The organism is Pseudoalteromonas aliena (assembly GCF_038155085.1).
GTDB lineage: Bacteria > Pseudomonadota > Gammaproteobacteria > Enterobacterales > Alteromonadaceae > Pseudoalteromonas > Pseudoalteromonas aliena_A.
This window is the reverse complement of sequence record NZ_JBAKAU010000023.1, coordinates 1-50,427: the sequence shown is the minus strand read 5'-3', so window position 1 is coordinate 50,427 and position 50,427 is coordinate 1. Positions and strand designations below refer to the sequence as shown.

Sequence of the window (50,427 nt, the reverse complement as noted above, 5' to 3'; positions counted from 1 at the left end):
TTACAGCTATGTGACGGGTTTTTTGCTGTTTGGGATTTAATAAATAGTCAAGAGCCCATGCCGAATTCAGTAATGAAACCAAGCAGCTCGAAGGCGAGCCCCGGCCAACGATAGTGTAGCATTTGGTATGTGAAAGTAGGACATTACCAGGCTTCAAATTGTAGAGAGCCCGATTCGAAAGAATCGGGCTTTTTTACGTCTGCAGAAAAGTGAAATGTGAGCGAATAACGAATATTCTATGCGGTAATATCATCGAGTAATTGCATTAGATACCTTCAAGATCAAACTAAACCTGAAAGGTTCTCGTTTTTCAAAAGTGTAGTTAAAGTTAAGCGTAGGTGAATAGCGTACTACTCATTTAACTATCTTATCCATATTTAATTATTTTATTTTTTATAAAAGCTAATTACTCTCATTTCCTTAGATAACAAATTTAATTTTGCTTTGTTACTGTCTTTGATTTAGGATCAAATCAGTTTAAAACCAAGAACTAACAGCCTGTGTATAGATTATTAATTAGCGCCATATCCATTTTATTTTGTTTTTCTGTGTCGGCAGTTGAAGTAACTGATCTATATCAAGATATTTTAAAAGTGGATGACAAAACACGAGATACTCGATTAGCTGCGAGTCGTAAAGCTTTGCTTAATGTTTTAGTGAAAGTAAGCGGTGATGAAACTGCGGATCAAAATAAATTAGCGCAACAACGTACTAAAGATATTTCTGATTATATGCTTAAGTTTGAATATGACGAGAGAACAAACGGACAATTGAAACTCGTTGTTAAATTTGAAGCTCGAAAGATTAATGCGCTAATCAAAGAGCTAAACTTACCTTTATGGGGAGTACAACGCCCATTAGTTGCAATATGGTTAGGTATTGAAGACAATTGGCGCAGAGAATTAGTAACACAAGAAAGTTACCCGCAGTTAGAGCAATTAATTTATGATAAAGCAGGACGCCGAGGTTTGCCTGTAGTGGTTCCTTTACTTGATTTGCAAGATAGACGTCTAGTAGGAGTCCCGGAAGTATGGGGTAACTTTTCAGAACCGGTAGAAGAGGCTTCTAAACGCTATAGTGCTGAGCGAAGTATAACGGCAAGAATGTATAAAGAAGAAAATAATGAAAATTGGATTTTAGATTGGCGTTTTACAAATGATGATTTATTTGATTCCAATCGATTAACTGGTGATAAACAGCAAATAGTGAGCCAGATGATTGACACCTTAGCACGAGGTCTTGCAAGCGAGTATGCAATTGATCCAAATGCTTATTATGAACAAGCAATTGCTACGCTCACGCTAAAAGGCACACAAAATTTTGTTGATGTAGAATTAGCGAAACGAAGATTATTGAGCCTAAGTGTTGTTACGCAAGTCAAAGTTGTTCGTAAAACCCCAGAATTTGTTGAATTTAAACTAAATCATACTGGTAACTTGAGTGATTTTAAAAAAGGGTTAGGGTTAGACTCTTCATTTAAAGATTATGAGGACCCACGCGCATTTTATCATGTTGTTGATAAAAATAGCTTAGAGTATCAATGGGTAACACCATAATGCTAATGTCTGATCCGATGCAAATGGCATTACCGGTTACTTTACCTGATGACGAAACATTTGCATCGTATTTTGGTGGAGAAGACTCTTTGGAGGTTAATCACCTAAAAGATAGCTTTTCTAAATTAGCAAAAACGTTTCAGTATACATACCTATGTGGTTTAGGTGATTCGGGCAAGTCTCACCTTTTATATGCAACCTGCATTAAAGCACAAGAGCGTGGCTTATCTAATATGCTGCTGTCTATGCGAGAAGTAATTGACTTTGGGCCTATGGTATTAGATGGCTTGGAAGCGCTTGATGTTCTATGTATTGATGACGTGCATTTAGTTGCAGGGAATGATGCATGGGAAAAAGCACTATTTAACTTTTTTAACCGGTTTAACGAACCCGGAAAAATGTTAGTAGTAACGGCCGATTTACTTCCAAGTATGCTTAATATTACGCTGCCTGACTTAGAGTCTCGTTTAACGTGGGGAACAACCTTTCAAATTCGTTCTATGAGTGATGACGATAAAGCACAAGCACTTGTTAAGCGCGCTCACATGCGCGGCCTTGAATTAAGTGATGAGTGTGCACGCTTTTTATTAACCCGTTTAAGCCGCGATATGCGTGCTTTATTAGATGTACTCGACAAATTAGATCATGCATCTATGGCTGCACAGCGAAAATTAACTATTCCTTTTATAAAATCAACGTTAAAGCTGTAGTAGGTCTAGAATCTAGACCCTGATTTCAGTTATCATAACCTATTATCAGAGCGTGTTTACCTTTCCTGATTGGAATTTGTTTAACTTAAGGGTGCTATAATCGCGTTGTGAGGACATTAGCATAGTTTTATATGCAAAACCCGAACAACAAAGAGAGCAGCCTTCAAGATAAACACTTCGGACAATACGTGTTTGTTCTTTATTTAGCGTTATTGCATGACTTATGTAGAAACTACAACCCAATGCCTAACTTTATTTAATGGTCAATCACGCAGTTGAAAAGCAATCTTGAAAGGCCAACACGCTCTTAAGCAATCACCTTCTGTGAAAGATCAGGTATCGAATGAACTTAGAAAACATATTAGCGCAAGCACTTGAGGCGGTAGCCAGTGCCAGTGAAATAGCGCAGTTAGAAGATATCAGGGTTAATTACCTTGGTAAAAAAGGCGAAATCACTAGCTTACTTAAAACGTTAGGTAAAATAGCACCTGAAGAACGTAAAGAAGCAGGCCAGGTTATAAACCAAGCTAAACAAGATGTGCAAGTTGCTATTAACGAAAAGCGTGAATTGCTTGCAAGTAAAGCACTTGAAGAAAAGCTAGCTGCTGAAACTATAGATGTAACTCTGCCAGGTCGTGTTATGCCTACCGGTGGTTTACACCCAGTTACGCGCACTATTGAGCGTATAGAAAGCTTTTTTGGTGAGTTAGGTTTTGAAGTTAAATCTGGTCCAGAAATCGAAGACGATTTTCATAACTTTGATGCGCTTAATATTCCAGAGCACCATCCAGCACGTGCTGATCATGATACCTTTTATTTCAATCCTAAATTAGTACTACGTACACAAACCAGTGGCGTGCAAATTCGTACTATGGAAACTGAGCAGCCGCCACTGCGGATTATTTCACCTGGACGTGTATACCGTAACGATTACGATCAAACCCATACACCTATGTTCCATCAGGTTGAAGGTTTAATGGTTGATACCGATGTTAGCTTTACTGAGCTTAAAGGTATTTTGCATGATTTTTTACGTAACTTCTTTGAAGAAGATATGGAAATTCGTTTCCGTCCTTCATTCTTCCCATTTACAGAACCTTCAGCTGAAGTAGATGTTATGGGTAAAGACGGTAAGTGGTTAGAAGTGCTAGGCTGTGGCATGGTACATCCAAACGTACTTAAGTCTGTGGGCATTGACCCAGAAAAATACACTGGCTTTGCCTTTGGCATGGGTGTAGAGCGTTTGACTATGTTGCGCTATGGCGTAAACGATTTGCGTGCATTTTTCGAAAATGACTTAAAATTCCTAAACCAGTTCCGTTAAGAGTGAAACAATAAAATGAAATTTAGTGAAAAGTGGTTAAGAGAGTGGGTTAATCCTGCTATTGATACGCAAGCTCTTTCGGAACAGCTTTCAATGGCTGGTCTAGAAGTTGATGGTGTTGAGCCTGCGGCTGACAAATTTAATGGCGTAGTTGTTGGTGAAGTTGTTGAATGTGGTCAACACCCTGATGCAGATAAACTGCGTGTTACCAAAATTAACGTAGGTGGCAATGAGCTACTTGATATCGTGTGTGGTGCACCAAACTGTCGCTTAGGTATTAAAGTTGCTGTTGCAACTGTGGGCGCTGTACTTCCTGGCGACTTTAAAATTAAAAAAGCCAAACTACGCGGCCAGCCTTCAAACGGAATGCTATGTGCTTTTGTTGAGCTAGGTATCAGCGAAGAAGGCGACGGCATTATGGAATTGCCAAGCGACGCACCAATTGGCACTGATTTACGTGACTACCTAGGTCTTGACGATAATATTATTGATGTTGATTTAACGCCAAACCGTGGCGACTGTTTAGGTATTAAAGGCCTTGCACGTGAAGTCGGTGTTTTAAATAGTATTGACGTAAATGTATTGGATATTCCAGCTGTTACACCAACTATTGATGACAAAGTATTAATTGAATTAGTTAACGAAGATGCATGTCCTCGTTACCTTGGCCGTGTGATAAAAGGCATCAACCTTGACGCAGAAACACCACTTTGGATGGTTGAAAAGCTACGTCGCAGTGGTGTACGCTCAATTGACCCAGTAGTTGATGTTACTAACTATGTATTACTTGAACTTGGTCACCCAATGCATGCGTTTGATTTAAATGCGATTGAAGGTGGTATTAAAGTTCGAAGTGCAAACGCAGGTGAAGAACTTGTTTTACTAGACGGTAATACCGCTAAATTAAACGACACAACACTAGTGATAGCCGATCATAACAAAGCGCTTGCAATTGCAGGTGTTTTTGGTGGTGAGCAATCAGGTGTTACAGGTAAAACATCTGATATATTACTTGAAAGTGCGTTTTTTAATCCTGTAGCAATTGCAGGTCAAGCACGTAGCTACGGTTTACATACCGATGCTTCACACCGTTATGAACGCGGTGTTGATTTTGCTCTACAACACGATGCAATGGAACGTGCAACAGCACTTCTACTTGAAATTGTTGGTGGTCAAGCAGGTCCAGTAGTTGAAGCTATTGCGGCTGACAAACTTCCAAAAGTGACTGAAGTACGTCTTCGCCGTTCACGTTTAGACCGTGTTATTGGCCATCATATTGAAGATGCTAAAGTAACAGATATTCTTACGCGTTTAGGTCTTGATGTTAAAGTAGAAAATGAAAGCTGGAGTGCGGACGTACCAAGCTACCGTTTTGATATACGCATCGAAGAAGATTTAATTGAAGAAGTAGCACGTGTTTACGGTTACAACAGCATTCCAAATGTTGCACCAACTGCAAAACTTAAAATGACAACACATAACGAAGCAACGATTGCGCTTAGCAAGTTTCGCAATACGTTAGTGACTCGTGGTTACCAAGAAGCAATTACATACAGCTTTGTAGACCCTAAATCACAAGCTATTTTACACCCAGAGTGTAAAGCAATGGTATTGCCGCATCCTATTTCAATTGAAATGTCAGCAATGCGTGTAAGTTTAATGCCGGGTTTATTAGCGTCTGTAGCGTACAATCAAAATCGCCAGCAACCTCGTATTCGTTTATTCGAACATGGTCTTAAATTTATAAGCGACGAAAGTGCAGAAAATGGTGTTTACCAAGTACCGGTTATTGGCGGTGTTATAACAGGCCTTGTAAATGGCGAGCATTGGGTTGAAGAAAAACGTAATGTTGATTTTTACGACCTAAAAGGCGATGTTGAAGCTTTACTTGCTATTACCAATGACATCACTCGCTTTGAAATTAAAGCAGAGCAATCGGATGGACTTCACCCTGGTCAATCAGCTGTAATATATGTTGACGGCAAAAAGGTTGGTTTTTTTGGTGCTTTACATCCTCAAGCTCAAAAATCGTTAGATATCAACAACGCAACTTTTGTTTTTGAAATTGAAATGTCAGCAATAGAAAAAAGAAATTTACCGCAAGCCGAAGGGGTGTCTAAATTCCCTTCAAATCGTCGCGACATCGCGATTTTAGTGGCTGACAGCGTTAACTCTGGTGATATTTTGACCGCAATAGAAAAAGTTGGCGGAAATCAATTGGTTGACCTAAACTTATTCGATGTGTATAAGGGCAAAGGTATTGAGCCAAATTATAAGAGTTTGGCGATTGCTCTAACACTGCAAGCGGTTGATAGAACACTCGAAGAGAAAGACATCAATCTAGTAGTTGATAACGTGGTGGCCGAACTGGCTGAAAAATTTAATGCATCGTTGAGGGACTAGATATGGCGCTTACTAAAGCCGACATAGCTGAACACCTATTTGAAAAACTGGGTATCAATAAAAAAGATGCCAAAGACTTAGTTGAAGCGTTTTTTGAAGAAATCCGCTCAGCGCTTGAAAAAGGTGAGCAAGTTAAGCTCTCTGGATTTGGTAACTTTGATCTTCGTGATAAAAAAGAAAGACCAGGCCGCAACCCGAAAACAGGCGAAGATATTCCTATTTCGGCGCGTCGTGTGGTAACCTTTCGACCAGGTCAAAAGCTTAAAACCCGTGTAGAAGTGGGCACAAGCAAAGCAAAATAAAAAAAGGCAGCGTTAGCTGCCTTTTTCTTTAAAAATTACCTAGTTATGCTGGCTAATTTTCTACAGCCATAATTAATACTAATCTGTAATATTTAATCAATTTTAGAGATTAAATATTACGCTAGCTGCATTAAAATTTCTTATATAAAACAAGTGAATAACAAAAATTCTTGTTGTCGACACAATTTACCTACCTTAAATAGATCACCTAATTAAGCAAATTGCTACAAATCCACATAGTCTACTAATCAAATCTAATTTTTTAAACTTACTTGTAAGTAGCAATCATTTAGCCTCTTAAAGTGGAGAATAACTTTAGATTAAATTACAATAGCCCAGCCGAAGTGCATTACTCTCAAAATATAGTGCATTTTTAAAGGCTATCCGTTCAAAATGATAAACTTAGGTAAATAAAATGACCTCATCTCACGAGTTAGAATACACAAATAGTTGGCAAGAGCGCCAAGATTATGCAGAAAGCATGCAACCAATCATTGGTAAGCTTTACCGTAATCGTGGTATTGAAATCGCTGTATATGGCCGTCCTCTCGTAAATGCCAGTACTATCGATATTATCAAATCTCACAAAACCGTTGCTCAGTTTGAAGGCACTAAATTACGTTTACGCGAAAGCTTCCCATTTTTAGAAGCTATTAGCAAAATGGAATTAAACTCTGCACGTATTGATATTGGTAAGCTTGCATACAGTTATCTGTTCACTGAAGCTGCAAAAGGCCGCTCAGTGGAAGAGTTTGTGAAAGATGAACTTGCAGAAATAGCTAACTTACCAGCGAAAGAACCACGCGATGTTGTATTATATGGCTTTGGTCGTATAGGTCGTTTACTAGCGCGTTTATTAATTGAAAAATCTGGTCCATACTCGGACTTACGCTTGCGTGCTATTGTAGTTCGTGGTGGTAAAGATGGCGACCTAGAAAAGCGTGCTAGCTTACTGCGTCGTGATTCTATTCACGGTCCGTTCAATGGTTCAATCACGATTGATAAAGAACGTAACGCAATTAAAGCTAACGGTAGTTACATTCAAGTTATCTACGCTAACTCTCCTAGCGAAATTGATTACACTCAATATGGTATCGACAATGCGCTAATTGTTGATAACACTGGTATTTGGAAAGACGAAGCGGGCCTTGGCCAGCATCTAGAGTGTAAGGGCGCTGCAAAAGTATTATTAACAGCTCCTGCAAAAGGTAATATCAAAAACATCGTGTATGGCGTTAATAACAAAGATATTTTACCTAGAGATAAAATTGTTTGTGCAGCAAGCTGTACAACTAATGCAATTACACCAACGCTTAAAGCATTAAACGATAAGTTTGGTATCAATAATGGCCATGTTGAAACTGTACACTCGTACACGAACGATCAAAACCTTATTGATAACTACCACAAAGCAGAGCGCCGCGGCCGTGCCGCAGCACTTAACATGGTAATTACTGAAACAGGTGCTGCAAAAGCGGTTTCAAAAGCATTACCAGAGCTTGAAGGCAAGTTAACAGGTAACGCAATCCGCGTACCTACACCTAACGTATCGCTCGCTATTTTGAACCTTAATTTAGCAACAAGCACATCAGTTGAAGAGCTAAACGCATTTTTACGCGATACAGCACTTCATTCAGATTTACGTGATCAAATTGATTACACTGCATCAACGGAAATTGTATCTACCGATTTAGTAGGTAGCCGTTACGCAGGTGTTGTTGATTCACAAGCAACAATTGTTGAAGATAACCGTATTGTTTTATATGTATGGTACGACAATGAGTTTGGTTACAGCTGCCAAGTAGTTCGTTGTATGCGCGATATGGCCGAAGTGTTATTCCCAAGCTTACCTCGCTAATTTATTTGCAGTGACTTAAAAGCCAGCATGTTGCTGGCTTTTTTGGTCGTGTATTACTTTTAAAGCGTATGCCTTGTGGTAGGCTTTAATTAAGAAAATGCACATTCGTTTTACTATTTAAAAATAATGTCAGTTCTGTGAATTAATAAGCAGATAAACTTATTCAACCTAAAGGTTTTTTCATGAAAATCAGCAGCAATTTCGACAGTGGTAATATCAAAGTTATTGAAGCCACCGATCCTTTAAATATCCAATTAGAAATTAATAAAGATCACCAGTCTGAATTTTATCAGTGGTTTCACTTTCGCCTTGAAACAACACCTTACCAATTGCATAAGTTAAATATTAATGAGCTTGATAAATCAGCTTACCCAGATGGTTGGGAAGGATATCAAGCCGTTGCATCATATGACCGCCAAACATGGTTTCGTGTACCATCAAGCTATGAAAATGGCACATTAAGTTTTGAAATTGAACCAGAGTGCGGCAGTGTATATTTTGCTTACTTTGCGCCATACAGTTACGACCGCCATTTAGATTTATTATCTTCGGCACAAAGCCAAGGTGCTTGCCAATTAATAACGCTTGGTGAAACACTCGATGGCCGCGATATGAGTGTGCTTAAAATTGGTGAGCCAAGTGACGACAAGAAAACTATTTGGATCACAGCACGTCAACACCCAGGTGAAACAATGGCGCAGTGGTATGTTGAAGGTCTATTGCATAAACTTCTTGATGACGAAGACCCGCATGCTGCAGCGCTCTTATCAAAAGCAGTATTTTACGTTGTGCCAAATATGAACCCAGATGGCAGCGCACGCGGACACCTTCGTACTAACGCTAAAGGGGTTAACTTAAACCGTGAATGGCAAACACCAAGCATGGAAAATAGTCCTGAGGTTTACCTAGTACTAAATAAAATGCGCGAAGTTGGTTTAGATATGCACCTAGACATACACGGCGATGAAGCTATTCCATATAACTTTGTGGCAGGCAGTGAAGGCATTCCAAGTTACGATGCTCGTCTTAAAGGTCTTGAAGATAGTTTTAAAGCTGCGCTTTTAACTATTACACCAGAGTTTCAAGATGAGCATGGCTATCCAAAAGATGAGCCAGGTCAGGCTAATCTAACGGTAGGTTCATCAGCTACTGCTGAAGAATTCAAAGCATTAACGTACACAATTGAAATGCCATTTAAAGACAACAACGATTTACCTGATCCAGACTATGGCTGGTCAGACCGTCGTTCGTATCAATTTGGTCAAGATACGTTAGCTGCAATTGTTAATGTTGTTGATAATTTAAGATAAAACGTTTGCTTGAAGGGTATCAATAGTTTTGATGCCCTTTTTACTTTTAGTAAAACCCCTTTTATAAAAATAATAATCATATAGCAACTTCATTCCAAAACGTTTTTAACGTTTCTTAGCCGCGTATAATCAACGTATCGGTACAAATCAATCTATTTTCATTTAAATACTGCTGATGTAGTGCCTTGCAATAGCTATGTAATTAAATATTTTGAAAATTAAGTGTTAACAATGTTGGGGTACTTAAGTTAAGATTAATTAAATAATGAGTCGAGACGGGAGAGGTAAAACCTTATTTCGTGAAACTTATGTTGAGTAGTAGCTAAAACAGAGTCTCGTAATTAAAAATAATAAATATAGAGGAAATCCATGGAAGCTTTTGTAAGCGCTGTTAATGATGTTGTTTGGAGTAATGCACTCATCTATTTATGCCTAGGCGCAGGCTTGTTTTATTCAGTGTTGACTCGATTTGCTCAAGTTAGACATTTTAAAGAAATGTGTAAGTTATTATTTAGTCCTAACACATCTGATAAAGGTATCTCATCTTTTCAAGCCCTTGCAGTATCGTTATCTGGACGTGTAGGGGTCGGTAATATCGCAGGTGTTGCAGCAGCTATCGGTTTTGGTGGGCCAGGTGCAATTTTTTGGATGTGGGTTGTTGCTTTTTTAGGAGCAAGTACCGCATACGCAGAATCTACTTTAGGCCAAATTTATAAAACAGAAGAAAGCGGGCAATATCGCGGCGGTCCAGCGTATTATTTTGACCGTTGTTTAGGGCAAAAATGGCTAGCTGTTTTATTTGCTGTTTCGGCGATTATTGCATGTGGTGTTTTTCTGCCAGGCGTACAAGCAAATGCGGTAGGTAATGCGTTTACCCAAGTGTTTGGCAATGGCAATATGGTTTCTACTAGCTTTGGTGATGTAGGTAGCTTTAAGTTAGTCGCTTTGGCAATTATCCTTATTGTTTTGGCATTTATTATTTTTGGCGGTATAAAGCGTATTGCTAACTTTACCCAAATTGTAGTGCCATTTATGGCGCTCGGTTACATAGTATTAGCACTAATCGTTGTATTTTTAAATTTAGATAAAGTGGGTGATATATTTTATTTAATTATTAGTGATGCGTTTACTGCGCAGGCCGGTTTTGGTGCTGCTATTGGTTGGGGCGTTAAACGCGGTATATATTCTAATGAAGCAGGCCAAGGTACTGGGCCTCATGCAGCAGCTGCAGCAGAAGTTGATCACCCGGCTCAACAGGGGTTAGTACAAGCTTTCTCTGTTTATGTTGATACCCTCTTTGTGTGCACTGCAACTGCATTAATGATTTTAATAACGCAGCAATACAACATTGTGGGTGAGCTACCTGCAGGGCAATTTATTGTACAAAATGTTGATGCAGCGACTGAAGTAGGATCAGCAGCCTTTACTCAAATGGCTCTATTTAGTGTATTTGGTAGCTTTGGACAGGCATTTGTTGGCATCGCTTTGTTCTTCTTTGCCTTTACTACGATACTTGCTTATTACTTTATTGCAGAGACTAATATTGCTTACTTAAATCGTTATTTTAAGGGCAATATTCCGCTTGTTCTTGTAAAGTTTGTAATTATGTTTATGGTTGCATACGGTATGGTAAATAATTCAGGTTATATTTGGACTATTGGTGATATAGGCGTTGGCATAATGGCTTGGATTAACATACTAGGTATTTTAGCCATTTTCTTCGTAGCTAAGCCTGCTTTGCTATGTTTGAGCGATTATGAAGAACAGAAGAAAAAGGGCGGAAAAATCACATTTGACCCAGTTAAATTAGGTATTAAAAATGCCACTTTCTGGGAAAAACGCCTAGCAAAACAGTCAAAAGATGCTGAGTAATTAAACTTAGTGGGTAACTTGAATGTTTGTCGTTTCTAAATCATTTATTGGTTTAAATTCAAAAAAGACAACGAGAAATAAAACAAGTACAATAAAGGCGCCGAAAGGCGCTTTTTTTATGCGTAGTATGGAGAGAAGTATGGCGATTATTCGTTGCCCAAAATGTGCAAAATCAATTTCAGATAAACATAAGCAATGTCCGCATTGCGAAAGTAACATTGCAGAGCTAAACGACGAGCAAGTTTTACAGCTTCAACGTGAACAGCGAATTAAAAAAAAGCAGATGTTTATAAATCACTCCTTTTTGGCGCTTATCTTATTTTTAGGTGGTTTTTTCTGTTTGTACTTCTTACAGCCACAAGAAAAAACGCTTCAGTGGTATGCTTATACGGTAGCGATTGGCGTAGGTTGTATTTGGTATATTATAAACCGTATTATTTTAGTGACTCTAAAAAAGAAAAAATGACATGAATATCGACAATCTTGTACAAAATATTACTCCCGAGTTATTCGAACGCTTACAATACGGTGCTTCTACTGGCAAGTGGCCAGACGGTACTGTTTTATCAGATGAACAAAAGCAACAAACAGTGCAGTTGGTTATGTTGTATCAAGCAAAGGTGGCTCAATCAAACGAGCAATTTACGATTGGTGCTAATGGTGAAATGATCCAAAAGACAAAAGCTCAACTACAAAAAGAATTCAAATCAGACAACGAAATAGCTAGGTTTAGTGAACATGATCTTTAAGCACCTTTTTACACCTAAGTGGAAACACCCAAAGCAACAAGTACGTCTTGATGCTATCGAAAAATTAGACATTGAACGTGATGCAACCATATTAAACACGTTAGCACTTGAAGATAGCTCAGCTGAAATTCGCCGTAAAGCGCTACAAAAGGTAAACAATTTGCCGCTATGGTGGAAAGCGTATAAACAAGATCAAGCATTAAAAGATATAGCAGAGCTGCAAATATCTAATGCTGTTTTAAATAGCGAAAGTACACTAACAGCGCAAATCAAAAGTGAATACATAGAGCGTTTTGCACCTGTTAAAACACTCGAAAAGTTAGCATTTGCAGAAAAAGAACTGCAAGTACGCGTTAAATTATTAAAACGTTTAGCAAATCCAAAGTTAGTAGAAAAAGCATTTAAAGAAGGTAGCGAAGAGCTACAAACTCAGTTAGTTGAACTTGTTATTACCCATCAATTAATTAAGCCATTAGTAAAACATGCAAAAGGTGATGCAAAAGCAGCACTTGAAACGCACATTGAAAATGAGCGTTTAGCAATTGAAATGCCACTTCAAGTTGAAAGTGCAACACGTGTTATTTTAGCTAAGTTAAATGCTTTACGTGAAAAAACAGATTTTGGTGTTGTAAATTCACAAGCCGGCGATTTAATGGCACAGTGGCAAGCACTTGAGCTTAAATGGTTAAGTGATGAGCGTGTTAAGCTGCTTGACGAAAAATATATTTCTATTACCACTAAGTTAGATGCACACATTGAACAATTAAAAGCGGTACATGACAAAGAGCAGCAGCAACTAGCTCAACAACAGCGTCAATTATTAGCACTTGCAACACTTGAAGCTTTGGGTGAAGAAATTGAAAATGCCTTACAGCTTGGCCTTGAAACGCCAGAGCAAATTCAACAAGATTGGCTTGATGCAAAAGTAGCGCAAGCTAAGCAAGCTATCAGCGAAACAGAACTTGCTGATAATGCTCAATCAAAACTCGCTGTAAGCAAGTTAGAAAAACTATTTACTCAAGTTGCTAAATTACCCGAGCTAACAACGGCTATTAAAGAGTACAAACTCGCTTTTGCAGCATTATGCGAAATTAAACCTGCAGAAGATTTAGCACAATACGATGCAACGCTAACTGAATTTAATAATGGCTTTAAAGCAGCGCGTAATCATTTAAATATTTTAGATGGTGCACTGCAAAGTACGTTTAAAACACAGTTAAATGTGCATAAAAAGCAATTTTTAGCACCAATGAATGAGCTAGTTAAGCCACTTGAAAAAAACCAAAGCCAAGCAAAACGCAAAGCCCGTGATGTTAAACGCCTAATTGAAGAAGGTCGTTTTAATGTTGCTTTTGGTGTGTTTAAAGGCTTTGAAGAGTTATTTAATACACTTACTGAGCAATATCAGCAGCCGCTTGTAAACATAAAAGCAGACCTTGAAGCGCAACTTGCGGATGCTAAAGATTGGCAAAAATATGCAGCAGCACCAAAGCGTAAAGCTTTATTAGAAGAAGTAAGTGCATTAGTAAGTGAAGAGTGTACAGACCCACAACAACGCGCAGAGCAAGTAAAAGCGCTACGTAAACGTTGGAATGAGTTAGGTCGTTTAGATACAGATGAAGAAAAACAACAAGGCGTGCAGTTTGATGAACAAATCGAGCTGTTATTTGCGCCTTGCCGTAGTTACTTCGCAGAGCAAGAAGTGCAACGAGAAGCATCTAAAGCACAACGTGAAAGTATTATTAACGACATGCATGCGCTCCATTTACACCCAACTGCTGGGGATGACTTTGATTGGAAGCAATATGAAAGCCAATACAATCGTTTAAATAAAGCATGGCGCAGTGTGGGTAAAGTTGACCCTAAAACATACCGTACACTAAACGATCGTTATAAAAACGAGCAACAACAAGTACTGGCTCTATTAAACGCATTTCATAAAAGTAATGCAGCACTTAAAAATGCACTAGTTGAAAAAGCGCAGCAATTATCACAAAGCGAAGATTTAGCGGCTGCTTGTCAAGAGTTGAAGCAAATGCAGCAGCAATGGCAAAACATCGGCTTTGCTGGTTTAAAGGCTGAAAATGCGTTATGGCAGAAGTTTCGTCAGTATAACGATGAAACATTTACTAAGCGTAGTAGTGAGTTTGAGCAGCAAAAGCTCGAGCAAAACGAGTCAGATAAACAAGCAATTGCAGAACTTGCTGAGCTTGAAGCAGCACTCAGTGATGTTAATCAAAGAGCGCAGTTGCATGACCTAGAAACAAAAGTGAAAGGGTATACGCAATTTAGATCGTTAGCGCCAAGGGTTACTAAGTTACTAGCTGCTATTGAGGATAAACTTGCATTGCTTACAAGTAAATCAGAGCAAGCTAATTTAGATGCATTAATTACTGCACTGGAGAACAATGAGACGTTACCAAGTCAGTATCAAGCACCGCTTAAAACAATATTAAGTAAAGAGCAACTTATTACTCGCATGGAAATACTAGCGAACGTAAGTTCAACCGATAAGTCACTTAGAATGGCAGAACAAGTAGCCATGTTAGATGACAAACATCGTGGCGATCATGCTGATTTAAACTATTATTTAAAACAGTTATTAGCGCTCAGTGACGGTTCAGTTGAACCTGACACACTAACGCGACTTAAAGCGATACTTGCAGCTTAATACGCTAGGGCGTGTTGACCTTTCGTGGTTGAATTTTCAGCAGACTGTTTGGTATTTAGGCAAGGCAGAGCCTATGTAGTGTGGTTATTCCCCATAAATAGGCGATAACGAAGCATAAGTACCAAACATGCGCTGCCCGTTGGGTTTATTCTAGGGACGATTAACTCTTTGTTACTCGGTTTTTACTTAGCCCACTAGGTTACAAACCTCGCGCCGCGATTTAATCGCCCCTAGATTGAACAAATTTCAATCCACAAAGGTCAACACGCCCTAGAACCAGTTTAATATATGCTGGTTACTATTTTACTAAGCCGCTTTAATAGCGGCTTTGTTATGTATCACTAATTCATAAACAAAAGGGTTCTCATGAGAATTTTAGTTATTATTGCAGCGTTATTTTTAACTGCCTGTAATACCACGCAAGGCATATCAGTATATTCATTTACTAACTCTGAGGTTGAGTCTGTACTGGGTAAGCAATTACCAAAGTTAAGTGAAAAAGTAAGCTTAATGGGTTTACCGGTTCAGTTTGATGTAAACGACCTAAGTGTAAATATTGGACCTGATAACCGCGGTGTTGTTGTGCTTGGTGCCGATTCGAGCGCTGAGATTAATGCATTCGCACTTAAATATCCAGTGCGTTTAAAGCTGCAAATTGAAGGTAGCCCATTTTACGACAGTGAGAAAAAAGCAGTGTTTTTACGTAATATTAAATTACTTGATTCGAGTGTAGATGCCGGTGGTTTTAAAGGCAATATAGGTGCACTTGATAACCAAGCAATGGATGTTATTAATGCTTTTTTAGCGGTTAACCCAGTTTATACATTAAACATGGATGACCCTAAAATGATGCTACTTAGTAAACTTCCACTTGATATGAAAGTGGTTGAAGGCGCAATTAAGCTAGTACCTCGTCTATAAGTAGATCTACCTACTTACAATATACGTATTAATTAGCCTGACTTTCAGGCTAATTAGGTTTTAATATTATGGCGGCTCCTCGCACTGTTCCCACTTCTCGGCTTTCCCGTTTTGCAAAATTAGGCTCACTTGCCACAGGTGTTGCTACCAATATGTTAGTTGATGGCGCTAAGAGCGCGCTAACAGGTAAAGGTTGGGATAATAAAAGCTTACTATTGCAGCCTAAAAATATTGAAAAACTAGCCACACAGCTATCACATTTGCGTGGTGCAGCAATGAAGCTCGGGCAATTGCTCTCAATGGATGCCGGTGATTTACTTAGTCCTGAATTGGCTCAGTTACTTGCTTTACTTCGCTCAGACGCGAATCCAATGCCTCATAAGCAGCTTGTTGAAGTATTAAAAGAGCAATGGGGGGATGACTGGCTAGCGCGCTTTTCTCATATTGAGTTAAGGCCTTTTGCAGCGGCTTCTATAGGGCAAGTTCATTTAGCTTATAAAGAAAATGGCGATCAGCTTGCTGTTAAAATTCAATACCCTGGTATTGCAAAAAGTGTAGTAAGTGATGTCGATAATGTTATTTCGTTATTAACGATTTCTAGTTTACTGCCAAAAGATTTAAATATTAAACCACTTATTAGTGAGGCTAAAGCGCAGTTATTAGCCGAGGCTGATTATAAGCGGGAGGCGCAATATTTAATACGGTATAAACATGCACTAGCAAGTAATCCCCACTTTAAAGTGCCTAACGTATATCCAGAGCACAGCACAGAACAAGTACTGACTATGGAATGTATAAACGCAGAACCTATTGAGAGCATTACAGAGCTACCAGATAGTCAAAAAAGCTTTGTTGCAGAGCAACTTATTGATTTGTTTTTTAAAGAAATGTTTGAATTTAAACTCATTCAAACCGACCCTAACTTTGCCAACTTTCATTATCAATTTGATACACAAAAAATTGTTTTGTTTGATTTTGGTGCAACGCGAGAAATATCATCTGAGCTTAGCCACGCTTATTTAGCCTTATTTAAAGCGGGTAGTGAAAACAACAGAGAAGGTGTACTTAGAGCGGCTTCACACATTGGTTATTTTAAAAATGACTTAGTTGATGAGTATAAAAATAACGTTATTGATTTACTTTTAATAGCGTGCGAGCCACTAAGAGTAAATGGCGAGTTTGATTTTAAAGATAGCGAACTCGCGCTTAAAATTAAAAATGCAGGGCTTGCCCTTAGTGCGCAATCTCAACAATGGCATACACCGCCCGTTGATGCGCTATTTATCCACCGAAAACTTGCAGGACTTTATTTAATAGCCGCAAGGCTAGGTGCAAAAATAGATGTAAAAACGTTATTTAAGCACTATTTATAGCTTTTTAACTTACGCGTAAGTGCACTTTAAGTAATGAGTGCACTTAGCGTATAAAATTGCCATAATGCTCGCGATATTTCGCGAGGTGTATTTATGATAAAACAATTTTTAAACGATCCTAAATTATTGCTAAACGCAGTAGGTGAGGGCATATACGGTTTTGACCTATCGGGTAATGCGGTGTTTGTTAATCCTGCCGCTGAGCGCATGACAGGTTGGTGCGCTGAGGAACTATTAGGTAAAAAAATACATCAATATCATCACCATACTCATGCTGATGGCACACCTTATCCCGCAGATGAATGCCAAATTTACTGCACCATGTTTGATGGAAAACGTCGTGAAGTTAAAAATGAAGTTTTTTGGCGTAAAGACGGTAGCTCATTTGCAGTAGAATACACCTCAACACCGGTTTATCAAAATGATAAGTTAATTGGTGCTGTAGCGGTATTTCGCGACATATCACTGCAACAGCAAACACAAAATGCACTGCAAGAGGCACTTACTCAAGTAAAGCATTTAAGTGAGCAGCTAAAAGATGAAAACAACTACTTAATTGCAGAGCTCAACGAAGACTGGCAAGACTCAGGGCTAGTTGGACAAAGCCATATATTTCAAACCATGTTAGATCAAATAAAATTGGTAAGTGAAACCGACAGTACAGTGCTTATACTTGGCGAAAATGGCACGGGTAAAGAGTTAGTAGCCCGTAATTTGTATCGGCTAAGCAAACGTAGCGAGCAAGCTTTTATAAAAGTAAATTGCGCTGCATTTACACCGAGCTTGCTAGAGTCGGAATTGTTTGGCCATGAAAAGGGCGCGTTTACAGGTGCCAATGACCGTCGTAAAGGGCGCTTTGAGCTTGCTGACAAAGGCACCTTGTTTTTAGATGAGATAGCAGAGCTTCCACTTGAGGCGCAAAGTAAATTACTGAGAGTCCTGCAAGAACAAGAGTTTGAACGCGTAGGTGGCAGCAATACGTTAAAAGTAAACATTAGAGTAATTGCAGCGACTAATCGCGACCTGTGGGAAATGGTACAAAAAGGCACGTTTAGAATTGATTTGTATTATCGGCTTAATGTATTTCCTATAAAAGTACCCGCCCTTAAAGATCGAAAAGAGGATATTCCTTATTTATGCGCTAATTTAATTGCGCAACTAAATAAGCAGCTCGGGAAAAACTTAAAAGGGCTAAGTAAAAAAGCAATTACGCAGCTGCAGGCTTACGATTGGCCAGGCAATATTAGAGAGTTGCAAAATGTACTTGAACGCGAAGCTATTTTATCTAATCAAGCGGTACTTCAGCTAAGCCAGCCTTTGCAAGCGGGTGGTGAAGTCGTTATTAATCCTTCACTTACACTCGATGAAGCGCAAAAGCAGCATATAATCTCTGTTCTTGTGTTATTGCACTGGCAAATATCTGGTGATAAAGGGGCGGCAATTAAATTGGGCTTACCTGAGAGTACACTACGCTCAAAAATGCGAAAGTTAGGGATTGCTAGAAATTCGTGATATATCGCGAATATCGCTTTGTATCGCGAGGTTGTTTTTTGCTTTTTTAAAATAATTTCTTTAATATCAATCAAGTAATTAAAGTTTCAGCTTGGTCTGAAAGTTGCTAATACTTGCTTAATACCCGTCATTATGAAGCAAGTACTATGAAGTTTGATATTAAAGAAGAAGACATGATCATTAAGCCCTATAACACCGAAGGGCCAATTTATATCCGCGAGCAAAAAGGGTTTTTTCAGCGTATACGCCGTAATTTAGGTTGGCTGTTAATGATAACTTTTATTGCAATACCGTGGATTCAATATAACGGTCAACAAGCTGTGCTGCTTGATGTGGCAACGCAAACTTTTACTATTTTTGGTTTAACACTCCTTCCACAAGATTTTATGATTTTAGCTCTGCTATTTATGGTGGGGGCTTTTGCATTGTTTTTTGTAACTAACTGGCTTGGTCGGGTTTGGTGTGGTTATACCTGCCCGCAAACAATATGGATGCTCATGTTTTCGTGGGTAGAACAGCGCATTGAAGGTACGCGAAATCAGCGAATAAAGCTGGATAAATCACAGTGGACGCTAAGCACTTGGCGCAAAAAAATTACTAAGCACAGTGCATGGATTGTTATTTCTATTTTAACTGCGACCTCGTTTATGGCGTATTTTATTCCAGCAAAAAGTTTGTATACGGAAATGCTTACGTTTGAATGGTCAGGTATTACGAGCTTTTGGGTGTTTTTATTCGCTTTTTGTACTTATGGGAATGCTGGCTTTTTACGCGAAAAAATGTGCACTATTGCATGCCCGTATTCTCGTTTTCAGGCAGTGATGTTTGATAAAGATACGTTGCTTGTAACATACGATAGCAAGCGCGGTGAAAGCCGAGGACCGCGTAAACGCAAAGCCGATCCAAAAGAGCTTAACTTAGGTGACTGTGTAGACTGTAACTTATGTGTAGAGGTATGCCCTGCAGGAATAGACATTCGAAATGGGTTACAATATGAATGTATAAACTGTGGCTTATGTATTGATGCTTGCGACGATACCATGGAAAAATTTGGTTATCAAAAAGGCTTAATTAAGTACGCTAGCGAAAAACAAATGGAAGGTAAAAAAACCAATCCATTTAGGTTAAAACTAGTAGGATATGGCGGATTAACTGCTTTGTTAATAATTTCTATGTTTGCATGGATGCTGCAACGCACACCAATAGAAGCCTCAGTACTACGCGATAGGAATGCGCTTTATAGGGTGAACTACGAAGGCCTAGTAGAAAACCCTTATACACTTACTATTATTAATAAAACGCAGCAAGCACTGCATTACAGTATTGCCATAGAGGGCTTGCCAGACGCTACGCTCTCAAGTCCAAGTTCTACACTTATACAGCCAGGTGCAATGAAAAGAGTCCCTGTAACTGTAACGGCTGATGGTTACGATATTGAGCATAAAGTGAGTAAGTTACAATTTATAGTAACAGCGCAAGAAGATGCTAGCATTACTATAACCAAAGACAGTCAGTTTTATAAAAACTAAGATTGGTAAAGTTTTATAAAAAATGCCCAAGTAGATATTCTCCTTGGGCATTTTTATTTGAAGTTTTTATTGCGTGTTTGCACTTATATATTTCAGTGCGCTTGTTATAACAGCTACCTGCGCCAAAATACATTCTTCATCTGTGGCTGTTGGACTATCAGGGTATACCTCTGTTGTGGTTACATAGGGTGCATCAGTAAAGCCCATACATAAACCAAGGTCTTGTGCTGCGTAATTAATAACGCCAAATTGCTCTTGAGGGACGCCTATTAACTGGTTGTTTTCATCGCTCGGTGCAATGTGCGTGACCTTCGCTACATTTTCGATGATTACTTTTTGAAATTCGGGCTCAGGCTTATTGGTATCAGCCACTAAATAAAACCCATCAGGTATGTTCCAATTAGTGTTTGTTGTACCTTCACGGGCAGCAAGTGCGGGTCTAAATTCACTGTTATCGCTGTCGGTTGTTTCGTGTAAATCAATATGAGCAACTAAATCTATATCGAGTGATTTTACAAACGCCATAATAGCTGCAGACTCTTGGGCTGGGCTGCCTTCGTAAAATGAGCGGTTAGGATCAATCGCATCTGGGTTCCAGCGGTTTATAGTTTCATATCCCCAAGGGCTAATGCAGGGCGCAACAATAATATTAAACTGCTCTGAGTGTTGCATAGCGGATGTTTTAGCAAATCTAAGTGCGCCATGTACGCCACTGGTTTCGTAGCCATGTACACCACCGGTGATTAAAACAGTTGGTTTATTGGCGTTAAAGTTAGGCGTTTTTAATATATATAATGGGTAAGTACCAGGGGCGTAACTAAGCTCGCCGTATTGCTCTATATCTAAGGTGCTTTTAAGATCATTAATTAGCGTTACGACTTCGTTTTGGTAACTGCGTTTAATGTTTTGGCGTGCTAACCACTGGGCTTTATCGTTGTTATTCCATTTTTTGCCAGGCATGCCAATAGGGTATGTGCTGTTAGTCATAATAAACCTTTATATCAACTCTCATTAGTCCTCATAAAAAATTAGGGACAATTACAATTAGTAAAATTACTTAATAAAGGCGTAGCTTAACGCTGAGTAAATTAGCGTGCAAATTAAAACGTTAAAGTCATATTTTTAATAGTGCTTGATTGTTGGGCTTTAATACAGCTTTGATTTGCGAACTCGCCCTAAATACTACCTAGTTGTTCACGTTTTACTTTGATCTACTAAACATATCTAAGCTTTACAGAACAGATCTATTTCAAGGTGCGAAGTGTTAAGCGAAAAAGCCTTAATTGTAAAAGTGTTTCATTATTGTTGTTAATGTAGCTAGTGCTAAGTTCTATTTGGCTAGTTATTTAAACGTGCTAACACTTGCAAATAAAAAATTAACAGGCAAGTTTTAAAAGCTAACTTACTAAATAAAGTATTTACTCAGTAAGCATCTATTTAGCGCTAAATGCATTACAAAAGAGTATGTTACAATCAAGTCAAAGCATATCTTCATATTGAGTATTATGGCGCAGTATATTGCTACTCCAAGTTGGCTAGGCCGTTTTTTTACCCGTATTAAAAACGTAAGTATTGAACAAGAGCACCTTGTTGTGCATTTTAGACGTGCTCCTGCACGAACATTTTTAATTAAAGACTTTTATAATTATTCAATACTTAAAAATCGTTTATTTAGTGCCAAAATTAATTTGTGCGACAGTAGCAATACATCAATTAGCTTTTTAAACAAAGCACAAGCGAACACTTTAAATACAGCCCTCAATATGCGGTTTTCAGCCTTGCTTGAGCAAAAGGTAAATAACGCAAAGACTTCGCTCAAGCGCTATGCTTTAGATGAGTTTTTACGCGATAGTTCCATAAAAACACTTAATAACGATGTGTTTTTACTTACCAAGCAGTACGCTAAAAGTACAAGTGTGTGGCAACAACACTTATCGCCAAGTAGTATTAAATTTTTGAATATATTGAGCACCGCCCCCAATACTCTTAATGCTATTGCACAGTTGCGCCATAAATATGAAAAAAAACAACTAACTCTTAAAAATGACTTTTTTAATCAAGTAGAGTCAAATCCATTAACAACAGAGCAGCGCTTAGCGGTAATACGCGATAACGATAAAAATTTAGTATTAGCGGCAGCAGGCACAGGTAAAACATCTGTGATGGTAGCAAAGTCTCTAGATTTAATAGCGTGTGATATTGCAAAGCCTGAGCAAATTTTGGTGCTGGCCTATAATAAAACAGCAGCCAATGAGCTTAAAGAGCGCTTTATTAAACGCGCCACGCATGCAAAATTGCACACCGAAGCACCCACTATTTTAACGTTTCATGCGCTTGGGCTTAAATTATTACAAAGTGCTAAAAAGCCAATTGAATTGTCAAAATTTGCAACTGACCCAGTTCAATTAAATGGTTGGTTAACTGGATGGGTTAGTAAAAAAATACAAACCGAGCCGCAGTTTTTAAAAACATTTATAGATTTACTCCATGAGCCGATTGATATATTTAGCTTTAAAGATAATGCACAGTACGAGCGGTACGTACGCGATAACGAATACCGCAGCCTTGCGGGTCATAAAGTAAAAAGTTATCAGGAGGTGTTAATTTCAAACTGGCTACATTTGAATTGCGTACCGCATAGTTATGAAGTGAATTATCACTTTAGCCAAGGCGCCGAGTTAAATGGGCAATACCAACCAGACTTTTATATACCTCAATACGATATTTACTTAGAGCACTTTGGCATAGATAGGCAAGGGAATACACGTGCCGATATAGATAAAAAACACTATAACGAGCAAATTGCATTTAAGCGCAAACTGCATAAACAAAATGGCACCACTTTACTCGAGACCTTTCATTACAACTGGGTAGAAGGAAAGCTAGAGCAAACCCTTGCTAAGCAGTTAAAGCAACATGATGTTGAGTTAACACCTTTAAGTAACGACGAAATATTTCATACTTTAAATAACTCAGGGCAGTTACAGCAAGGTATTGATAAGTACACAAAATGTTTACAAGCTATTCGAGTAGAGCAACTAAGTAATAAGCAAATAACACAGCGCATTAAGCAAAGTGGTATAAAAAATTACCGACAATATGCAAACTTGTTAGTGCAAATTCATGATGCTTATATAAATGAACTAAACGCGCAAAGTGCCATTGATTTTGACGACATGATAATTCAAGCAACAAAGGCGATAGTAAGCGGAGATTCTAATATTGTGTGGAGCCACATTTTAGTTGATGAGTTTCAAGATATATCAAGCGCGCGTATGGCTTTTTTAAGTGCCATATTAAAGTATGGCAAAGGAATACGTTTTACTGCAGTAGGTGATGACTGGCAAGCAATTTATCGGTTCTCGGGAGGTAATTTAGCACTTACTACGCGCTTTAATGAGTTAGTGGGTAGCCACTCACTCACTATGTTGCAAAAAACATTTAGATATAACAATAGTATTAGCGATGTAGCAGGGCGTTTTGTAATGCAAAACCCTGAGCAATATAAAAAGCAGATCAGCACACATACACAAGTAACCACACCACAAATTATTTTATTAGACGACTTATACCAAGGCACTAAATCGATAGAAATAAAAGTACAACAAGCGATAAGCACTATTCAAAAAAATGATGCATCAGCGAGCATTGCCATACTTAGTCGATATAGATACATGTTAAATAGCGTGCAGCAGCATTTGAAGGATAAAAAGCGTACAAACTCTCTTTATTTTTGGACATTGCATAGTGCCAAAGGGCTTGAAGCCGATTACTGTATTATTATAGGTTTTGAGCAAGGTAAATTAGGGTTTCCGAGCGACAATCAAAATAACTTGCTGGTGGAGGCGTTATTACCAGAGCAAGATGAATTCACTCACTCAGAGGAAAGGCGTTTGCTTTATGTAGGTATTACGCGCGCTAAACATAAAGCGTATTTAGTTGCCGACCCTTATGCATGCTCAGCGTTTGTAAAAGAACTAGTAAATGATGATTACCCCATTCAAATTGCTTCATCGTTGTTTAATAAGTCGCAACTAAAGCAAAGAGAATGCAGTACGTGCAGCGACATTTTAATTTTGTGAACCAAAGAGATATCGGCTCAATTTTAAATGTATAGCGGATATTTTATTGCCTAGTTACAGAGCTGTTGAGCGTTTATAGTTATTTTGCACTGATGAATAACTCCTGCTCCCCAATGCTGTATATCTGATTGAGCGGTACAGCCTGCATCTTCAATTAGAGCAGTATTAGCATCACATAAAAGTAGCACTGCGTTATCATCTTGTACGTTTACAATAAGCGTGTATTCACGAAAAGGTGCAAGTTTGCTTAAGTCGTTATTAACAGCAGCTTTTAACAATTCATCAGTTGTTGAATAGGATGTTTCACTAAATTTTAGTGTGCCATCAACGGCTGTAGCAATATCTTTTAATTGCGATGCTAAGTCGGCCATCACTTCTGGATTGTTGTTTTTAGGAGTGTAGCAACCGCTAAGTAATACCATAAGGCTTATATAAAGTAAGTGTTTCATTTTACATGCCCCATACTGTCATCGTGTTGTGTTCATCGTAGCCTGTATCTAGGTTCCAATTTTTAATTGCACTGTAATCAGTATCTAAAAATACAGCATTTGCAATAATGGTTATGTAGTGCTGAATATTACTAACGGCAAAGTCAAAAATATCATTGTAATGCATAGGCTCGTGCGGCGTTTTTAGTTGTTCAATAAAAGTGGGATCCACTTCGTTTGGGCGAGGATAAAACAAACCTAAATCAGCAGCAACATGGCGTGCACAGGCAAATAATCGATAGCTTTCTTCAACATTATTCACCACAAGCTGAAAACCGTTATGCCATGAATTAAAGTTAGGAGCGTGTTGCGCTGCGTAGCTTGGGTGAACCGTTAATAAAGCATGTTGCCAAATTTTTGCAATGTCGGTATCAAAATTACCGTCTTTGTTAGTACAAGATCCAATATTTTGTTGCACGCGATCAGCATAGCCTAACTCACCTAAATTTAAACGCTGCCAAATAAATGCATCTTGATTCATTTCGCAGGTGCGGTGCGCCGTTTGGTTTTGCTCGTAGGGGCCTACTTTTAATTCAACAACCGGATGCACCGTTATATCTGCAGCAACATGGGCCATATAACCGCATAACCAAGCAAAACACTTCTCAAATACTTCACCTTCAAGTGTTTTACAGTATTCAATCATGGCTTTAAGTAAATTGCCTGTGTGCTCATAGTGCATTAGGTCGGCCCACGCATTTTGGCTAGGCTGCGCTACAGCTAAGTAAGGATAATCGGGGGCTACACAGCCTAGTTCGAGGTATGCTTGGCGTTGGCTTAAAATAAGCTTTGCTTTTTTAGGCATATCCATTTTAGCGAGTGCCTTGGTTTGCGTTGCAATATTAACGGCAGTGATGTGCGCAAAAGCACCTGGCATTGTCATATCCTTATGATTTATTAATAGGGGGACAGATTAACATTGAGAAGGGGTTAAATAAAACCAAGCGAAGTGCTTGTGAGTGTTTAAAAGAGATAAAATTAACTATTTGCATGGGTCAATACTCACGGGGATAGAGTTTTTTATTGTAAGCATATGGTCACGAGGAGCGCACTGTTTTGTATTTGGTTTAAATAACTCAGCTAAAAAAAGTTACCTCTTCATTGAAAAGTCCATATTTCACCCCAGTTACATAAAACAATGCACTACCATAATTTAAACAATGGGTTTGATCAATAAATGCGCTGTTTAAATTTTTTTAGTCAATATTTATAAGGTTAAGCATGTTAACTAAACAATCTATTTAAATGAAGTACTTAACCCTATCGTTTTTCAGGGGCTTGAATTATTTAACATTTATAAAAATATATTTAGGCGCAAGTGGCTAGCTGTTAAACTACAGCACATTAGTTTTATTATTTATAGTAGAGTTTACATTATGATATGTGCATTTTTACGTGATCAACAGCCGAAGTTACTAGGCATGTTAGTGGCATTGTTTGGTGCTGGATTTTCAATAAATGCAGCGGCTCAAAAGCAAAGCCAAACTTTAATTTTAGTGGGATCAGAGCTTACTACCTGTACTAGCGCAAAGCTTAGCAATTGCCAAAAAGAAACTACTATTGATGGTAAGTCACATAATTTATATGCTGTTAGCAACTCTCAAATAAAAAATATCACGCAGCACTGGCCTAATAATAACGTTGATGTAAAAACGGCTGTTTTAAAAACACTTAAAACCATACAAAGTAAATCGTCAAATAGCGTATCAAAAACAGATTTATTATGGTTATGGCGCGATATAAATAACCAGCAATTAGAAAACCTGACTCAGCAAGAATATAACTTTGTATTTGATATGCTAGAAGTACCGCTACTTAATAAAAACGGTGAGCGTTTAAAAGAGCAAGTAAATACCGATTTTAATAACGAGGTTGCGACGAATAATATTTTACAATTTGTGTCGGGCAGTTTAAAAGTTATCAACCCAAAACCCACCATGCTTGCTATTACGGCATCGAGCCGCGACCCTTATAAGTCGGCAGATGTAGCGCAAAGCCTTTTGGCACAATCAAATATAAACACTCAATGGTTAGCACTAACGCCAGCGCTTGCTAAAGCGATTACGAGCAACTCGTGCGATGAATTACCCGCTCTCAGAAATATATTAATGAGTGTGTATAACCGGGAAGCAATTTATCCAGAGTACACAAAGGCCGAATACGCTTTATGTAAAAGTGGCACTAATGCACTTGTATCACTTATTAAAAATAGTATCGGTGTGATGTTTAATAGCGGTAATGCAGCATTAACTCACAAGGTATTATTTGATCAAAACAACAATCCATATCCGTGGACGCAAGCATTGCAAACTCGCTCAGTGATAGTCGCTGAAGGTGCGGGTGCTGCAATCCAAAGTAAAATAACGGGCATGCTTACAAATATGACAAGCCTTGGGGCTCTTCGTAAAAGTGAAACTAACGCTAATGCTGGTGGACTTGGTAGCTTTAACTTTGGTGTACTAGATACTCAATTTAGCGAACAAAACCGTACATTTAGGCTCGCAGCGACGCTAAATAATAGCGAATCGAGTAATACTAAAACACAAATACAGCATGGTTTTGGTATTGATGAAAATACAGCTTTGGTTGTTATTAAATCGCCAGAAGGTAGTTTAATGACCGTAATAGGTAAAAGTGGTGTAGTGCACTTAACTGAGCAAGGCAAGTCTCAAAAAGATAGTAATAACTATCGTTATTCGTACTGGCCTGTTAGTAGCGTAATTGATATTACCAACAATACGTTTACTCTGAGTGAGCGAACTATAAGCCAAGCGTTACCCGAGATAAAAATACCGCCATTGCCAGTGCAGCGTTTTGGTGCAATTTTAACAAACTCAAAACTGCGCTCACTTACTCAAGCTATGTGTTTAAGCCAAGAGCAAAGTGCGGTAGCCCAACAAGACGAGTTCATAATTAGCCTTACAGCAACCAGTGACACGCAGTATCATCGTGTAAATGCAAAAGAGTTTGGTTGTGCGCTAAGCAATTTAGAGTTAGCTATAAAGTCGATTTAGTGACTAACCTGAGCCAAGGGTTTAAGTTTTTGGCTCTTCTCTATAAAATAGCCCCATAATGATTTAAAAGCCTCGCCAAGTGCGGGCCTTACTAAAAAGAGTTTTAAAATGAATAAAGAAAATGACGTAATTGATACTTTAGCCGAACTAGAAAGCTTTTTATTAAATGTGGAAAACGGCGGTCTTGGGCTTAAAGGTGTTTCGGGCGTTGGTATGGCTACAAATAACAAAGATGGCAACCGTTTCGTTGCTGTATTTGACGATAACCAACAGCTACTTCTAGCACGCATGATTACAGAAGACGTATTCAACACAGGGCAAGACATGGTACGAAATGGTGTAGGGCGCAAGCACTAGTACTTTAATAAAAAAGCGCTTAGAGCGCTTTTTTATTTTAATTTCAATAAATTAAAATAAATGATTTCATACAGAACCCACAAAAGCCACTTCAAGTTAATATCAATTAAATACAACCCCTCAAAAACCACAAAACTTGCCAGCTAAACTCAGTTCTATTAAATGCGCTTAGATAAATAAGATAGTGCTAAAGATAAATTGTAGAATCAAAACAGATGAGTTTTGGCTATATTTTGAAGAGAAGTTTAACTTATTGATATAGGGAGAATTAAATGGTCGGTATGGAGAGATTCGAACTCTCGACCCCTGCCACCCCATAAAAGTTACGATTAGATTTAAGTAGAGTTAAGTAGCTACAAGTAGTACTGAGTTTTCATTTAACTTATTGTTTTAAATGGTTTAAATTTAATTTATTAGTGTAGGTTAGCTCTAAGTAGAATTAAGTAGTTGAATACGGGTGATGCTACATATATGCTGCATGTACTTTATGTTTAATATTTGGTGCTACATATGTCTGTCGTGAAAATGTTATTAACTGATTCGTTATTAAGCTCAGTCCCTGAACCTATTAAACGGATAAATGACACAAAGTTAAGTGGTTTTCATGCGCGTGTAGGTAAAACACAAAATGATAAAAAGCGTAAAATTGCACTTTACTTAAATTATCGTTTTGGTGGCATCAAAGGTAAACAGCGTAATTACCATTTAGGATACTTTGGTGAGTGCGATTTAAAAGATGTTCGCAAGGAAGTTGAAAGCTTAAAAGGGCGAGTTGCTTTAGGTGAAGACGTATACGAAACAAAGCAGCTATCACTAAAGCAGCAGTTTATCGAAGATACATCCCCAACCGTTGAAGAGCTTGCCCAAGAGTTTATTGAAAGAGACATTAAAGTTAACCGAAAAGACGTAGATCCCGTAATGAGAATGTTCAAAAAAGACATTTTGCCCTTTATTGGAAATTATAAACTCAAAGAGATAACTCGGCGTGATGTTCTTAATAAGGTGCTTGACCCAATAAAAGATCGGGGCTCAAATACCCAAGCAAATAAAACACTCTCTATTTTAAAACAAATGTTCGACTTCGGTGTTGAGCGAGACCTTATGCAGGGCAATCCTGTTAGTACGGTTAAAAAGAAAAGTGTAGGCGGCCTTGAAAAGTCTCGAACCAGAGCGCTTGAGTTTGAAGAAGTTATTCAAGTATTTGAGCGCCTACCAAAGCTAGGTATAAGCCAGCAAGTTATTTACGCATTAAAGTGCATAACGTTAACCGGTTGCAGGCCAATAGAGGTCACAGGCGCACAATGGCAAGAATTTGATTTTGACAAAATGATATGGACAATCCCAGCTGAGCGAGTAAAGCAAAACAAAGATGGCGAGAGAACCCATAAAGTGCCAATTACTCAAAATATGGTTATTCTGCTTGATGAATTACGTGCAGCATTTGGCTATCTTAATTCTAAATATGTATTCCCGAGTACAACAACTAATAAATCAGGCCCAGGTGAGCAACCGATTGACAGGCACTCACTGTCACGCTCCATAAGCCGTAAATTAGAACAATTAGGAGTCCCAAAATTTGTACCTCACGATTTACGCAGAACGGTTGCGACTCGCTTAGGTGATACTGATATTGGAACAGATCCGATAGTAGTTGAAAAGATACTAAATCATCAGTTACAAGGTATGCAAAAAGTGTATAATCTTCAAGAGTATATGGAAAAGCGAACCATAGCTTTAGAAAGTTGGAGTAGGCGATTAAAGCGTGTTGTTTCGATAGGTACTTAAAATATAAGAACTAACTAAGAGGTTTCAGTGGGCAGTAAAAATAAAGCTAATTTAAGTCTGTATGCAGCGAAATTGTATGAGAGTCTATTAATCACTTTAAGAGATAATTTAGGCAAATTTGTTTTATCTATATTTGTCATTTATGGACTGACCCTGATTTATTTAGGTACTGTAGCTGGTGTATATTTTCAGGATGGTGATTCAAATCTATATTACATCCATGAACTGCTCGCTTGGTGGAAAGAAGTATCTGCTTTTCCAGAGTCTAAAGATAATTATACTATTTCATTTTATGCATCGGCAGAACAAGATTATTGGTTTTTTGCAATAATTGGTTTTGCTGTTTCTATTCCTTCAATGAAGCATCCAAGGTCTGATGGTCTTCGAGCTAAAATTCATCATTTTTTCCCCAGATTAACAGAAACTCATCCCTACATGGAATATCTTGTTACTATGATGAACAAGTCGTCTTGTATTACAGAGCAATATAAGAGAGCTGTTACAATCACGAATGTTGATGAAAAATTCTTTACATCAATTGTTTCGACTAGATTTCGATTAAAAAACTTACACCACAATCACTCACTAAATCATAATATTGGAAATTTCTCACTTGTTCCTGATGATGAAGTTCTAAAGCTGCATAAAGTTTGGGGGAAATTGTCGTGTTTTGTTGATGATGAGGGAGGAATTGTATCCCCACCTCAAAATTTAACTGGTAGTGCTTTTAAAGTTAAAGATTACAACATACGACTCGGGGCTGATGATACAAGAGAGTATCATTGTGTTTACGACCTACTAAGTGACATTAATGAAACTATGAGTATGTCTTTCATTCGATTTACTGAAAAGTTTGACTTATGTATCGAAAATCGAAGTGCTTCTAAGATATTTGTTTCGGTCTTTATTCAAAAAGGTGGGACGAACTCTACGCCAAAAATAGTATCAGAAAAGTCAGAGGTAGGTTTGAATGAGACTTTCAATTTGCCAGATAGCATAGAGATGCTTGGCATTAACGATAAAGTATCTGTACAAATATCTTCTTGCAAAGAAGATTCTTAGTAGCTACAATAAATTTATCCAACATCTGGAGGTTATATATGACTATTCAAAGTGAATCAAAAGGTATGTAAAATACTTTAAAACTGTTTAGATAATAAACTTATATTTCTTTAAGCCTCTTGTGAAGCGACATTAATGTCGCTTCATTTGTTACTGGCCATATCAATAAATTTTAACTTCAGATTACATATCTTTCCAGTAGAAAGTTAATCAGACTTTTTATTCCCATGCATTATTTTTAGGTTCCATTCAAATTGTACATTTTCGATTTAGCGAATAAGTAATTATTTATCGATAACAACCTCTAAATTTTTGTTTAAAGCTATACTCATAATTGAGGGACTTCCTCTTAATTGAAAGGATAACGATTATGGCTCTTAAACCTGGACCAAAACCAATTGCTGATTCAACTGGCAAACCTGATAAACGTAGACGTGATAACAAAAATACTCCAGGGAACACCCCAGGATTAAAACCTAGTAAATCTTCAAAGAAATAGATAAGACTTGAAATTAAGGCTATCTTCACGGTAGCTTTAACTTAACGTAAATACACTTCAGTGATTTCTGGCCTAAAATGCCCCATTTCTTGTGAAACGGTCTCTAATGCTATTTGATATGGATATTGGTTGAGTATCAGCTCTAATAACCTTTCTTGTGCGTAGCTATGCCTTAGGCCGTGAGCACCGTTGGAAAATGAAAGCGTACGGTTTGATGCTTTATTAAATGAATCAGACCATTTTTTACCACCTCCAATATTGTACCGCTGTAAGTAGCTTATTTTTCTATCAACAACAGTGATAGGCTTTTTAAATTTGCGAAGTTCTAATTTAGCTGATAAATCGTGAGGTATTAGTACTTCGCGTGTTAAACCTCCTTTACCTGTTACGGTATATATCACACCGTTTCTACCAGACCATTTTGAATCAAAAGCTGGTCGTTTATCTGCTTTGCGCTCTTCAACTTTGGCTATGGTCAATAATTCATGCGCACGAAGCCCCGCAGATAGTGCTATTTGTGTTGATAATGAATATTTAGATGTTTGGTGCTTACTTATTATTTGTGTTTGCTCTGTGGTGTAGGCGCGTGATTTAAGAATTTGCTGATTAATTGATTTAATAACGGGGAGGGTTTGCTTATCTTTAAGTTTGCCGTTTAGCCTCATCATTGCTTGTATAGCTTGGCGCTCCATATCCAGTGATTTTTGACCCACTATTTCTTTTCGGTAATCTAAATAATTGAGAGCTTGATCGATGGTCATTGCCTGAATACCGTTTATGCCAATATCTTTAGCCCAAGAGGCAACGGTGTTAAGTGATTGCTCGTAGTTTCTGGCAGTTCCAAGAGACTTTATAAGCTTACTTTTTGTAAGCCCTTTTATGACATTGTGTGCTTGAGTTTTTGGTTTCGCAAATTTAGCCATGTTTTTTAATCCATCTTTGAATTGTTGACCAATGAGCATTGATACCTTTACGCTTTAGCCAGCGCTGAAGCTCGACAATGTTTGACCCTTGCTTGTAAATTTCTATTAGCTCGAATTTATGTTTATCAAGCTTAGATGTTTTTTTACGGCTTCCTGCGATTAACTTACTTTCAAATTTTAGTTTTTGGACTTCGATTAGGGCATCGAATTTCATGGTATGACTCCAGTCGTATTAAGGTTGTAAGATTGACTGGCAATAAAGCTCAGCGGCACTTAAGCCTATTCGCCCCTGTTTTTCGCATATGCGAAAGGCTCGGACTGATCTCGCCTGATTATTAACCTCATTTCTACGTGTTGTCAGCAGCTGGAGTGCGCCGTTTTTGATTGGTTACTACCTTTTAAAAGATAGTATTTACCTCGTTACTACGTGTTGAAGGCAGCAGAATAGCGCCTGTTTTTTTCTGGCTCGTTAGAGCTTAAGTAACAATAAGATTACCACTTTAGAAATATTTTTCAATCTGCAAATAAAACCTGCGTATAAGAGTGTGAATGTGTTGTCCCCCGCTATGTGTAAGCCGATTTTCGGCTTCGACATAGCGGGGGACAGGGGCGAAGCCCCAATGTTTAAAGAGAGGCTATTGCTCATGATGCCTCTATTAAAATTGGTATTAGCTCATTTGTAGAAGTAAGGTATTAGAAAACCCTTATGATATCCGATGAAGTTTCGTTGGTTGTCGCTTATTTGTAAGCGGTAGAAATATATTAAGCTTGGTTGCTTTTTGACTATATTTTACCAAAAAGCAAACCAATACACTTATATTTAAATAGTTTCAGTAATACTTTTACTATCAATATTTCTATGGCTAATTTGTTTGATTAGGTGAAGCTTTATCTTCTTTCAAAGACTCAGAGACTTCTAATCCTTGATTTACTCTAATTTCTTGTTCCTTAATTATTTTTTGTGAACCTTCACTAAGCTTGGATGCTAATCGGCTAAATCCTGGTATTTTGGCTAAACGTTCAATCGAATCTGTTAATTTAGAGCTTCTATCTAATGCTTCCATGAGAGGATGATCACTCTTATCGTAGTTGGAAATCAATTTACCTGGGTTTTCAGCATTAATTTCCAATATATTAAATAGAAGTTTTGTTTTTAACTCAGAAGAAGCTTCTTGATCTTTGACGCCCTGGATTTGTGTCGAAAGGCCTTCATATGTTTTACTAAGAACTTCTTTGTGGGTGTATTCTTCAATTAAACGCTTAGATAGGTTAACTTTTTTATTATTTGAAAATGCTAGCCAAAGGAAAGGTAAATATATAGGCAATACACTCATAAACATTTTTGGAGAATCTAGAATAACTTCAGTTAGCTCTTTACCTTGCCACAGTAATACTCCAGAGAGCATAACAGGTACTAGGGAAACAATGACCATAGCAATGATGCTGTAGTAGAAATACTTATTTAGCTGCTCATGGTTTTTAACTTCATCAAGCTTTTTTGCTTCATAAGCATGACTTAGACCTGCGGTAAGTGCATTAGGAAGCAAAGATTTGATTTTTTCTTCAATTCCTCTTATGGTTTCCTCCTTTTCAGAAATAAAAGTGTCAATATCAGCTTTATTATTATCGATCTGTTGATCTAGCCGCTGATAGGCCGATTTAGAAAGCTCGGTTAAATCCTCTTTAGTTATTTCTAATTCAGATTTTATTTGAGAATGTTCAGACTCAAGTTTGTCTAATTTGCCAACTTCTTTATGAACCTCTCCTTCTTCGTCTTCTTGTTCATAGCCATAAAAGTCTTCATAAATTTCTGTTAACTTGTTTTTATGATTAATCGATTGTGTCAGTAGGCTTTTTATTTTTTGGGTATTCGATTCAGCAGTACCTATATTTTCTTCTAGCTCATTAAGGTCTTCTTCAAGTGAAGAGAATTTCTCAGGAAGTATAGATAAAGTATCGTATTGATCAGTTATCTGATCATGAATGCTTGTAGTTTTTTGCTTTAACTCATCTAGATAATTAACCGCTTCACGAGCATCTTCAAGAAGAGCTTGTGCTTGTTTATTATTTGATTCAGATTCGGAGTGATATTTTTTTATTTTATCAAGTAAGTTAATACTTTCTTCAGCAGCTTCTTCAGCGAGTTGTTTTGATTTATTTGATTTATTTTTATATTCGGTCACTTTTCGAGAAGAATAGTTAGCATCTTTTTGCAGCTCGGTACCGGATTTTATAAAATCCTCGCGGAGACTTGATTCTAGTTTCCTTAAATTCTCTTCAATTTCAGCAGTCTTTGACCATAAGTAAGATTTCTCTTTATTCAATAAATCTTCAAATTTACTAGTAAACATACCTGTCACTTCTTTTTATTTTTAATGGCTTATACATTATTGTAAGCAAGTATTAACAGCAAGGTAAATGTCTATACCTTACTAATTTAATGAGCTTTTTATTTATAATTCAGTATAGCATTAGCTATATCTTCTTCCTCACAATAAAAAAATGCTGTTGGCACTTCTAATACTTTAGCTAGTGCTCGCACTGTTTGAAAGTCGGGTGAATGAACGCCTTTTTCATACTGATTCATTCTAGGCGAAGCCGCAAACTGATCCATTCCCGCCAGTATTCCTAGTTTTTTTTGCGAAAGTCCTTTTGCTAGTCTTGCCTCTTTTAGCCGTTTTGGAAACGGTGAACCATCATTCGTTTTCATTATATTTAATTCTTAACTTGAAAACTAAGAGTTTCTTAGCTTTAATATGTTCACGATACTAAGGAATACTTAGATGTAGGCGGGTGAAGCAAATGTTGTGGAAAGCAGTTAAGTTTATAGGAGCCGTGACGGTTGATATTTTGCTGGATGTTGATGATAAGTCTGAGCAGGATAAGTTCATTGATGAATACAATGATGGAACTGGAAATGTCGATCATTATGGCGATAGCTACACAGAGCAAGAAGCGCGAGACGCCCATAGCCGTGGTGAGTTCTACAAATAGTTTTGACAGCTGCTCTGTTAGGTGCAATTGTTAGGTGGGTTTTTACACAAAATACAGGCTACGCAGTTGAAAAGCTGCGTAGTTTTTTATGATTAATTTTAATGTTTATGCATTTTTACCCGCGATTGATTTTTTATATATTAAACTGCAAGGCCAAGATAATAGCCGTGATAAGTTATTATCAATCAGGGATAACTTAAGTAAGCTTAATGAAGCACAAGTGCTTAGTGAGTTACTTACCTTAGACTTCATGTTTTACGATTATAGTAACGAGCAATCAGAGGTTTGGGATATACAGCTAGAGTCTTTTTCATCGTTTTATAATCGATCAGAAAAAGTGAAAAGACGCGATAATTACTATCCTGAGGCACATGTTCAATCAGTGTTTAAGTGGATGCTTATGCTTTGTGATGATTGTAGTGATAATTTGAAAACCCATCGTTCAGTAATTCATTAAACGGCACAAACAAAATTTAAAGGGATTTATTATGAAAAAAATTGGCGATTTTGATATTTATGTAGGTACTAAAGAAGAATATGAGCTTGCTAAATCAAAGGGTATGAAAATTGTTTGTGCTTTAAACAGAGCAAATGGCTATGTAACCCACCAATCTGTTGTTGGTTGGAGTGGCAGGGGATGCAACAAAGATAACCCTTACTACTTATTCAAAGAAACGGAGGAAGCGATTTATTTAAATATGATTGATGGTGATAACCCTGCATATGTAAGTAATGAAATGATCGATCCTGCGTTAGGCTTTATAAAAAGAGCTTTAGACAATGAAGAAAAAGTATTTATCTATTGCAGCTTAGGTGAATCTCGAAGCCCATCTATTGCTTTAATGTATTTACTTGAAAACGGTTTAATAGATAGGGAAGACGCGGATAAAGTATTTCGTGAAAACTACTACAGTGAATATAAGCCTAAATTTGGAAACTTGGGCTACATTCAAAAACGGTGGTTATAAATAGAGTGTTATAAAGCCCAATACCCGTTAGAGACTAAACTCCTTGATTTATACTCTTAAGTGATTTAAATTTATAAATAAGCATATTTTATATGCTTATTTATAACGCGAAGAAATTTCACTATTTAATTAAGTTCAGAACATTCTACCTATCACTTTCACAGTGAAAAAACAGGCGCTTACGGGCTGCCTTCAATACGTAACGAGGTACATACACGTATGTGTATGCAATTAAGCCATATCTATGTGGCGCATTTCTTCGCTTCTTTAACGTATTGGAGATTGTTATGCCTGGATATATTACCGCTCAACAAGCAGCTGCTTATTTAAGCTGTTCTACTCAACATATTTATAATATTCGTAATAAAAGTAAAGCCGCTTTAAAAGCGGGGGATCAGCAGTTGGCTAAAAAACTTTCGCCTGAAAGTATTAAGTTAGGTAACAAACTATTATTTGAAAAGTCGACTTTAGATACTTGGCTTCGAAAGTATGGTGACCGCACATAGCTTGCTAATATGGCAGGCATAAAAAATTACACTTCTTGCCTGCCATGTTGATTACTTTTGACATAGGTATTTTTATTATGAATTCAGCATTACAGCCATTAGTGGTTGAGAATAAGTGTGCTCAGTTGCTTTTAACACAAAGATTATTTCAAACCACACCACCTAGAACACTTAGTGCAGATATAAAACATGAAGCACGTTATCGGTATGGTGAGTTAGCGTTAAAAACTCATAAATATATTCAAATAAACCCTAAAAACATCGTGTTTTGGTTGGTTTTTGACATTGATGATGAAAACACTTTCAGCTGGGAAGATAAGTTATTACCGCCACCGAATATAATTGTAAGTGGTTTAGACCGAGCTGATAGCTCTAAAGTAGTTGGTGGCGCGCATCTATTTTACGCAGTTCAATTTGTACCTTCATCAAATGCATCGCGTGAAAAACCAGTCAGGTTTTTAGATGATGTAAAAAAGGGGATGACATTGCAATTAGGCGCTGATGCAGACTATTACGGCCCTTTGAGTAAAAATCCTTTAAATTCGAGTTGGAATACATCTTTCCTTCATGCACATGAATACAGTCTAAATGAATTAAATAATTATTTAACAAAGGTGACAAAAAAACGCCGATATGACTTTGATTGGTCTTTAGTTGCTGAGTCGCGAAACTGTATGGTATTTCATGAACTCAGATTCATAGCATATGAACGCATTAATTATGCGAAAGAAAATTGGACATATGAGCAATGGGAAAGTCATTTATTTAATATTGCTCAGTCGTGTAATGAGTTCAGTTCGTCAGACCTTCCTAAAATCCACCCATTAAACCACTCCGAATTGAAAGGGATTGTTAAGAGTGTGGCTAATTTCACTTGGTTTAAATATAGCTCGTCAAATAACCGTGGGAGAGCCGGACTATTTTTACTGCAAATTAAGATCGTAACTACAAAACTTGCTCAACAGCAGGGGGCTAAGTTTACACACAAAGCACGTAGAACAAACACAGAGGAAAAAATTACTAAAGCAATAACGAAGATACAAAGTGAAGGGAAAAAGCCTTCACAGGTGCTTATAGCCAACGAAATAGGAATGACTCGACAAGCTGTTGCTAAATATAAACATCTACTAGAAATATGTTAATTATGCTGCACATCAGGGTATTAGAAAATAAGATAGGGCATGATGTTACATATTAGAGTTATTTATCTAATAACTACATATGAGAGAGCTGAATTAGCTGTAAGTAGTGAAGCTACATATATGCTACATGTATTAATAATATTTATTGTGCGTGTAGCAATGTGTATTTTATTTAAATTATAAGTACTTAATATTTAAATGAATTAAATGGTCGGTATGGAGAGATTCGAACTCTCGACCCCTGCCACCCCATGACAGTGCGCTACCAAGCTGCGCCACATACCGACGTTGTATGCAATAGTACGTGTATTTTTTTAAAAATCAATAAGCGATTGTTTGTTTGGGTGTTTATTACGCAAGAGACCTAAAAAGGCACTCTTGCGGTGTATTAATTGGCTAGTCTTTATTTAACCACTTTTTGATCGAGTCATACATCTCATCTCGTATTAATGGTTGGGCTTTTTTGTTAGGGTGTAAACTATCGTTTTGCATTAGCTCAGGTTGACCAGCAACATCGAGCATAAAAAAGTTCATTAAATGCGCATTTGTTTCTTCGCTAACGCGCGAAAAAGTGTCAGTAAACATTTTGCTGTAACGCGGGCCGTAATTAGGGGGAATGTAAATCTCCATTAAGGCGGTCATCGCATTAGCTGCTTGGCTTTTTTGAATAAGAGACGTCAAGTTAGTTTGCATTTTTTTAACTGGGAAACCACGTAAACCGTCATTAGCACCTAGCTCAATAAGTACATGAGTGGGTTCGTATTGCTCAAGCAATGCATCTAAACGGCGTAGGGCTCCACCAGATGTTTCGCCACTAATACTGGCGTTGATAAGTTCAATGTCGGCTTGTTCGTCATCGTATTTATCTTGTAACAATTTTACCCAGCCTTCTTCTTGTTGAAGTCCGTAGGCTGCGCTTAAACTGTCACCGAGTATTAAAATCGTGTTGTCGGCTGCTGCGCTCAGCGGTTTGATAACTAAAAATAAAATGAATACTAAACGAAGGATTGAATGAGTCATATGTCAGCGCTTTCTCAATTAAATATAATTCAGGTTAATGGTTTGTCTAAAGTAGTCTCTACCTTTGAAGGAGAGCTGCCCATCCTCAGTGACATCAGCTTTAATGTCAAGCACGGTGAGTCTGTTGCTATAGTTGGCACGTCGGGCTCTGGTAAATCTACGTTACTCAGTTTATTAGCAGGGCTGGATACTGCCACTAGCGGAGAAGTGTTTTTAGATGGCGAGCCATTACACAATTTAGATGAAGAAGAGCGTGCTGCACTGCGCGCGGCTAAAATTGGATTTGTGTTTCAATCGTTTATGTTAGTACAAAGCTTAACAGCACTTGAAAATGTTATGCTGCCAGCAGAGCTTGCTGGTGAAAATGATGCAAAAGAGCAAGCAATTGCATTACTTGAAAAAGTAGGATTGAGCCATCGTATTGATCATTACCCGTCGCAACTCTCTGGCGGTGAACAACAACGTGTTGCTATTGCGCGAGCATTTATTGGGACACCTAAAATACTGTTTGCTGATGAACCTTCGGCTAACTTAGACAGCAAAAACGGTAAAATGATTGAATCCTTATTATTCGATTTAAACACGCAACATGGTACTACGCTTATTTTGGTGACTCACGATGAAGGGCTTGCACAAAAATGTGAGCATATTATTCAAATAGAAGCGGGTTTACTGGTAAAAAGCCAAGTAGAGGACGTTGCTGATGTGGGTTAAGTTAGCGCTTAAATTATTTTCACGAGAATTTCGCCGTGGTGAGCTCACGGTTATAAGCGCAGCTATCGCTCTTGCTGTGTTAACCGTGCTTACACTGTCTATGGTTACTGAGCGAATAGGGCAAAGTATTGCACAAAAAAGCAGTGCTTTTATTGCTGCAGATCGCGTTCTTGCCAGTGATCATGTGCTTGATACGGCTTTTATTACTCAAGCACAAAGCCAAAATTTAAAAACGGCTCAAATGGTGTATTTCGACACTATGTTGTTTGCCAATGAAGAAATGCAGTTTAGCTCAGTAAAAGCGGCATCTGATGCGTATCCGCTCAAAGGCCAGTTAAAAGTTAAAGATACCCTAACAGGTGAAACTAAGGTTGCTAATAGTGGACCAATGCCTGGTAATGTGTGGCTAAGTGAATCGGTATTTTACAGTTTAAATATTGATATAGGTGCGCAAGTAGAACTTGGCGCGGCATTATTTAATGTTTCAAAAGTTATTGTAGAGGAGCCAGATGCGCCATTTAATGTATTTTCAAGCAGCCGTCGTGTGCTTATTAATATTGATGATGTGGCAAAAACCGAAGTTGTGCAACCGGGTAGCCGTGTTTATTACCGCCAACTTTATGCGGGTAATGAGGCTGACATAAATAGCTTTTATGAGTGGCTTAAACCACAAATGAAAGAAAACCAACAATGGTATGGCGTTAAAGACCGCCAATCACCTATTTCAAATAGTTTAAACCGCGCAGAGAGCTTTTTATTACTAGCCGGCCTATTAGGTATTATTTTAGCAGCAGTGGCTATAGCGGTTTCAGCAAAACGTTATTGTGAACGCCAATACGACCCAGTAGCGATGATGAAAACGCTAGGCGGTAGCCGCTCAATGATCCGCAAAATATACATGCTCCATTTATTGCTTGTATGTGTAATGGCGGTAAGTATTGGGTTGTTAATTGGTTATGGCTTGCAAGAAATAACAACAAGTTACTTATCAAAGAGTATGGGTACAGAGCTCCCTTTAGGTGGCTTTAAACCTTGGCTGGTGGCTATAAGCACTGGCGTAATTTGCGCCGTTATGTTTTCTATTAAACCGTTATTTGATTTATTCGATATTCCACCGCTTAGGGTGCTGCGCCGTAATTTAGGTGACAAGTTGGCAGTTAGTCGTGTTCATTTAGGTATGAGTGCGCTAACCGTGTTTTTATTAATGTGGTTATTTAGTAACAACATAAAAATAACGCTTATTTTGTTTATATCAACACTTGCGCTAATTGGTGTGTTGTTTTTGGTGTCTAAATTAATATTTGGTGGCGGTCGAAAGCTCGGCTTAAAACCGGGTAACAGTTGGTCGCTTGCAATTGCGTCTATTCAAAAGCGTGCAAATGTGAACGCGGTACAGTTAATTAGTTTTTCGTTAGCGATTAAATTACTGCTGTTTTTAGTGGTACTTAAAAACGATATGATATCTGATTGGCAGTCGCAACTTCCAAGCGACGCGCCTAATGCGTTTTTAGTTAATATTACGCAAAATGAGCTTGAGCCAATTAATGAATATTTGGCACAAAAAGATATTCAGGTATCAGAGTTTTATCCCACTATTCGTGGGCGCGTAAATGCGGTAAACGGCGAGTTGGTAGCACGTTCTGTATCGCTGCAAGACAACGAGAAAAAAGACGAAGAAGCACGTGCAGGTATCGGCCGTGAGCTAAATCTTACGTGGCTTAAAGATGTACCTGATCAAAATGAAGTAACACAAGGCACGTGGTTTGGTGAAAATGCAACAGCCGAAGCCTCGGTAGAGGAGTCGATGCTTGAGCGTTTAGATGTTGAAATAGGCGACACGCTAACATTTTTAATTGGTTCGCAGTCGTTCGACGCTAAAATCACCAGTGTTCGTAAAGTTAATTGGGCCACGCTTAAACCTAACTTTTTTATTATTTTAAGCCCCGATGTACTTGCAGATTTTCCTGCAACGTATATTTCGTCGGTACGCATAAACCCAGAGCAAAAGCGTGACTTTAGCCAGTTACTGCGCACTTACCCAACTATTACAGCGATTGACATTGATAACTTTGTTAAGCAAATACAAACTACTATTTCGCAAGTCTCTCTCGCCATTGGCTTTGTACTGGCTATTGTTGTGCTGTGTGGCGCGCTTGTACTTATATCGCAAGTGCAAGCTAGTTTAGGTGAACGTATGCAAGAAATTGTAATACTTAGAACGCTTGGCGCTAAAAGCCGATTAATTAAAAATGCGACCTTGTATGAGTTTTTATTACTAGGTGGTTTAGCTGGCTTAGTCGCTGCATTTTTTAGTGATATAGCGCTTTTAATTGTGCAGCAACAAATGTTTGATTTAGCCGGTAAGTTACACCCGCATATATGGATTATTGGTCCGGTAGCTGGCGGCGCTTTTGTGGCAGGTTTAGGCTATTTAATGATTGCCAGAACACTTAAACAAAACACTCAAGGATTAGTGCGTGCGCTAGGGTAAGCTTAAACTAACATGCTCCTTTAAATGCCCACCTAACACGTGGGCATTTTTGTTTTTCTTTGTACTGGTAATTTATACAGTGCTCTGGCATTATTAGCGTAATTTAAAAATAATAACAATGGAGCGCTGTTTGGCCATCATTTTAGGGATCGATCCTGGTTCACGTTTGACCGGATATGGTGTTGTTGCCCATCAAGGTTCTAAATTTACGTACTTAGGCAGTGGCTGTATTAAGTTAGCCGATCATCCTTTTCCGGTTAGGCTTAAAATGATCTACCAAGGTATTACACAGCTTATTGAGCAATTTTCGCCAGAAAATTTTGCGATAGAAAAAGTATTTATGGCGCACAATCCCGATTCTGCTTTAAAACTAGGCCAAGCCCGAGGAGCCGCGATAGTTGGCGCTTCTATGGCCGACTTACCCGTATTTGAATACTCAGCTAGGCAAATTAAGCAAGCAGTAGTCGGCAACGGTGGCGCAGATAAAACACAAGTGCAACATATGGTAAAGAATATTTTAAAACTACCCGGTACGCCACAGGCCGATGCAGCGGATGCACTTGCTATTGCGATTTGCCATGCTCACTCAGAACAAAATTTAATTAAACTAGCGGGCAGCGCAAGCAAAACCGTTAGAGGACGTTTAAGGAAGTAATTATGATAGGCCGCTTAAATGGTATTTTAGTTGAAAAACAGCCACCAGAAGTATTACTCGAAGTAAGTGGTGTAGGTTACGAAGTACAAATGCCAATGACCTGTTTTTACGATTTACCAAAAATTGGTGAAAACGCGATTGTTTATACGCACTTTGTAGTGCGTGAAGATGCTCAACTATTATTTGGTTTTAATAATAAAGTTGAGCGTGCCTTATTTAGAGAGCTATTAAAAGCAAATGGGGTAGGACCAAAACTTGGCTTAGCTATTTTATCGGGCATGTCGGCAAAACAATTTGTAAGTTGTGTAAATAACGAAGACTCAACGTCGCTTGTTAAATTACCGGGTGTAGGTAAAAAAACAGCTGAGCGTTTAGTGCTTGAAATGAAAGACAGATTAAAAGATTGGGGCAATGATTTATTTACGCCATTTAGCGATAGCGCAGTAATAGAGCCAATGAGCGATACGACAATTGCCAATAATGCAGCAGATGATGCCGTATCAGCACTGCTTGCGTTAGGTTATAAATTGCCACAAGCTCAAAAAGCAGTAAAATCGATAAGCAAACCCGATATGTCTACTGAGGTTCTTATTAGAGAATCTTTAAAATCAATGTTGTGAGTAACCCATGATTGAAGCGGATCGCTTAATTGATGCGACTGAAAAAACAAATGAAGACTCTATAGATCGTGCAATAAGACCAAAACTCTTAGCCGACTACAGAGGCCAGCCTCATGTTAAGCAGCAAATGGAAATTTTTATTGAAGCTGCGCGAACCCGTGGTGAAGCGCTCGATCATTTATTAATATTTGGCCCACCTGGGCTTGGTAAAACCACGCTTGCAAATATCGTAGCCAACGAATTACACGTAAGTATTAAAACAACATCAGGCCCTGTACTTGAAAAAGCAGGCGATTTAGCTGCGCTGCTTACTAATTTAGAAGAAGGCGACGTACTGTTTATCGATGAAATACACAGGCTAAGCCCGCAAGTTGAAGAAATACTGTATCCCGCAATGGAAGACTACCAGCTTGATATAATGATTGGCGAAGGCCCAGCTGCGCGCTCTATAAAGTTAGACTTACCTGCATTTACACTTATTGGTGCAACCACCCGAGCAGGCTCGCTTACATCGCCACTACGTGACCGTTTTGGTATTGTGCAGCGATTAGAGTTTTATTCTGTAGAGGATTTGTCGCACATAGTAGGGCGTTCAGCACATTATCTTGATTTAGAAATGTGCGACGATGGCGCAACCGAAATTGCACAGCGATCACGTGGCACACCGCGTATAGCTAACCGTTTATTACGCCGCGTACGTGATTACACACAAGTTAAGTCTGACGGTACAGTAAACGCCGAAGTAGCTAAGCAAGCGCTTGACATGATTGACGTAGATAAAAGCGGTTTTGATTATATGGACCGCAAATATTTACTCGCCATAATCGAAAAATTTATGGGCGGCCCTGTCGGGCTCGACAATGTAGCGGCTGCTATTGGCGAAGAGCGCGAAACAATAGAAGATGTGATAGAACCATTTTTAATCCAGCAAGGATTTATTCAGCGTACACCACGCGGGCGAATAGTGTCTGACAGTGCATACCATCACTTTGGTTTACTTCCTAAAAAAGACTAGCCTATATACTTTACTTGCTGTGTTTTGTTGCGCAGCAGGTAATTGTCTTAGTATCCCTTTGTTTCAAATTATTATACTCAAAACCTCAACACTCTGTTGCATATGTTATTTCAAAATACAAATACGCTTTATAGTTAACTGTTAATTCACAGGGCGTTAAGACTCGCGAAGCTATTCTGCGTACCATTCAAACTAGTAAGCGAATTACTTATTGTAAATTAGGTAGTGCAATTATTAGTTTATAAATAAAATATGTAGCACACTAAATTTCAGGCAAAAAAAAGCCCGCAAAAAATGCGGGCAAACAACAAGTTGAAGGAAGTAATCCAGGGGAACTACGTTTTACTAAATTTGGTTTTATCCAGAAAGAGTAAAACAACGTAATACGATAAAATATCCTATTACTAGGAACTTGGCTTAATGAAACTATCTCATTCAGTGCGCTAGCTCGGTATGGGAGAATAATACGTAAGTTTACTTTTTTGTTCAAACTAGAAAATTTGTATTTTCAGATTAGAAAAACTAATTTAGTGAATTTTATTGTTGTTTGAATCTTGTGCGTTAATTAATCGTTAAAATCATAAGCTCATGAAAATTAATGCTTACGTGCATTGTCGCGTTGTTGTTCGGCATTAGTTTTACTATTACATTGGAGTCATGTTTAAATGCTTTTGAGTGTTTATGCATTAATTTTGAATAAACGCCGTGTTTTATGAAGTTTATTGATATATTTAAGCACTTGTTTGGTTGTTTTATGAATTGTTAATAAAAATTTGGTTGGTTTTTATATGAGAAATGATAAATAAAGGCGATTTTTAACGTTTTTTGTTGCTTATTCATAGCAATATCGTTGTCAGCTTGAAACGGACTAGATACACTAGACGCAACTTTTGACCGCAGAAGTGGTCATATTTATACGAATTAATCAATTTGCCGTATTTTGAAATTATTTAGGAGTTTAACGTGGGATCAGGGCTTAATTTTTTAGACCTAATTTTAGAGGCGAGTTTGCTTGTTCAATTAGTAATGTTAGGGCTAGTTGCCATGTCTGTAATGTCGTGGGCAATTATATTTCAACGTAAAAAAGCAATATCGGATGCTCTAGCAAACGCTAAGAAGTTCGAGCAAAAATTCTGGTCAGGAATTGATTTAAGCAAGTTGTATAATGAAATTTCGTCACGTAGTGTTCAGTCTCAGGGTATTGAAGCACTATTTACTGCTGGCTTTAAAGAGTTTGCGCGTCACAAAAAAAATACATTCCAAAGTGCAGGTATTGTTATGGAAGGAACACATCGCTCTATGCGTGTTGCGCTTTCTCGTGAAATTGAAAAAATTGAATCTAGCTTATCGTTTTTAGCTACGGTAGGTTCTATCAGCCCGTATATCGGATTGTTTGGTACAGTGTGGGGTATAATGAATGCCTTTATTGCACTAGGTGAAGTTAAACAAGCTACATTACAGATGGTTGCCCCCGGTATTGCAGAGGCGCTAATAGCTACAGCAATGGGGTTGTTTGCCGCTATTCCTGCCGTTATTGCTTATAACCGTTTTTCAAACAGTGTTGAAAAGCTTGAGTCTCATTATATTAACTTTATGGAAGAGTTTGCTAATATTTTACACCGTCAAGCAGCTACACAAATAGAGGCACAAGCGAATGTATCAGCGTAAAAAGCGTCGTCCGGTCGCAGAAATTAATGTAGTACCTTACATTGATGTTATGTTGGTACTACTGATTATATTCATGGCTACAGCACCGCTGATTACGCATGGTGTAAAAGTTGACTTGCCTAAAATGGAGGAGTCTGATTTAGTTGATACTAAAGATACTCCACCTATTATTGCGTCAATAGATGCACAAGGTAAGTATTACGTGAGCGTAGGTACAGATCCTGAAGAACCAATGGAAGCACTTGACGTAGCTGCTGTTATAAAATTACAGTTAATGAAAAACCCCGACGTACCAGTTATGATTAAAGGATCGGGTAAGGTATCGTATCAAGAAGTATTACTACTAATGGATTTTTTGAAAAGTGCGGGTGTACCATCAGTTGGCTTAATGACGGAATCCTTTGAGGGGACACAGTAGAAGTATGAATAGTTCATTAATCAAATCAGTACTTTTGCATTTAGCGTTAGGTGGCTTTTTATGGGGTTCCGCAAATATTAGCCCTTCGGCACCTAAAGTAATGGAAGTAACGCTTAATTCGGCTATTCCAACGCCGGATAAAGCGGTATCAGCTGTAACCGTTGATCAAAAGCAGGTTGAGAAAAAAATTGCTGAGCTTAAAAACAAAGAAGAAAGCAAAAAGCGTGCAGAGGATAAAAGGATTCGTGATTTGGAGCGTAGAGCGGCAAATGCTCGTAAGCAGCGTGAATCTGAAGCTAGACATATCAAAAAGTTAGAGCAAGAACGTAAAGCTAAAGAAAAAGAAGCAGCGCAAGCGCAAGCACAAGCTAAAAAAGCACGCGCTATAGAGCAAAAAGAACGGGCTAAAGCAAAGCAAGCTGAGAAGCAAAAGCTAGAAGCCGAAAGTGCAGCGAAAGCTGCTGCTGATAAGCGCAAAGCTGAAGAAGAAGCGCTGAAAAAAGCAGAGGCTGAACGAAAAATACGTGAAGCTGAGGCAAAGGAACGTGCAGCAGAGGCGGAACGTAAACGTCAGCAAGCATTGCAAGAGCAAATGTTACAAGAACAACTTGCTAAAGAACAGGCTGCACGAAATAAAATACGTCAACAACAAGTTGTAGGTGAAGTTGATAAATATCGCGCTTTAATCATGGCACGTATTCAACAAAACTTACTGATTGACGAAAAAATGAAAAACCAACAGTGTCGAGTAAACATCCGTTTAGGTTTTAATGGCTTGGTTACACAAGTTAAATCTTTAGGTGGTGATAAGTTAGTATGTGAAGCCGCATTAAGAGCAGTACGGATGGCTGACACGTTGCCAGTATCTAAAGATAAAGACGTATTTGATCAGCTTAAGAATATTAATTTAACAATCAAGCCAGAATTTTAAAGGAATGATATGTTCAACAAAATGAAAATAGCCTGTTTAGTTTTACTTTTTGGGTTTGTGGGTGCTGCTAACGCCGCGCTCGAAATTGTAATAACGGAGGGCGTAGATGGTGCAAGGCCTATTGCCATTGTACCTTTTAAATACCAAGGTGTTGGTCCAATCCCTGCAAAATTAAGTGATGTTATTGCAGCTGATCTTATGCGTAGTGGCAAATTTAAGCCTGTGGATGTGCCACAAATGCCTCAGCAACCTAGTAAAGATAGCGAAATAGATTATGCGTCGTGGGTTAATAAGGGTGTAGAAGCTGTACTGGTTGGCGAAGTAGAACAACAAACAAATGGGCGCTACCTTGTTCGTTATGAGCTAATTGATGTTATTCGCGGTCAAATTACTGGTGGCAATACACAAATGATGAGTAATGGTAGATTAATCAAAAGCCAAGCTCACATATTAGAGGCACGAGAGAGTGTAATTAGCGAGAGTGGTTTTCGTCGCTATTCTCATAGAATAAGTGATGTTGTATATGAAAAGTTAACTGGTGAAAAAGGGGCTTTTTTAACTAAAATTGCTTATGTAATTGTGCGCGATTCAGATACAAAGCCATATCAATTGGTAGTTGCTGATTATGATGGCTTTAATGAGCAAGTATTATTGCGCTCAAATGAGCCTTTGATGTCACCAGCTTGGTCTCCTGATGGGACTAAGTTAGCTTATGTAACGTTCGAAAATCGACAAAGCCAAATTTATATCCAAGATATTTACACAGGAAAGCGTGAAATTATTGCAAGCTATCGTGGTATTAACGGAGCCCCTCAATTTTCACCTGATGGTAAGAAGCTTTTACTCGTACTTTCGAAAGACAAAGGCGGGGCAACTGAAGTTTACTTGCTAGATTTAATCTCAGGCAAAGAAACTCGTCTTACACGTCATCGAAGCATAGATACTGAGCCATCTTGGCACCCAAATGGTCAAGATATCGTATTTACATCTGAAAGGGGTGGTAATGCTCAGATTTATAAGTTAAATTTAAAAACTGGTAGGTCACAGCGACTTACTTTTGATGGTGATATGAATCTTGCGGGTTCTATAACACCAGATGGAAAAGAATTAGTGATGGTTAACCGTACCAACGGGCAGTACCATCTTGCTAAGAAAGAGCTGGCTTCAGGCGCGTTTCAAGTATTAACTAGAACTCGTCTTGATGAGTCACCGAGCATAGCGCCAAATGGCTCGATGATTATATATAGCACGCTTTATAATAATAAACAGGTACTCGCGCTGGTATCGATGGACGGCCGCTTTAAAGCACGGTTACCTGTGCTAGACGGACAAGTAAAGGCTCCAGCTTGGTCGCCATATTTACAGTAATATTTGCTGGTTTACTCAAAATAGGAATCTACTCAATGCAACTTAACAAAATACTTAAAGGCCTGCTAATTGCTGTGCCAGTAATGACATTAGCAGCTTGTAGCTCATCTTCAGATATAGATGAAGGTGCTGCAAACCAATCAAATCAAGGCGTTGTTGAACAGTCGAACAATTCAGATACAGTTGAAGTTGCCACAATTTCACCTGAGCAACAAGCAGAAGAGCAACTTCGCCAAAAGTACGAAGCTCTTCGCCAAGAGCAAGTAATTTACTTTGACTTTGATAAAGCCACTGTTGAGAGTAAGTATGCGGATTTACTGCGTGCACATGCTGAGTTTTTAGTTCAAAATCCTTCAGTTAAAGTACTAATTGAAGGCCATGCGGATGAGCGCGGTACTCCTGAGTACAATATTGCATTAGGTGAACACCGTGGCCAAGCAGTTGAAAAATACTTACAAAGTTTAGGTGTTTCAGCTAGTCAAATGTCAGTAGTAAGTTACGGTGAAGAGAAGCCAATGGTTAAGTCTCGTACTGAATCAGCTTTCGCTAAAAACCGCCGTGCGGTATTAGTTTACTAAGATAAGAGATATTATGAAGCCGAAAATAATTTTGGCAGCCATGATATTGAGCGGGAGCACCCAGTTAATGGCTGCTCCCGCTCCTGTTTCAGAAGCTGCAAGTTCACAATCGAGTGTCGAGAAGCGATTAGCGTCGCTTGAGAATATGATGCAGTCGCGTAACTTATTACAAGTAGAGTTACAGCAACAACTTAACTTGTTACAGGACGAAGTAAGTCAAATTCGTGGTGTAACCGAAGAGCAAAGCTACAAACTTGAAAAAGTATTGCAGCGTCAGCGTGAGTTGTATCAAGAAATTGAAAACCGCGTGAGCCAGGCTTATACACAGCCAACAGCAGCTCCAGTAGCCGATCAGGCGCAGCCAAACGATGCACAAAGCTACAGCAGTGACTTATCTGAAAATGAAGCGTACGAGCGTGCTGTTGCGTTAATAATGAAAGATAAACGCTACGATCAAGCTATTCCTGAATTTCAAACGTTTTTAACTACTTATCCAAACTCTGTATATGCGTCTAACGCACATTATTGGTTAGGGCAGTTGCTTACTATTAAAAATGATGGTGTGAAAGCGGTAGAGCATTTTAAAGTGGTTGTTAACGAATTTCCAAATTCTAATAAACGCCCAGATGCAATGCTAAAGTTAGGCACACTTTTACAAGATCAGGGATCAGCGGCGCAAGCACAAAAAATATTGAGCGATCTTATCAATCAATACCCAAGTACAACCGCTGCAAAACTAGCAACTGATCGTTTAGGAAACTAAAGTTCACCAGCGATTAAATTTCTAGTTAAGGCGAGCAAACTACATGGAAACTCTCGAAGAATGTTGGATTTGCATGTAGTTTGAGCACAAACGGTTTAATTTTGTGCATCTAGACATAAAAACTTAAAAAAAGAGACAATTTCGGTTGCACTCATTTTATAAATAAGTATTATAAGCGCCCGCAGCAAACGAATGGTTAACCCACTCGAAATGCGACAAAAAGAGCGGGTTATTAGCTCAGTTGGTAGAGCAGTTGACTTTTAATCAATTGGTCGA

General features: G+C 38.2%; 44 protein-coding genes and 1 tRNA gene. 36 read left to right on the top strand and 9 right to left on the bottom strand.

Going from position 1 to position 50,427, the window contains the following annotated elements:
* Window positions 1-500: 500 nt before the first annotated feature.
* From V6260_RS16665 to ccoG, 15 genes are all read left to right on the top strand, one after another.
* Complete coding sequence (locus V6260_RS16665; protein ID WP_341595207.1) at window positions 501-1,556, top strand: DUF2066 domain-containing protein; 1,056 nt, start codon at window positions 501-503, stop codon at window positions 1,554-1,556.
* Window positions 1,556-2,266 (top strand): DnaA regulatory inactivator Hda, encoded by a 711-nt coding sequence (gene hda, locus V6260_RS16660; RefSeq protein ID WP_341595210.1) that lies wholly within the window; start codon window positions 1,556-1,558, stop codon window positions 2,264-2,266. Before V6260_RS16665 ends, hda begins: the two co-directional genes overlap by 1 nt.
* 343 nt (window positions 2,267-2,609) lie before the next feature.
* Entirely contained in the window at window positions 2,610-3,590 is a 981-nt protein-coding gene (pheS, locus tag V6260_RS16655) for a phenylalanine--tRNA ligase subunit alpha (RefSeq protein ID WP_039486289.1), read from the top strand.
* 15 nt (window positions 3,591-3,605) lie between these two features.
* Window positions 3,606-5,993, top strand: a complete 2,388-nt coding sequence (gene pheT / locus V6260_RS16650) for a phenylalanine--tRNA ligase subunit beta (RefSeq protein WP_341595205.1) — start codon at window positions 3,606-3,608, stop codon at window positions 5,991-5,993.
* 2 nt (window positions 5,994-5,995) lie between these two features.
* Entirely contained in the window at window positions 5,996-6,295 is a 300-nt protein-coding gene (gene ihfA, locus V6260_RS16645; RefSeq protein WP_002960690.1) for an integration host factor subunit alpha, read from the top strand.
* Window positions 6,296-6,710: 415 nt separating this feature from the next.
* A complete protein-coding gene (locus V6260_RS16640; RefSeq protein WP_341595199.1) occupies window positions 6,711-8,153 on the top strand; it encodes a glyceraldehyde-3-phosphate dehydrogenase in 1,443 nt (480 codons plus the stop codon).
* Window positions 8,154-8,335: 182 nt separating this feature from the next.
* Window positions 8,336-9,463: a M14 family metallopeptidase gene (locus V6260_RS16635; RefSeq protein WP_341595197.1), complete on the top strand. Its 1,128-nt coding sequence runs from the start codon at window positions 8,336-8,338 to the stop codon at window positions 9,461-9,463.
* A gap of 369 nt (window positions 9,464-9,832) precedes the next feature.
* Window positions 9,833-11,335, top strand: a complete 1,503-nt coding sequence (locus V6260_RS16630) for an alanine/glycine:cation symporter family protein (RefSeq protein ID WP_341595195.1) — start codon at window positions 9,833-9,835, stop codon at window positions 11,333-11,335.
* A gap of 139 nt (window positions 11,336-11,474) precedes the next feature.
* Window positions 11,475-11,801 carry a hypothetical protein gene (locus V6260_RS16625; RefSeq protein ID WP_341595194.1) on the top strand — a complete coding sequence of 109 codons (327 nt, stop codon included), beginning with the start codon at window positions 11,475-11,477 and terminating at the stop codon, window positions 11,799-11,801.
* A 1-nt stretch (window position 11,802) separates the two neighbouring features.
* On the top strand, window positions 11,803-12,084 hold the full coding sequence (locus V6260_RS16620) for a YeaC family protein (RefSeq protein WP_007378333.1): 282 nt from the start codon (window positions 11,803-11,805) through the stop codon (window positions 12,082-12,084).
* Window positions 12,074-14,755 carry a DUF349 domain-containing protein gene (locus V6260_RS16615; protein WP_341595192.1) on the top strand — a complete coding sequence of 894 codons (2,682 nt, stop codon included), beginning with the start codon at window positions 12,074-12,076 and terminating at the stop codon, window positions 14,753-14,755. Before V6260_RS16620 ends, V6260_RS16615 begins: the two co-directional genes overlap by 11 nt.
* A gap of 366 nt (window positions 14,756-15,121) precedes the next feature.
* On the top strand, window positions 15,122-15,676 hold the full coding sequence (locus V6260_RS16610) for a DUF1439 domain-containing protein (protein ID WP_341595191.1): 555 nt from the start codon (window positions 15,122-15,124) through the stop codon (window positions 15,674-15,676).
* A gap of 68 nt (window positions 15,677-15,744) precedes the next feature.
* Window positions 15,745-17,049, top strand: coding sequence for an AarF/ABC1/UbiB kinase family protein (locus tag V6260_RS16605; RefSeq protein ID WP_341595190.1), 1,305 nt, complete (start codon window positions 15,745-15,747; stop codon window positions 17,047-17,049).
* A gap of 93 nt (window positions 17,050-17,142) precedes the next feature.
* The gene (locus V6260_RS16600; RefSeq protein WP_341595188.1) at window positions 17,143-18,561 is read left to right on the top strand and encodes a sigma-54 interaction domain-containing protein; all 1,419 of its coding nucleotides are present in this window, start codon (window positions 17,143-17,145) and stop codon (window positions 18,559-18,561) included.
* 146 nt (window positions 18,562-18,707) lie between these two features.
* Window positions 18,708-20,090: a cytochrome c oxidase accessory protein CcoG gene (gene ccoG / locus V6260_RS16595; RefSeq protein WP_341595187.1), complete on the top strand. Its 1,383-nt coding sequence runs from the start codon at window positions 18,708-18,710 to the stop codon at window positions 20,088-20,090.
* 66 nt (window positions 20,091-20,156) lie between these two features.
* Here the strand turns inward: ccoG and V6260_RS16590 are convergent, their stop codons facing one another.
* Window positions 20,157-21,077 (bottom strand): M14 family metallocarboxypeptidase, encoded by a 921-nt coding sequence (locus tag V6260_RS16590; protein WP_341595185.1) that lies wholly within the window; start codon window positions 21,075-21,077, stop codon window positions 20,157-20,159.
* Window positions 21,078-21,595: 518 nt separating this feature from the next.
* Here V6260_RS16590 and V6260_RS16585 point away from each other — a divergent pair.
* Window positions 21,596-24,172: a UvrD-helicase domain-containing protein gene (locus V6260_RS16585; protein ID WP_341595184.1), complete on the top strand. Its 2,577-nt coding sequence runs from the start codon at window positions 21,596-21,598 to the stop codon at window positions 24,170-24,172.
* A gap of 50 nt (window positions 24,173-24,222) precedes the next feature.
* On the opposite strand, the gene V6260_RS16580 is transcribed toward V6260_RS16585, so the two are convergent.
* Both V6260_RS16580 and V6260_RS16575 read right to left on the bottom strand, forming a co-directional pair.
* The gene (locus V6260_RS16580; protein WP_341595183.1) at window positions 24,223-24,621 is read right to left on the bottom strand and encodes a hypothetical protein; all 399 of its coding nucleotides are present in this window, start codon (window positions 24,619-24,621) and stop codon (window positions 24,223-24,225) included.
* Between the two features lies 1 nt (window position 24,622).
* Complete coding sequence (locus tag V6260_RS16575; protein ID WP_341595182.1) at window positions 24,623-25,537, bottom strand: zinc dependent phospholipase C family protein; 915 nt, start codon at window positions 25,535-25,537, stop codon at window positions 24,623-24,625.
* Window positions 25,538-26,036: 499 nt separating this feature from the next.
* Between V6260_RS16575 and V6260_RS16570 the strand changes: the two genes are divergently transcribed.
* From V6260_RS16570 to V6260_RS16555, 4 genes are all read left to right on the top strand, one after another.
* On the top strand, window positions 26,037-27,674 hold the full coding sequence (locus tag V6260_RS16570) for a cyanophycinase (RefSeq protein WP_341595181.1): 1,638 nt from the start codon (window positions 26,037-26,039) through the stop codon (window positions 27,672-27,674).
* A gap of 108 nt (window positions 27,675-27,782) precedes the next feature.
* Entirely contained in the window at window positions 27,783-28,031 is a 249-nt protein-coding gene (locus V6260_RS16565; RefSeq protein WP_341595180.1) for a hypothetical protein, read from the top strand.
* 510 nt (window positions 28,032-28,541) lie between these two features.
* Window positions 28,542-29,816, top strand: coding sequence for a tyrosine-type recombinase/integrase (locus V6260_RS16560; RefSeq protein WP_341595179.1), 1,275 nt, complete (start codon window positions 28,542-28,544; stop codon window positions 29,814-29,816).
* Between the two features lie 27 nt (window positions 29,817-29,843).
* On the top strand, window positions 29,844-30,878 hold the full coding sequence (locus tag V6260_RS16555; RefSeq protein ID WP_149592649.1) for a hypothetical protein: 1,035 nt from the start codon (window positions 29,844-29,846) through the stop codon (window positions 30,876-30,878).
* 540 nt (window positions 30,879-31,418) lie between these two features.
* On the opposite strand, the gene V6260_RS16550 is transcribed toward V6260_RS16555, so the two are convergent.
* From V6260_RS16550 to V6260_RS16535, 4 genes are all read right to left on the bottom strand, one after another.
* Complete coding sequence (locus tag V6260_RS16550) at window positions 31,419-32,300, bottom strand: site-specific integrase (RefSeq protein WP_149592648.1); 882 nt, start codon at window positions 32,298-32,300, stop codon at window positions 31,419-31,421.
* Window positions 32,293-32,514 carry a hypothetical protein gene (locus V6260_RS16545; protein ID WP_008136222.1) on the bottom strand — a complete coding sequence of 74 codons (222 nt, stop codon included), beginning with the start codon at window positions 32,512-32,514 and terminating at the stop codon, window positions 32,293-32,295. Before V6260_RS16545 ends, V6260_RS16550 begins: the two co-directional genes overlap by 8 nt.
* Window positions 32,515-33,163: 649 nt before the next feature.
* On the bottom strand, window positions 33,164-34,651 hold the full coding sequence (locus tag V6260_RS16540; protein ID WP_149592647.1) for a hypothetical protein: 1,488 nt from the start codon (window positions 34,649-34,651) through the stop codon (window positions 33,164-33,166).
* Window positions 34,652-34,749: 98 nt separating this feature from the next.
* A complete protein-coding gene (locus tag V6260_RS16535; RefSeq protein ID WP_149592646.1) occupies window positions 34,750-35,010 on the bottom strand; it encodes a helix-turn-helix domain-containing protein in 261 nt (86 codons plus the stop codon).
* 140 nt (window positions 35,011-35,150) lie between these two features.
* Between V6260_RS16535 and V6260_RS16530 the strand changes: the two genes are divergently transcribed.
* From V6260_RS16530 to V6260_RS16510, 5 genes are all read left to right on the top strand, one after another.
* On the top strand, window positions 35,151-35,294 hold the full coding sequence (locus tag V6260_RS16530; protein WP_341595178.1) for a hypothetical protein: 144 nt from the start codon (window positions 35,151-35,153) through the stop codon (window positions 35,292-35,294).
* An 88-nt stretch (window positions 35,295-35,382) separates the two neighbouring features.
* Window positions 35,383-35,751, top strand: a complete 369-nt coding sequence (locus V6260_RS16525) for a hypothetical protein (RefSeq protein ID WP_149592644.1) — start codon at window positions 35,383-35,385, stop codon at window positions 35,749-35,751.
* 31 nt (window positions 35,752-35,782) lie between these two features.
* Complete coding sequence (locus tag V6260_RS16520; protein ID WP_149592643.1) at window positions 35,783-36,262, top strand: dual specificity protein phosphatase family protein; 480 nt, start codon at window positions 35,783-35,785, stop codon at window positions 36,260-36,262.
* 287 nt (window positions 36,263-36,549) lie between these two features.
* Window positions 36,550-36,768, top strand: a complete 219-nt coding sequence (locus tag V6260_RS16515; RefSeq protein WP_008137059.1) for a helix-turn-helix domain-containing protein — start codon at window positions 36,550-36,552, stop codon at window positions 36,766-36,768.
* 77 nt (window positions 36,769-36,845) lie between these two features.
* The gene (locus tag V6260_RS16510; RefSeq protein ID WP_341595177.1) at window positions 36,846-37,910 is read left to right on the top strand and encodes a replication initiation protein; all 1,065 of its coding nucleotides are present in this window, start codon (window positions 36,846-36,848) and stop codon (window positions 37,908-37,910) included.
* Window positions 37,911-38,118: 208 nt separating this feature from the next.
* Here V6260_RS16510 and V6260_RS16505 read toward each other — a convergent pair.
* Window positions 38,119-38,195 (bottom strand) — tRNA-Pro (locus V6260_RS16505).
* A 111-nt stretch (window positions 38,196-38,306) separates the two neighbouring features.
* Entirely contained in the window at window positions 38,307-38,930 is a 624-nt protein-coding gene (locus tag V6260_RS16500) for an arylesterase (protein ID WP_007580376.1), read from the bottom strand.
* Between V6260_RS16500 and V6260_RS16495 the strand changes: the two genes are divergently transcribed.
* The 11 genes from V6260_RS16495 (at window position 38,931) to ybgF (ending at window position 50,151) form a co-directional block, all read left to right on the top strand.
* Window positions 38,931-39,644, top strand: a complete 714-nt coding sequence (locus V6260_RS16495; RefSeq protein WP_341595209.1) for an ABC transporter ATP-binding protein — start codon at window positions 38,931-38,933, stop codon at window positions 39,642-39,644.
* On the top strand, window positions 39,634-42,135 hold the full coding sequence (locus V6260_RS16490) for an ABC transporter permease (RefSeq protein WP_341595176.1): 2,502 nt from the start codon (window positions 39,634-39,636) through the stop codon (window positions 42,133-42,135). The genes V6260_RS16495 and V6260_RS16490 overlap by 11 nt, the downstream gene beginning before the upstream one ends.
* A gap of 130 nt (window positions 42,136-42,265) precedes the next feature.
* The gene (ruvC, locus tag V6260_RS16485) at window positions 42,266-42,790 is read left to right on the top strand and encodes a crossover junction endodeoxyribonuclease RuvC (protein ID WP_341595175.1); all 525 of its coding nucleotides are present in this window, start codon (window positions 42,266-42,268) and stop codon (window positions 42,788-42,790) included.
* A gap of 2 nt (window positions 42,791-42,792) precedes the next feature.
* A complete protein-coding gene (gene ruvA / locus V6260_RS16480) occupies window positions 42,793-43,410 on the top strand; it encodes a Holliday junction branch migration protein RuvA (protein WP_341595174.1) in 618 nt (205 codons plus the stop codon).
* A 7-nt stretch (window positions 43,411-43,417) separates the two neighbouring features.
* Window positions 43,418-44,425: a Holliday junction branch migration DNA helicase RuvB gene (gene ruvB / locus V6260_RS16475; protein ID WP_138585712.1), complete on the top strand. Its 1,008-nt coding sequence runs from the start codon at window positions 43,418-43,420 to the stop codon at window positions 44,423-44,425.
* Between the two features lie 963 nt (window positions 44,426-45,388).
* Window positions 45,389-46,093 carry a protein TolQ gene (gene tolQ / locus V6260_RS16470; RefSeq protein ID WP_341595173.1) on the top strand — a complete coding sequence of 235 codons (705 nt, stop codon included), beginning with the start codon at window positions 45,389-45,391 and terminating at the stop codon, window positions 46,091-46,093.
* Window positions 46,080-46,511, top strand: coding sequence for a protein TolR (gene tolR / locus V6260_RS16465; RefSeq protein ID WP_341595172.1), 432 nt, complete (start codon window positions 46,080-46,082; stop codon window positions 46,509-46,511). The genes tolQ and tolR overlap by 14 nt, the downstream gene beginning before the upstream one ends.
* A 4-nt stretch (window positions 46,512-46,515) precedes the next feature.
* On the top strand, window positions 46,516-47,442 hold the full coding sequence (tolA, locus tag V6260_RS16460) for a cell envelope integrity protein TolA (protein ID WP_341595171.1): 927 nt from the start codon (window positions 46,516-46,518) through the stop codon (window positions 47,440-47,442).
* A gap of 9 nt (window positions 47,443-47,451) precedes the next feature.
* On the top strand, window positions 47,452-48,810 hold the full coding sequence (tolB, locus tag V6260_RS16455; protein WP_341595170.1) for a Tol-Pal system beta propeller repeat protein TolB: 1,359 nt from the start codon (window positions 47,452-47,454) through the stop codon (window positions 48,808-48,810).
* A 35-nt stretch (window positions 48,811-48,845) separates the two neighbouring features.
* Window positions 48,846-49,388: a peptidoglycan-associated lipoprotein Pal gene (pal, locus tag V6260_RS16450; protein WP_341595169.1), complete on the top strand. Its 543-nt coding sequence runs from the start codon at window positions 48,846-48,848 to the stop codon at window positions 49,386-49,388.
* A gap of 13 nt (window positions 49,389-49,401) precedes the next feature.
* Window positions 49,402-50,151, top strand: coding sequence for a tol-pal system protein YbgF (ybgF, locus tag V6260_RS16445; protein WP_341595168.1), 750 nt, complete (start codon window positions 49,402-49,404; stop codon window positions 50,149-50,151).
* Window positions 50,152-50,427 lie beyond the last annotated feature (276 nt).

Coding starts and splice junctions, on each gene's coding strand:
- hda (WP_341595210.1), top strand. CDS start 1,556: ATGCTAATGTCTGATCCGATGCAAATGGCATTACCGGTTACTTTACCT.
- V6260_RS16585 (WP_341595184.1), top strand. CDS start 21,596: ATGGCGCAGTATATTGCTACTCCAAGTTGGCTAGGCCGTTTTTTTACC.
- ihfA (WP_002960690.1), top strand. CDS start 5,996: ATGGCGCTTACTAAAGCCGACATAGCTGAACACCTATTTGAAAAACTG.
- V6260_RS16565 (WP_341595180.1), top strand. CDS start 27,783: ATGAATAAAGAAAATGACGTAATTGATACTTTAGCCGAACTAGAAAGC.
- V6260_RS16575 (WP_341595182.1), bottom strand. CDS start 25,537: ATGCCAGGTGCTTTTGCGCACATCACTGCCGTTAATATTGCAACGCAA.
- V6260_RS16550 (WP_149592648.1), bottom strand. CDS start 32,300: ATGGCTAAATTTGCGAAACCAAAAACTCAAGCACACAATGTCATAAAA.
- tolB (WP_341595170.1), top strand. CDS start 47,452: ATGTTCAACAAAATGAAAATAGCCTGTTTAGTTTTACTTTTTGGGTTT.
- ruvB (WP_138585712.1), top strand. CDS start 43,418: ATGATTGAAGCGGATCGCTTAATTGATGCGACTGAAAAAACAAATGAA.
- V6260_RS16515 (WP_008137059.1), top strand. CDS start 36,550: ATGCCTGGATATATTACCGCTCAACAAGCAGCTGCTTATTTAAGCTGT.
- V6260_RS16525 (WP_149592644.1), top strand. CDS start 35,383: ATGATTAATTTTAATGTTTATGCATTTTTACCCGCGATTGATTTTTTA.
- V6260_RS16540 (WP_149592647.1), bottom strand. CDS start 34,651: ATGTTTACTAGTAAATTTGAAGATTTATTGAATAAAGAGAAATCTTAC.
- pheT (WP_341595205.1), top strand. CDS start 3,606: ATGAAATTTAGTGAAAAGTGGTTAAGAGAGTGGGTTAATCCTGCTATT.
- V6260_RS16630 (WP_341595195.1), top strand. CDS start 9,833: ATGGAAGCTTTTGTAAGCGCTGTTAATGATGTTGTTTGGAGTAATGCA.
- V6260_RS16620 (WP_007378333.1), top strand. CDS start 11,803: ATGAATATCGACAATCTTGTACAAAATATTACTCCCGAGTTATTCGAA.
- ybgF (WP_341595168.1), top strand. CDS start 49,402: ATGAAGCCGAAAATAATTTTGGCAGCCATGATATTGAGCGGGAGCACC.
- V6260_RS16495 (WP_341595209.1), top strand. CDS start 38,931: ATGTCAGCGCTTTCTCAATTAAATATAATTCAGGTTAATGGTTTGTCT.
- V6260_RS16610 (WP_341595191.1), top strand. CDS start 15,122: ATGAGAATTTTAGTTATTATTGCAGCGTTATTTTTAACTGCCTGTAAT.
- tolR (WP_341595172.1), top strand. CDS start 46,080: ATGTATCAGCGTAAAAAGCGTCGTCCGGTCGCAGAAATTAATGTAGTA.
- V6260_RS16590 (WP_341595185.1), bottom strand. CDS start 21,077: ATGACTAACAGCACATACCCTATTGGCATGCCTGGCAAAAAATGGAAT.
- V6260_RS16500 (WP_007580376.1), bottom strand. CDS start 38,930: ATGACTCATTCAATCCTTCGTTTAGTATTCATTTTATTTTTAGTTATC.
- V6260_RS16640 (WP_341595199.1), top strand. CDS start 6,711: ATGACCTCATCTCACGAGTTAGAATACACAAATAGTTGGCAAGAGCGC.
- V6260_RS16600 (WP_341595188.1), top strand. CDS start 17,143: ATGATAAAACAATTTTTAAACGATCCTAAATTATTGCTAAACGCAGTA.
- V6260_RS16605 (WP_341595190.1), top strand. CDS start 15,745: ATGGCGGCTCCTCGCACTGTTCCCACTTCTCGGCTTTCCCGTTTTGCA.
- pheS (WP_039486289.1), top strand. CDS start 2,610: ATGAACTTAGAAAACATATTAGCGCAAGCACTTGAGGCGGTAGCCAGT.
- ccoG (WP_341595187.1), top strand. CDS start 18,708: ATGAAGTTTGATATTAAAGAAGAAGACATGATCATTAAGCCCTATAAC.
- V6260_RS16560 (WP_341595179.1), top strand. CDS start 28,542: ATGTCTGTCGTGAAAATGTTATTAACTGATTCGTTATTAAGCTCAGTC.
- V6260_RS16490 (WP_341595176.1), top strand. CDS start 39,634: ATGTGGGTTAAGTTAGCGCTTAAATTATTTTCACGAGAATTTCGCCGT.
- V6260_RS16520 (WP_149592643.1), top strand. CDS start 35,783: ATGAAAAAAATTGGCGATTTTGATATTTATGTAGGTACTAAAGAAGAA.
- ruvA (WP_341595174.1), top strand. CDS start 42,793: ATGATAGGCCGCTTAAATGGTATTTTAGTTGAAAAACAGCCACCAGAA.
- V6260_RS16535 (WP_149592646.1), bottom strand. CDS start 35,010: ATGAAAACGAATGATGGTTCACCGTTTCCAAAACGGCTAAAAGAGGCA.
- V6260_RS16615 (WP_341595192.1), top strand. CDS start 12,074: ATGATCTTTAAGCACCTTTTTACACCTAAGTGGAAACACCCAAAGCAA.
- V6260_RS16625 (WP_341595194.1), top strand. CDS start 11,475: ATGGCGATTATTCGTTGCCCAAAATGTGCAAAATCAATTTCAGATAAA.
- V6260_RS16635 (WP_341595197.1), top strand. CDS start 8,336: ATGAAAATCAGCAGCAATTTCGACAGTGGTAATATCAAAGTTATTGAA.
- V6260_RS16510 (WP_341595177.1), top strand. CDS start 36,846: ATGAATTCAGCATTACAGCCATTAGTGGTTGAGAATAAGTGTGCTCAG.
- pal (WP_341595169.1), top strand. CDS start 48,846: ATGCAACTTAACAAAATACTTAAAGGCCTGCTAATTGCTGTGCCAGTA.
- V6260_RS16545 (WP_008136222.1), bottom strand. CDS start 32,514: ATGAAATTCGATGCCCTAATCGAAGTCCAAAAACTAAAATTTGAAAGT.
- V6260_RS16570 (WP_341595181.1), top strand. CDS start 26,037: ATGATATGTGCATTTTTACGTGATCAACAGCCGAAGTTACTAGGCATG.
- tolA (WP_341595171.1), top strand. CDS start 46,516: ATGAATAGTTCATTAATCAAATCAGTACTTTTGCATTTAGCGTTAGGT.
- V6260_RS16580 (WP_341595183.1), bottom strand. CDS start 24,621: ATGAAACACTTACTTTATATAAGCCTTATGGTATTACTTAGCGGTTGC.